Source organism: uncultured Kocuria sp. (assembly GCF_947500125.1).
Lineage (GTDB): Bacteria > Actinomycetota > Actinomycetes > Actinomycetales > Micrococcaceae > Kocuria.
The window spans coordinates 57,672-114,633 of record NZ_CANMRA010000007.1; the positions used below are offsets into that span (position 1 = coordinate 57,672).

At 73.1% G+C, this 56,962-nt stretch carries 51 protein-coding genes, 1 tRNA gene and 1 pseudogene (1 of these 53 running past the window's edge); 38 read left to right on the forward strand and 15 right to left on the reverse strand.

The window, feature by feature from the left end; genetic code table 11:
• Positions 1-424: 424 nt before the first annotated feature.
• The 13 genes from Q0817_RS06710 to Q0817_RS06770 all read left to right on the forward strand — a co-directional run bounded on the left by Q0817_RS06710 (position 425) and on the right by Q0817_RS06770 (position 12,346).
• Positions 425-973, forward strand: a complete 549-nt coding sequence (locus Q0817_RS06710; protein ID WP_298585388.1) for an A24 family peptidase — start codon at positions 425-427, stop codon at positions 971-973.
• Positions 974-1,218: 245 nt separating this feature from the next.
• Complete coding sequence (locus Q0817_RS06715; protein WP_298585389.1) at positions 1,219-1,440, forward strand: Flp family type IVb pilin; 222 nt, start codon at positions 1,219-1,221, stop codon at positions 1,438-1,440.
• A 116-nt stretch (positions 1,441-1,556) separates the two neighbouring features.
• Entirely contained in the window at positions 1,557-1,928 is a 372-nt protein-coding gene (locus Q0817_RS06720; RefSeq protein ID WP_298585390.1) for a TadE/TadG family type IV pilus assembly protein, read from the forward strand.
• A gap of 56 nt (positions 1,929-1,984) precedes the next feature.
• Positions 1,985-2,932, forward strand: a complete 948-nt coding sequence (locus tag Q0817_RS06725; RefSeq protein WP_298585391.1) for a Tad domain-containing protein — start codon at positions 1,985-1,987, stop codon at positions 2,930-2,932.
• A gap of 45 nt (positions 2,933-2,977) precedes the next feature.
• A complete protein-coding gene (locus Q0817_RS06730; RefSeq protein WP_298585392.1) occupies positions 2,978-3,718 on the forward strand; it encodes a Flp pilus assembly protein CpaB in 741 nt (246 codons plus the stop codon).
• Positions 3,715-4,944: an AAA family ATPase gene (locus Q0817_RS06735; RefSeq protein WP_298585393.1), complete on the forward strand. Its 1,230-nt coding sequence runs from the start codon at positions 3,715-3,717 to the stop codon at positions 4,942-4,944. The genes Q0817_RS06730 and Q0817_RS06735 overlap by 4 nt, the downstream gene beginning before the upstream one ends.
• A gap of 95 nt (positions 4,945-5,039) precedes the next feature.
• Entirely contained in the window at positions 5,040-6,461 is a 1,422-nt protein-coding gene (locus Q0817_RS06740; protein WP_298585394.1) for a CpaF family protein, read from the forward strand.
• Entirely contained in the window at positions 6,461-7,408 is a 948-nt protein-coding gene (locus Q0817_RS06745; RefSeq protein WP_298585395.1) for a type II secretion system F family protein, read from the forward strand. Before Q0817_RS06740 ends, Q0817_RS06745 begins: the two co-directional genes overlap by 1 nt.
• 31 nt (positions 7,409-7,439) lie before the next feature.
• Complete coding sequence (locus tag Q0817_RS06750; RefSeq protein WP_298585396.1) at positions 7,440-8,315, forward strand: type II secretion system F family protein; 876 nt, start codon at positions 7,440-7,442, stop codon at positions 8,313-8,315.
• Positions 8,316-8,397: 82 nt separating this feature from the next.
• On the forward strand, positions 8,398-9,090 hold the full coding sequence (locus Q0817_RS06755; RefSeq protein ID WP_298585397.1) for a class F sortase: 693 nt from the start codon (positions 8,398-8,400) through the stop codon (positions 9,088-9,090).
• A 155-nt stretch (positions 9,091-9,245) separates the two neighbouring features.
• Positions 9,246-10,700, forward strand: a complete 1,455-nt coding sequence (locus tag Q0817_RS06760; RefSeq protein ID WP_298585398.1) for a hypothetical protein — start codon at positions 9,246-9,248, stop codon at positions 10,698-10,700.
• Between the two features lie 35 nt (positions 10,701-10,735).
• A complete protein-coding gene (locus tag Q0817_RS06765) occupies positions 10,736-11,422 on the forward strand; it encodes a hypothetical protein (RefSeq protein ID WP_298585399.1) in 687 nt (228 codons plus the stop codon).
• A 525-nt stretch (positions 11,423-11,947) separates the two neighbouring features.
• Positions 11,948-12,346: a hypothetical protein gene (locus Q0817_RS06770; RefSeq protein ID WP_298585400.1), complete on the forward strand. Its 399-nt coding sequence runs from the start codon at positions 11,948-11,950 to the stop codon at positions 12,344-12,346.
• 146 nt (positions 12,347-12,492) lie between these two features.
• Here Q0817_RS06770 and Q0817_RS06775 read toward each other — a convergent pair.
• The 3 genes and pseudogenes from Q0817_RS06775 to Q0817_RS06785 all read right to left on the reverse strand — a co-directional run.
• Positions 12,493-12,585: pseudogene (locus Q0817_RS06775) on the reverse strand (IS5/IS1182 family transposase); the annotation flags it as partial.
• A 160-nt stretch (positions 12,586-12,745) separates the two neighbouring features.
• On the reverse strand, positions 12,746-12,979 hold the full coding sequence (locus tag Q0817_RS06780) for a hypothetical protein (protein ID WP_298585401.1): 234 nt from the start codon (positions 12,977-12,979) through the stop codon (positions 12,746-12,748).
• A 263-nt stretch (positions 12,980-13,242) separates the two neighbouring features.
• A tRNA-Pro gene (locus tag Q0817_RS06785) sits at positions 13,243-13,319 on the reverse strand.
• A gap of 239 nt (positions 13,320-13,558) precedes the next feature.
• Between Q0817_RS06785 and Q0817_RS06790 the strand changes: the two genes are divergently transcribed.
• The 8 genes from Q0817_RS06790 to Q0817_RS06825 all read left to right on the forward strand — a co-directional run bounded on the left by Q0817_RS06790 (position 13,559) and on the right by Q0817_RS06825 (position 23,423).
• Complete coding sequence (locus tag Q0817_RS06790) at positions 13,559-15,148, forward strand: M20/M25/M40 family metallo-hydrolase (protein WP_298585402.1); 1,590 nt, start codon at positions 13,559-13,561, stop codon at positions 15,146-15,148.
• A 196-nt stretch (positions 15,149-15,344) separates the two neighbouring features.
• Positions 15,345-15,521 carry a hypothetical protein gene (locus Q0817_RS06795; RefSeq protein ID WP_298585403.1) on the forward strand — a complete coding sequence of 59 codons (177 nt, stop codon included), beginning with the start codon at positions 15,345-15,347 and terminating at the stop codon, positions 15,519-15,521.
• On the forward strand, positions 15,509-16,963 hold the full coding sequence (locus Q0817_RS06800; RefSeq protein ID WP_298585404.1) for a M28 family peptidase: 1,455 nt from the start codon (positions 15,509-15,511) through the stop codon (positions 16,961-16,963). The genes Q0817_RS06795 and Q0817_RS06800 overlap by 13 nt, the downstream gene beginning before the upstream one ends.
• A 172-nt stretch (positions 16,964-17,135) precedes the next feature.
• Complete coding sequence (locus tag Q0817_RS06805) at positions 17,136-18,728, forward strand: M28 family peptidase (RefSeq protein WP_298585405.1); 1,593 nt, start codon at positions 17,136-17,138, stop codon at positions 18,726-18,728.
• An 87-nt stretch (positions 18,729-18,815) separates the two neighbouring features.
• Complete coding sequence (locus Q0817_RS06810) at positions 18,816-20,270, forward strand: PQQ-binding-like beta-propeller repeat protein (protein ID WP_298585406.1); 1,455 nt, start codon at positions 18,816-18,818, stop codon at positions 20,268-20,270.
• Positions 20,271-20,353: 83 nt separating this feature from the next.
• Positions 20,354-21,910 carry a M28 family peptidase gene (locus Q0817_RS06815; RefSeq protein WP_298585407.1) on the forward strand — a complete coding sequence of 519 codons (1,557 nt, stop codon included), beginning with the start codon at positions 20,354-20,356 and terminating at the stop codon, positions 21,908-21,910.
• Positions 21,911-21,973: 63 nt separating this feature from the next.
• The gene (locus Q0817_RS06820; protein WP_298585408.1) at positions 21,974-22,663 is read left to right on the forward strand and encodes an HAD family hydrolase; all 690 of its coding nucleotides are present in this window, start codon (positions 21,974-21,976) and stop codon (positions 22,661-22,663) included.
• Positions 22,664-22,724: 61 nt separating this feature from the next.
• Positions 22,725-23,423: a haloacid dehalogenase type II gene (locus Q0817_RS06825; protein ID WP_298585409.1), complete on the forward strand. Its 699-nt coding sequence runs from the start codon at positions 22,725-22,727 to the stop codon at positions 23,421-23,423.
• A 9-nt stretch (positions 23,424-23,432) separates the two neighbouring features.
• Here Q0817_RS06825 and Q0817_RS06830 read toward each other — a convergent pair whose 3' ends face one another.
• From Q0817_RS06830 to Q0817_RS06845, 4 genes are all read right to left on the reverse strand, one after another.
• A complete protein-coding gene (locus Q0817_RS06830; protein WP_298585410.1) occupies positions 23,433-24,440 on the reverse strand; it encodes an NADP-dependent oxidoreductase in 1,008 nt (335 codons plus the stop codon).
• A 50-nt stretch (positions 24,441-24,490) separates the two neighbouring features.
• Positions 24,491-24,913, reverse strand: a complete 423-nt coding sequence (locus Q0817_RS06835) for an organic hydroperoxide resistance protein (RefSeq protein WP_298585411.1) — start codon at positions 24,911-24,913, stop codon at positions 24,491-24,493.
• 5 nt (positions 24,914-24,918) lie between these two features.
• A complete protein-coding gene (locus Q0817_RS06840) occupies positions 24,919-25,434 on the reverse strand; it encodes a MarR family winged helix-turn-helix transcriptional regulator (RefSeq protein WP_298585412.1) in 516 nt (171 codons plus the stop codon).
• Between the two features lie 83 nt (positions 25,435-25,517).
• Positions 25,518-28,379: an FAD-binding and (Fe-S)-binding domain-containing protein gene (locus tag Q0817_RS06845; protein WP_298585413.1), complete on the reverse strand. Its 2,862-nt coding sequence runs from the start codon at positions 28,377-28,379 to the stop codon at positions 25,518-25,520.
• A 182-nt stretch (positions 28,380-28,561) separates the two neighbouring features.
• On the opposite strand from Q0817_RS06845, the gene Q0817_RS06850 reads away from it, so the two are divergent.
• A complete protein-coding gene (locus tag Q0817_RS06850; RefSeq protein ID WP_298585414.1) occupies positions 28,562-28,720 on the forward strand; it encodes a hypothetical protein in 159 nt (52 codons plus the stop codon).
• Positions 28,717-29,334: an alpha/beta hydrolase gene (locus Q0817_RS06855; RefSeq protein WP_298585415.1), complete on the forward strand. Its 618-nt coding sequence runs from the start codon at positions 28,717-28,719 to the stop codon at positions 29,332-29,334. Before Q0817_RS06850 ends, Q0817_RS06855 begins: the two co-directional genes overlap by 4 nt.
• On the opposite strand, the gene Q0817_RS06860 is transcribed toward Q0817_RS06855, so the two are convergent.
• Together Q0817_RS06860 and Q0817_RS06865 are read right to left on the reverse strand one after the other, a co-directional pair.
• Positions 29,324-30,238, reverse strand: coding sequence for a metallophosphoesterase (locus tag Q0817_RS06860; protein WP_298585477.1), 915 nt, complete (start codon positions 30,236-30,238; stop codon positions 29,324-29,326). The two genes, Q0817_RS06855 and Q0817_RS06860, sit on opposite strands and share 11 nt — an antisense overlap.
• 23 nt (positions 30,239-30,261) lie before the next feature.
• Positions 30,262-32,418, reverse strand: coding sequence for a transglycosylase domain-containing protein (locus Q0817_RS06865; protein ID WP_298585416.1), 2,157 nt, complete (start codon positions 32,416-32,418; stop codon positions 30,262-30,264).
• Positions 32,419-32,509: 91 nt separating this feature from the next.
• On the opposite strand from Q0817_RS06865, the gene Q0817_RS06870 reads away from it, so the two are divergent.
• From Q0817_RS06870 to Q0817_RS06880, 3 genes are read left to right on the forward strand one after another with little or no spacing between them, the layout of a single operon-like run.
• A complete protein-coding gene (locus Q0817_RS06870) occupies positions 32,510-32,704 on the forward strand; it encodes a hypothetical protein (RefSeq protein WP_031282517.1) in 195 nt (64 codons plus the stop codon).
• A 41-nt stretch (positions 32,705-32,745) separates the two neighbouring features.
• Positions 32,746-33,231 carry a RidA family protein gene (locus tag Q0817_RS06875; RefSeq protein WP_298585417.1) on the forward strand — a complete coding sequence of 162 codons (486 nt, stop codon included), beginning with the start codon at positions 32,746-32,748 and terminating at the stop codon, positions 33,229-33,231.
• Positions 33,215-34,141, forward strand: a complete 927-nt coding sequence (locus tag Q0817_RS06880) for an NUDIX hydrolase (RefSeq protein WP_298585418.1) — start codon at positions 33,215-33,217, stop codon at positions 34,139-34,141. The genes Q0817_RS06875 and Q0817_RS06880 overlap by 17 nt, the downstream gene beginning before the upstream one ends.
• Before the next feature lie 132 nt (positions 34,142-34,273).
• Here the strand turns inward: Q0817_RS06880 and Q0817_RS06885 are convergent, their stop codons facing one another.
• Positions 34,274-34,951 carry a Crp/Fnr family transcriptional regulator gene (locus Q0817_RS06885; RefSeq protein ID WP_298585419.1) on the reverse strand — a complete coding sequence of 226 codons (678 nt, stop codon included), beginning with the start codon at positions 34,949-34,951 and terminating at the stop codon, positions 34,274-34,276.
• Between the two features lie 254 nt (positions 34,952-35,205).
• On the opposite strand from Q0817_RS06885, the gene Q0817_RS06890 reads away from it, so the two are divergent.
• Positions 35,206-36,369: a MarP family serine protease gene (locus Q0817_RS06890; RefSeq protein ID WP_298585420.1), complete on the forward strand. Its 1,164-nt coding sequence runs from the start codon at positions 35,206-35,208 to the stop codon at positions 36,367-36,369.
• A 4-nt stretch (positions 36,370-36,373) separates the two neighbouring features.
• Here Q0817_RS06890 and aroQ read toward each other — a convergent pair whose 3' ends face one another.
• The gene (gene aroQ, locus Q0817_RS06895) at positions 36,374-36,823 is read right to left on the reverse strand and encodes a type II 3-dehydroquinate dehydratase (RefSeq protein ID WP_298585421.1); all 450 of its coding nucleotides are present in this window, start codon (positions 36,821-36,823) and stop codon (positions 36,374-36,376) included.
• A 108-nt stretch (positions 36,824-36,931) separates the two neighbouring features.
• The gene (gene acs, locus Q0817_RS06900; protein ID WP_298585422.1) at positions 36,932-38,881 is read right to left on the reverse strand and encodes an acetate--CoA ligase; all 1,950 of its coding nucleotides are present in this window, start codon (positions 38,879-38,881) and stop codon (positions 36,932-36,934) included.
• Positions 38,882-39,055: 174 nt separating this feature from the next.
• On the opposite strand from acs, the gene nth reads away from it, so the two are divergent.
• The 3 genes from nth to Q0817_RS06915 all read left to right on the forward strand — a co-directional run bounded on the left by nth (position 39,056) and on the right by Q0817_RS06915 (position 44,540).
• The gene (nth, locus tag Q0817_RS06905) at positions 39,056-39,931 is read left to right on the forward strand and encodes an endonuclease III (protein WP_298585423.1); all 876 of its coding nucleotides are present in this window, start codon (positions 39,056-39,058) and stop codon (positions 39,929-39,931) included.
• Between the two features lie 86 nt (positions 39,932-40,017).
• Entirely contained in the window at positions 40,018-40,707 is a 690-nt protein-coding gene (locus Q0817_RS06910) for a CoA pyrophosphatase (RefSeq protein ID WP_298585478.1), read from the forward strand.
• A 128-nt stretch (positions 40,708-40,835) separates the two neighbouring features.
• A complete protein-coding gene (locus tag Q0817_RS06915) occupies positions 40,836-44,540 on the forward strand; it encodes a helix-turn-helix domain-containing protein (RefSeq protein ID WP_298585424.1) in 3,705 nt (1,234 codons plus the stop codon).
• Between the two features lie 54 nt (positions 44,541-44,594).
• Here the strand turns inward: Q0817_RS06915 and Q0817_RS06920 are convergent, their stop codons facing one another.
• The gene (locus tag Q0817_RS06920; RefSeq protein WP_298585425.1) at positions 44,595-46,343 is read right to left on the reverse strand and encodes a bifunctional 3'-5' exonuclease/DNA polymerase; all 1,749 of its coding nucleotides are present in this window, start codon (positions 46,341-46,343) and stop codon (positions 44,595-44,597) included.
• Between the two features lie 143 nt (positions 46,344-46,486).
• Here Q0817_RS06920 and ssd point away from each other — a divergent pair, with 143 nt between their 5' ends.
• The 7 genes from ssd to Q0817_RS06955 all read left to right on the forward strand — a co-directional run bounded on the left by ssd (position 46,487) and on the right by Q0817_RS06955 (position 51,723).
• Complete coding sequence (ssd, locus tag Q0817_RS06925) at positions 46,487-47,593, forward strand: septum site-determining protein Ssd (protein ID WP_298585426.1); 1,107 nt, start codon at positions 46,487-46,489, stop codon at positions 47,591-47,593.
• Entirely contained in the window at positions 47,590-48,795 is a 1,206-nt protein-coding gene (locus tag Q0817_RS06930) for a TadA family conjugal transfer-associated ATPase (RefSeq protein ID WP_298585427.1), read from the forward strand. Before ssd ends, Q0817_RS06930 begins: the two co-directional genes overlap by 4 nt.
• Entirely contained in the window at positions 48,792-49,556 is a 765-nt protein-coding gene (locus Q0817_RS06935; RefSeq protein ID WP_298585428.1) for a type II secretion system F family protein, read from the forward strand. Before Q0817_RS06930 ends, Q0817_RS06935 begins: the two co-directional genes overlap by 4 nt.
• A complete protein-coding gene (locus tag Q0817_RS06940; RefSeq protein ID WP_298585429.1) occupies positions 49,553-50,119 on the forward strand; it encodes a type II secretion system F family protein in 567 nt (188 codons plus the stop codon). Before Q0817_RS06935 ends, Q0817_RS06940 begins: the two co-directional genes overlap by 4 nt.
• Before the next feature lie 255 nt (positions 50,120-50,374).
• Entirely contained in the window at positions 50,375-50,668 is a 294-nt protein-coding gene (locus tag Q0817_RS06945; RefSeq protein ID WP_298585430.1) for a DUF4244 domain-containing protein, read from the forward strand.
• Between the two features lie 310 nt (positions 50,669-50,978).
• Entirely contained in the window at positions 50,979-51,305 is a 327-nt protein-coding gene (locus Q0817_RS06950; protein WP_298585431.1) for a TadE family type IV pilus minor pilin, read from the forward strand.
• Positions 51,306-51,312: 7 nt separating this feature from the next.
• The gene (locus Q0817_RS06955; protein ID WP_298585479.1) at positions 51,313-51,723 is read left to right on the forward strand and encodes an Rv3654c family TadE-like protein; all 411 of its coding nucleotides are present in this window, start codon (positions 51,313-51,315) and stop codon (positions 51,721-51,723) included.
• Positions 51,724-51,727: 4 nt separating this feature from the next.
• Here Q0817_RS06955 and Q0817_RS06960 read toward each other — a convergent pair whose 3' ends face one another.
• Positions 51,728-54,070, reverse strand: a complete 2,343-nt coding sequence (locus Q0817_RS06960) for a DEAD/DEAH box helicase (protein WP_298585432.1) — start codon at positions 54,068-54,070, stop codon at positions 51,728-51,730.
• A gap of 84 nt (positions 54,071-54,154) precedes the next feature.
• Complete coding sequence (locus tag Q0817_RS06965) at positions 54,155-55,954, reverse strand: alpha-glucosidase (protein ID WP_298585433.1); 1,800 nt, start codon at positions 55,952-55,954, stop codon at positions 54,155-54,157.
• A gap of 267 nt (positions 55,955-56,221) precedes the next feature.
• On the opposite strand from Q0817_RS06965, the gene Q0817_RS06970 reads away from it, so the two are divergent.
• A protein-coding gene (locus Q0817_RS06970) for a DeoR/GlpR family DNA-binding transcription regulator (protein WP_298585434.1) crosses the window boundary here: on the forward strand, positions 56,222-56,962 show its 5' portion. It continues 45 nt past the right edge of the window; 741 of the gene's 786 nt are visible here — the first part of the coding sequence; it begins with the start codon at positions 56,222-56,224; the stop codon falls past the right edge of the window.

A 56,962-nucleotide genomic window follows, 5' to 3' on the forward strand; every position in this document is an offset into this window, starting at 1 on the left:
TTTCTCCAAGAACTCCAGTTTCAGGAAACACTGCCGCCGACACTCAATCGTGCTGAGTCGTCAAGCCCGAATTCCTGCGCACGGGAAATTCGGGCGATCTCGCTCCGCGAGCTTTTCAACGTGTGGGCCGCGAATTCTGGAAATGCTGACTGACGTGCTCAAACACTGAAAAGGTTGTCTGCTCGGTTAGTCTTTGTACCGTACAGTGGCCCCGAATGGGGGACAACTATTCATCCGCGTGTCAGTCGAAGCGCCCACAAGCCGGAGGAACCCTCGCGTGGAGCCCATGTTCGGATCAGCGCTTCTTGTCTTGGTGCTGGCCGCCGGTCTCGTCGGCGCGGTCCTTGGGTGGTTCTTGCCCCGTGTCGTCCTGCGATACAGCCCTGTCACGGACGAACCCACCTCTGCGCCGTCCCATCCACTGTTGGCTGTCGCCACGGCGGCGCTCTTCGTCCTCGTGGCCGCATTCTTCGGGTTCAGCTGGCAGCTCCCCGCCTACCTTTTCTTGGCAGCGCTCGCCGTGGTGCTCTCGGTGATCGACCTGCGACACCACCTGCTTCCCAACGCCGTGGTGGTGCCGGCGCTGGGCATCGGCTTCGTGCTGCTCGCGCTCGCCGCCACAGGGGAGAACGCCTGGGGTGCGCTGCTGCGGGCTGTGCTGGGCGCTCTCGTGCTGTTCGTCCTCTATCTAGTGCTGGCCCTCATTTCGCCGGCCGGACTCGGGATGGGCGACGTGAAGCTCGCCGCCGTGCTGGGCTTGTTCCTCGGCTTCCAGGGGTGGGGAGCCCTGTTCGTCGGGGCGGTGCTGGCGTCCGTGGTCGGCATGGTGGTGGGGCTCGCCGTGCTGGCGTCCCGCCGCGGAGGCCTGCGCAGTGACGTCCCGTTCGGTCCGTCGATGCTCGCCGGCGCCCTGGTGGGCGTCGTCTGGGGGGAACTTCTGGCGCGGGAGTACCTGCTGCCGGGGCTCTACTGACACCGTTCGGGGGACAAGCGTGCCACTGCGGGGGTAGATGCAGATCGATGCAGACCGCCACTAGGCATTACGTCCGTTTTTGACGTCCCCCAAAGTGCATGCATCTGAATGCTTGTGACTTTGCTGGAGCAAAGTCTAATCTGTTTACAGGTCAGTAGCCCGGTACGGGGAGAAGCCGCAAGGCAAATACCGACAGAGCTGACGACCCTTTCCTATCACCCCCCCTTTTATCAAAGGATCCTGCCATGCTGCCTCTGCTCATCACCATCCAGAACGTCTTCTTCGACGCCGCCGACCGCCTCAAGAAGGACGAGAAGGGCGCCACCGCCGTGGAGTACGGCCTGCTCGTGGGTCTCATCGCAGTGGCGATCATCCTCGTGGTGACCACCCTCGGTGAGGACCTGGCGGGTCTGTTCACCGATGTCTCGGATGGCATCACCGGAGTTGATGCCGCGCCGGTGGAGTGATCTAGAACTGTCGATGAAGCGCCGCGGCGTCCCCCGGGGCCCGCGGCGTTTCTCGATCCAGAGCCCAGCTTCTGACGGACGTTTCACTCCTTATTCCTTCCATCAAGGACACCACCATGAGCCTGTGGCGCTCAGAGCGCGGAGCCGCTGCCGTGGAGTTTGCTCTCGTCGTACCGATCCTTCTGGCCCTGGTGCTCGGGATCATGGAATTCGGCCGAGCCTACAACGCGCAGATCAGCCTCACCCACGCAGCCCGCGAAACGGCGCGCACCATGGCGATCACCAACGTGTGGACAGATGCCGTGACCCACGGTGTGGGCGCAGCTCCCTCGCTCGATCTCGAAAGCGGCGACTTCACACCCTCACTGACGACCTGCACCCCGGGACAGCAGATCCAGGTCACGGTGACGCAGAACCTCCAGACCATCACCGGCATCGCCGACGACCTGACACTCACCGGAAAGGCGGCCATGCGATGCGGCGGCTGATCAATCGTCTTCGGAGCGCCCGGGCCATCCACCGGGCGAACAATGAGCGCGGCGCCGTGGCGGTCATCACGGCGGTCTCTCTCGTCGTTCTCCTCGGCTTCGCGGCCATCTCCATCGACGTGGGGATGCTGTACCAGGAGCGCGCCGAGCTGCAGTCGGGGGCGGACGCCTCTGCGCTGGCCATCGCCCAGGACTGCGCGGTGGGGCGGCTCGCTTGCGACACGCCGACCGACAGCGCCCAGGACCTTGCGGACGCCAACGCCACGGACGACGCGGCCGCGGTCGCCGAGGCCACCGTTGACAAGGCCGCGCAACAGGTCGACGTGCGGCTCGCCACCGGCGACGAGTCCGGGGTCGGTTCACTGTCCCTCGCCTTCGCCCGTGTCCTCGGGCACGACTCCGCAACCGTGGGCGCCTCCTCGGGGGCGCAGTGGGGCGCGGTCAAGAAGGGTCCCGCCCAGCTGTCGATCGCCTTTGCCCAGTGCGAGGTCGACGCGAAGTTCGATGCCGGGCCTGTCGTGATCGGGATGCAGGACAACAAGAACTCACAGGCGTGCCCATCCGGCACGAGTGGCTCAGCGGGAGGCTTCGGCTGGTACAAGCTCGCCAAGAACGACAGCGACCCTGCCTGCGGAGCGACGGTGGCCGTCTCCGTCGTCGTGGCCGCGGACACCGGCGCCAATCTGCCGAGCCTGTGCGACGAGATCCTGGCCCAGATCAAGAGCGGGGCACTCGACAACATCCTGCTTTTTCCCGTCTACAACACCGTCACCGGCAGCGGAGCCGGCGCCGAGTACACCATCACGTCCTGGGTCGCCTTCGAGGTGCTGGGATGGAAGTTCACCAGCAACGAGGAGCACAACTTCCCCGTCTGCACCACCGGCGCCCAGTCCTGCAACAAGGGCATCTATGGCCAGTTCGTCGAGTACGTCACGCTCGACGACTACGAGCTGTCCCAGCAGCCGCCGTCCAACGGACTCGCCGTGGTCCAGCTCACCGACTGACAACCCTGTTCTCTCCACCACTCACCTCGTGAGGATGACTCTCCCGTGAAGATCCGTATCATCGCCGGCGCCGTGATGGCACTCCTGGCCCTCGCCGGCCTGGCCATCATCAGCACCTATGTCGGCACCGCCGACGCCCGCGCACTGGAGGACCAGGAACCGCGCGAGGTCTACCTCGTCACCGCTCCCATCCTCGAGGGCACCCCCGTGGAGGAGTTCGGGGAGTCCGTTACGCTGCACACCGTGCCGGCCGCGATCGTGCCCGAAGGCGCCGTCACAGAGCTCGGGAAGCACTCCGGCTCGGTGGCCGGGGTGGACCTGCAGCCGGGCGAGCAGCTGCTCGACTCGCGGCTCGTGGATCCCCAGGCACTCGAGGAGCCGGGCACCGTCCCGGTGCCCGAGGGACTCCAAGAGGTCACCATCCAGCTCGACGCGCCTCGCGTGGTCGGGGGCCAGCTGGCCGCCGGGGACACCGTCGGCTTCTTCGTCTCCTTCGAGGGAGAAGAGGGGCGGGAATCGAAGACGGCGAAGGACCTGCACAAGGTCCTGGTTACCTCGGTGCAGGGCGCGCCGAGCTCGGCCGCCCCGGTCGAGGAGGGCGCGGGGACCGCCGCAAACGAGACTCCGGCGGTGCCCGAAGGGTCCATGCTGGTCACGTTCGCCGTGAACGCCGACACCGCAGAGAAGATCGTCTACGCCTCCGAGTTCGGCCGCATCTGGCTCTCCCTGGAACCGGAGGACGCCGAGGAGAACGACAACGGCGCCACGAGGGGTGATTTCGAATGAGCCGCATTCTGCTGGTGACCGGTGATCCCGAGTACGACGCGCGGTTCCGCAAGGCCGTCCAGGGGCGGCTCCCGGGCGAGGTGCAGACCGTGATCGATCCCGCCCTGCCGGCCACCCCGGACCAGGTGCTGGGGCGTTCCGTGGGCAAGATGCCCACCGTGGTCGTCTTCGGCCCGGGGTTGGATCCCCACGCTGCCATGCGACTCGCGGGCGTGTTCGACATCCAGCGTCCTGAGATCTCCCTCGTGCTGGTCGTGCCGTCCGACATGTCCCTCGCCATCGCGGCGCTGCGGGCCGGCTTCCGCGACGTCCTCGACCAGGCCGCCGACCCCGACGGCATCCTGGGGGTGCTGAGCCGGGTCTGCGACGCGGCCGACTCGCGGCGCCGTGCGGTGCCCCACGGATCCCTTCCCAGCGGAGCGCCGCACGTCGATCCGCCCGCACCCCGTGACGACAGCCGCGTCATCGTCGTCACCTCTCCCAAAGGCGGGGTCGGCAAGACGACCATCGCCACCAACCTGGCCGTGGGTCTGGGCGCCATCGCTCCGATGAACACCGTGATCGTGGACCTGGACGTCCAGTTCGGCGACGTGGCGACCGCGCTGCGCCTGGCGCCGGACCACTCGCTCACGGACGCCGTCACCGGTCCCGCCGTCGACGACGCCCTGGTCCTCAAGACGTTCCTCACGGTCCACCCCGCCTCGATCTACGCCTTGTGCACGCCGGCCAACCCGGCCGAGGGCGACCTGATCGGCGCGGCCCAGATCAGTCACCTGCTCGACCAGCTCTCCGGCCAGTTCCAGTACGTCGTCGTCGACACGGCCCCGGGGATGGGCGAGCACGCTCTGGCCGCCCTCGAGGCGGCCACCGACACCGTGTTCGTCACCGGCATGGACGTCCCGGGTGTCCGAGGGCTGCGCAAGGAGCTGGACCTGCTCGGCGAACTGGATCTGGTGCCCGAGAAGGTCACGGTCGTGGTCAACGCCGCCGACCGCAGCACCGGGCTGTCCATGCAGGACATCGAGGCCACGCTCAGGGCGCCGGTGGACCACGTGGTGCCACGCACACGAATGGCCGCCTACGCCACGAACCGCGGGGAACCCCTGCTGCAGCACGCCCCGAAGGACAAGGCCGCGCGGCAGCTGCGGGCCCTCGTGGACTCGTTCGCCCCCGACCGCCCCGCGCCCCGCCGGGGCATCCACCGGAAGGCTCTGGTCCGCTCATGAACCTCACAGAACGCCTTGCCGCCGCGCGCGGAGAAACGCTCCACGCACCGGCCGAGCCCACCGACGTCCATGTTGCCGATGTACTGCCGTATGACATGGATTCCGTCGAGATCTCCGAGCCCGGACTCCCTGAGGCCTGGGACGATCCGGCGGCCGACGCCTCCGTCTCGGATCTCGAGACACCGGTCTTCTCCGCCGCCGCGCCGGCCGATCCCGCGCCGCGGGTGCAGGCGGGGAAGTTCGATGCGCTCGCCGGGCTCAAGCAGCGCGTCAAGCAGGAGCTGCTCGACCGCATCGGTTCGCGCCAGTCCGACTCCAGCCTCTCCGACAAGCAGATCAAGGACTTCGCGACGAAGGAGCTGACCCGCATCGTCGCCGAGGAGCAGGTGCCGATGTCCTCCGAGGAGCGGATCCGGTTGATCCGCTCCGTCAGCGACGACGTGCTCGGCTACGGCCCGCTCCAGGTGCTGCTGGACGACGACACCGTCACCGAGATCATGGTCAACGGACCCGACCAGATCTTCGTGGAGCAGAAGGGGAAGGTCACGCTCGCGGACGCGACGTTCGCCACCGAGCAAGACCTGCGCCACGTGATCGAGAAGATCGTCACCCAGGTGGGCCGGCGCATCGACGAGTCGTCGCCCCTCGTCGACGCTCGCCTGCCCGACGGCTCGCGTGTCAACGCGGTGATTCCGCCGCTGGCGGTCAAGGGCTCCTCGCTGACCATCCGGAAGTTCGCCAAGGACCCGTTGACCATCGAGGACCTCATCCGCTTTGGCTCGGTGTCCCCGCAGATGGCCGACTTGCTCCGTGCCTGCGTGGAGGCGCACCTGAACATCCTGGTCGCGGGCGGAACCGGTACGGGCAAGACCACGATGCTCAACGTTGTCTCCTCCTTCATCCCGCACGGAGAGCGCATCGTGACGATCGAGGACGCCGTGGAGCTGCAGCTGCAGCAGGAGCACGTGGTCCAGCTCGAGTCCCGCCCCGCCAACATCGAGGGCAAGGGGGAGATCTCGATCCGGGACCTCCTGAAGAACTCGCTGCGCATGCGGCCCGACCGGATCGTGGTGGGGGAGTGCCGTGGGGGCGAGGCCTTGGACATGCTCCAGGCCATGAACACCGGCCACGACGGATCCCTGTCCACCATCCACGCCAACTCTCCGCGCGACACCATCTCGCGGCTCGAGACCCTGGTCATGATGGCCGGCATGGACCTGCCGCAGCGGGCCATCCGGGAGCAGATCGCCTCGGCCATCCACCTGGTGGTACAGCTCTCCCGTCTCCGGGACGGTACCCGTCGCGTCACCCACATCACCGAGATCCAGGGCATGGAGGGAGAGACCGTGACGCTGCAGGACGCCTTTCTCTTCGACTGGGACGCGGGGGTGGATCCCCGCACGGGAAGGTTCCGCGGCACGACACGCTCCACCGGGGTGCGCCCGCGGTTCGTGGACAAGTTCGAGGACTACGGCATCAAGCTCCACCCCTCCGTGTTCGACCCGGGGAGGCGCTGATGGCCCCGTTGCTGATCGGCATCGGTCTGATCATCCTGGCCGGCCTGCTCGGACTGTTCGTCGTCTTCCGCTCCCGGACCCCGCGTCTGCCCATGGACCGGCGGCGGCTCCCGCGCACGGCACAGGAGCAGAGCTCGTCCCAGCTGTCCCGGCTCAGCGGTGTGACCACCGAGGCGATCAGTGAGTTCCTGGAGCAGCGCGGGTGGACCCGGCGTGTGGCCGCGGCGCTCGAGAACGCGGGCATCAAGTCTTCACCGGCGGACTTTCTGGTGCTGGTGGCCGTGGGCGCCGTCGTGGCCGCTGCAGTGGGCACCATCGTCGGCGGCGTTCTGCTGGGACTGCTGTTCCTCCTCGCCGCACCTGTGGTGGCCAAGGTTGCCGTCGGCTTCCTCACCGGCCGGCGCAAACGGATCTTCGCCGATCAGCTGGACAACACGCTCCAGTTGTTCTCCGGGTCCCTGCGGGCCGGGCACTCTCTGCTGCGCGCCGTCGACGCGGTGTCGAAGGAGTCTCCGGCGCCGACCTCCGAGGAGCTCACCCGGGTGGTCAACGAGACCCGGCTCGGCATGGACCTCGACGACTCCCTGAACCAAGCGGCCCAGCGGATGGAGTCCCAGGACTTCTCCTGGGTGGCCCAGGCCATCGGCATCCACCGCGAGGTCGGCGGAGACCTCTCCGAGGTGCTCGACCGCGTGGCGGGCACCATTCGCGAGCGCAATCAGATCCGGCGGCAGGTGAAGACGTTGTCGGCCGAGGGGAAAATGTCCGCCTACATCCTGATGGCCCTGCCGGTGCTGATCGCGGTAGTGCTCGCCGTGATCTCCCCTGAGTACATCTTCCAGTTCGTCACGAGCGGCATCCTCGGGTACGCGATGATCGTTGCCGCGCTGCTGATGTTCGCCATCGGCGGGTTCTGGATGTCCCGCATCGTCAAGATCAAGTTCTGAGTTCCGCCACCCGCTTTCCGAAGGGCGTCCCATGTCGTCGATCTCCCCCTTGTTCGGTCTCGTGCTCATCACCGCTGCCGCCGCCATGGCCATCTGGCTCACCGTCGGCGTGCGCTGGGGCGGCGACCGGCTGGTGCGCCAGAACCTGCGAGGGGGCCTCGGTGCGACCGAGGCCGAGAAGGTCCGGGACGCCCCGGACTTCGGCTGGGCGCGTCAGTTCACCACCGGCAACGGGCGGGAGCGGCTCGAGAATCTGTATTCGAAAGCCGGCAGGCCCGCCGACTGGCCCGTAGTGCGGCTCATGGCCTACAAGGTCTACGCTCTGGCGGGCGCCGGACTCCTCGGGATGCTGTTCCTGCTCCTGACCAACGGGAACGGCATGATCGTTCTGATGGTCGCGGTCATGGTGCCGGTGTCCTATTTCGTGCCGGAGCTGCTCCTGTACTCCCGCGGCACCGAGCGGCAGAAGGCGATCGGCCTCGAGCTCGCCGACACGCTGGACCAGATGATGATCGCGGTGGAAGCCGGTCTGGGCTTCGAATCGGCGATGGCCCGTGCCGGGCACAATGGCAAGGGTCCGCTCGCGGAGGAACTGGTGCGCACGCTGCAGGAGATGCGTGTGGGCATTCCGCGCCGGGACGCCTACCTGGCGCTGGAGCAGCGCACCGACGTCCCCGATCTGCGGACGTTCACCCGGTCGGTCATCCAGGCCGACGCGTACGGCATCTCCATCTCCACGGTGCTGCGCACGCAGGCCAATGAGATGCGCGTCAAGCGCCGACAGCGGGCCGAAGAGGCAGCGCAGAAGATCCCCACCAAGATCCTGATCCCGCTGATGCTGTTCGTGCTGCCGGTGCTGTTCCTGACCGTCCTGGGGCCTGTCGTCCTCAACGTCCTGAAGATGTAGCCCAATGTCACGCCTCGATTCGTCCACCGCTCCGGTGAGAGCCGGTGCTCGGCGCACTGTGCTGTCAGTCATCCTTGCCGCGGTGTCCTTCACCGCGCTGGGCTGGCTGGCGGTGCCCTGGTTGACCGGCGCCCCGGCCGCCGGCCTCGGCGGGGACGTCCAGCACAGTGATCCCGCCTCGGTAAGCGCCCCCGGTCCGGTGAGCACCTCTTCACTCCCTGCGGGTGACGCCCGGGCGGCCGGTGACCCCGGGGCGCACCCCGAGGTGCGAGGCCCGGAGACCTGCGGCGACCTTTCCACCCGGGCCCGGGTCTGCTCCCCGTCCATCGGCATTGACGCGGCGCTCGAATCCATGGGGACGGACGGGGCCGGGAACATGGCGGTGCCCACGCACGAGGACCGCGCGGCGATCGGCTGGTACTCGGCCTCCGCCCCGATCGGCGGCGAGCAGGGCAATGCGGTGCTGGCCGGCCACGTGGACTACCCCTACGATGCACCCGTTCTGGCCACGCTCTACACGGCACAACCCGGGCAGAGGCTGTGGGTCTCCGACGGGACCGGGGGAGTGTTCTCCTACACCGTGACCACCGTGCGGGAGCCGACCCCGCGGGACGCCCCGCCGAAAGACATCTTCGAGCTGACCGGGGATCCCGGGCTGTCCCTGGTCACCTGCTCCGGCGACTACGTCCAGCCGGACGGCTCCCCGTCCTGGTCGTACACGAACAACCTCATCGTCGATCTGGCCCTCGATCCCGAGACCGTCCCCGTCCTGTGACGCCGCCTCCGAGCCGTCCGTCCCCTCTTGTGCGCACATCGGGCGTCGCACGGCGTCTTCTCCGGACAGCACGCCCTCCATGCAATTACATTAGTAAAGATCGGTCGGCCGCCCACCGGCCTGCCGGTCCCCAAACGATCCTTCCAGGAGTCCCCATGCCCTCCCCCCTTCCCGCCCGACGCGCGCAGTTCCTCGCGGTGGCGGCTCTCGCCGGCACGACGGCGGTGACCGGAACGCTGGTCGGCGCGACCCCGGCCGCAGCCGTTCCCGTGGCGATCGAGGAGTACCTGGCTGAGGTCCCGGAGGGAAACCCGAGCACCGGCGCGGCGTCATTCTTCGTCCCGGTGCAGCTCACCAACGAGGACACCGCCTACGGCGTCCACGAGGACCAGCCCCTGGCCCCGGTCGGGGAGTTCGTGCTCGACGACGACGGCTACGCGGTGGCCGAGCCCTTCGACGACCCGGCGACGGGGTGGGAGAACGTCGTGGGCGAGAAGGTCGGCGAGACCCCGGTCTACTGGGAGCCCGAGAACGCCGCCCTGGCCGGCTACATCCTTTCGGTCTTCGGGCCCACCGAGAGCCCGGACGAGGCGCTGGCCGTGCACTGGGCCGTGCGCTCCCTCTCGACCGCGGGGGTTCCGGAGCAGGAACCGGCCGGGATCGAGCAGTCGCACCTCGAGCGCGCCGAGTTCCTGATCCAGGACGCCCGCCAGAACGTCCCGGCCCTCCTCCCGCAGGACAGCTACCGGATCTCCGTGTCCTTCGAGCCGGACGGCCGGCCCGACACGCTGCTCGTCACGATGCCGGAGGCGTACCACGCCACGACCGTGACCCTCTCGGGTCCCGTCACCTTCGCGGACGGGACGACGACGCAGACCTTCACGGGCGGGGAGCATGACAAGTACCTGGAACTGGCCGTGCCCGCAGGAGTCACCGAGGGTGAGCTCACCGCTGACCTGACGGCAACGATGCCCTCGACGGAGCTCACCGTCCTCGCCGACGAGCAGTACCGCGACCTGCTCATCGCCGGCCAGGAGCGCACGGTCGACTGGGGGGCGAGTGCCGGTTTCGAGATCGTCGCACCGACCGTGCCGGACGAGGAGGTTCCCGACGAGGAGACCCCGAGTCCGGCCGACGACGGGGTCGACGACGGGTCCGACGACACACCGGTCGACCAGGACACACCCACCGACAACGACACCGATACCGACAACGATCAGAACGGCGACCTCGGCACGGACGCTGGCTCCGGCGACGGCGCGGCCGGGCCGGACACCGAGCAGGTGGTCCGGGACCGAGACCCCGGTGTCCTCGAGATCGTGACCGACGACGTCGCCGAGCAGAAGCTCACGGCGACCCTCGAGGCCTTCGTCCTGTTCGAGGAGCAGACCACCACCTCCACGGAGGTCGTCACCGAGACCACCATGACGGGCGGGGGAGCCGCGTACGCGGATGCGGCCATGGCGAACACCGGCATGGGTGCAGCCCCTGCGGCCGGTGGGCGCAGTGCAATCACTTCGGTGGTCCTCGCCGTGGTGGCCATCGGTGCCGGTCTCGGTGCCTGGTTGCTGCGCCGCCGCCCGTCCGTCGCTCCGGACCGGTCCGCCTGATGCACACCTCCGTCTCAGCTCTCCGGGAGATCTCGATGATCCGCACCACTCGTACCGTCGTCGTCGCGTCCCTCGCGCTCGCCGCCCTCACCGGCTGCGGCGGTGCCGCCGCCGAGGCGCGGGGGGCGCACACCTACGAACCCCTGCCGCCGCTCAGTACGGCGACGCCGACCCAGAGCCCGGCGCCGCAGCCCACCTCGCCGGCGGCACCCACGTCCTCGCCCGCTCCGTCTGCCGAGGCGGCCGAGGCTTCTGCCGGCTCGGCCGCCGGAGCCGGTCAGCCGGCCCAGGTCGCGGCGCCGGTCGGCGGCACCGTGGGCACGAGCGTGCCCGGACAGGCCCCCGCCGTCGGACAGGCACCGGCCGCCGTCGCGGGACCGGTCAGCGGCGGTGCTCCGATCCAGGCCATGGAACGGACGTCGACCAGCACCACGACGACCACGTCGACGACGCTCCAGGCCGGTCTCAAACTCGTGGTCACCTGCGAGGGGCTGTGCATGTTGGACGACCTCGCCGCGCCGGAACTGGCCGGGCAGGACGGACCGTTCTCTGAGGACCTTCTGCGCCAGGCGCTCGAGGAAGAGCTGAGCGGGCAGGGCGGGGATCAGCTGCGGCTCACCGACGAGCTGGTCGAGCAGCTCATGCAGGGGCAGTGGGACCTGGCCGAGCGGGATCTCGAGGGCGGGGACGAGAAGCTGGTCTTCTCCTCGGCCCGTAAGTAGGACCGCTGCGGCCGGACCACGGGCCGTCACATATCGCCACCGCCGCCCTGGCTGGGCGTAGCGGGTCGCTGTCCGGACGTCGATCGCTGTGGGACGAGCAGACCCGTTGCTTCCCACCCATCCAAGGAGAGCCCCCGTGAGTGCTGTGCCCGGGCGTGATCCCACGGCCGCTGGTGCTCCAGCATCCCATGCGGAGGAGGCCCCGCAGAGATCTGAGGAAATCCTGCTCCTGGGGCACCACCCAGGGGAGGGCGCGCCGGAACCGCCACGGTGCCTTGGTGAACCGGTCGAAGATTCCGTCCTCCTTCCGGGCCACCCCCACGTCGTCACCGCTCGTCAGAAGCCGGCTCGCTGGACTGGCCAGGCGGGCGACATCGAGACGCGGCTTCTGGGGCCCGAGGACGCCGAGTGCAGCGGCCGGTTCCACCAGCCATTGTCACTGGAGCGCACCCAGTGAGCGGCTCACGCCGGCGGCAGGTGCAGCGGGTCGCGGTTCGTGCACTGGCACTGATTGTTGTGTTCGCAGTGGCCTACGCAGTGGCCTACGCGGTGGCCGTGGCTTCCGAGTTCGCGACGTCCCTGCCCCTCGACCCCGCGTACTCGCCGCTGTTGGTTGGCGTCGGCGCGGCCGCAGCGCTGACCTGTGGGTGGGCCTCTGCGGATGGACGGCGGCCGGACTCGGTCCCGCGCCCGGTGCAGCTGTGGGCCGCTGCGTCCTTGGTGTCCGCGTTGGTGGTGACTGCCCTGGTGTCTGCGCTGTGGATCTTCCTCGCGGCGGCGATGGGCGGGTCGGTGGTTGCCGGGGAGCTCCCCTGGATCATCGCGGCCGCATGGGTGGCTGCCGTCCTGGCCGCCGGGGTGGGCACGGCGGTGGCCGCTGCGGTCGTGCGCGCCGCACGGATGCGGTCCTCCAGGCGTCGCTGAGGCGACGCCTGGATTCCCGGACGGCTCCGCGCACATGGTGTCCATGACGGACGCCACCGGACGCGGAGCCACTTGTGGGAGTGCCACCAGGCGATGACGCGTTCGACCACCCAGCTGTGCTGACCGAGTCCAGAACCGTGAACGAGCAGTCCGCGGGGCAATCGGTTCCAGCCGATGCCGGTCGCCAGGACGAATACGATCCCGGCCAGGGAGACCCGGTCATCAGCCGGCCTGCGACCGGGGTGGCGTTACCGCCGCGGCGGGTAGGCGGGCTGGCAGCAGCGGCTCGACTCGCTCTCACCACGAGTCCGGTGCGAGGTCCCCCGTCATGCTCGCCAGGGTCGCCAAAGACCGTGGCGGCATTAGGGAGCTACGACCAGCTCCTTCCGAAGCAACCTCCTATGCGGGAACAGCCGCCCAGTGCACGGCGAAGCAGGCCGTGGCGGCCATCGAGTACAGCCAGACAGAGGCCTCGCGGGTCCACGGCACCTTCTTGGTCATGGCGGAGCTGATGACGGCGGCGACGACCAGGCCGATGCCCAGCCACAGGGACCACTCCGTGAACAGTTGGAGGGTGGCGCCCAGCACGCCGGTGCCGGCGTCGTCGAGGACGCGGCCGATGTCGAGATTCATGAGAACTCCCCCGGAGCGAACGAACGTGACCGGGCGCCCCTCGCGCCCGGGAGAAGAGCCGTGCAGCACCGGCGGTGGGGGACGGAGGATGAGTTCGTTCCCCGATGCCGGGCGGGTGCGCCCTTCGAGTTCGAGCCTAATTCATGAATTTGCGACTGTATTGGTGGAGGGCGTCGCTTCTTGCGGGGACAGTCGGTCGCACGCAGCGCGCCGGCAAGGCACGCAGAAGGCCCCGGACCGACTGGTCCGGGGCCTTCTGGTGGTGGTCGGGATGACAGGATTTGAACCTGCGACCTCGTCGTCCCGAACGACGCGCGCTACCAAGCTGCGCCACATCCCGTGAAGCATCCGGTCTCCGCCGGAAACAACTGCTCCATCATAGCCATCTGGCCGGGCGGGTGGGAAATCGGGCTGTCAGGGCCGTGTCGGACCCCTGGGGTGTCCGCCAAGTAGTGGACAAAAGTTATTGACTGGTCAGTAACCCATTTGTGAGCATATGCAAATCCGAGTCATCCCTCGATGACTGTGAACCGCGTCACGGCCGGGCTACCTCCCGGCCGCCGCTCACCTGGAGGTTCCATGCCCGTCCGCAAGCCCAGCCATTGGATCACCTCGGCCGCCCTGGCCGGCGCCCTGACCCTCACGGCGACCAGTGCCGTCGCGGCCCCCACCCGCGACAACAGCAACAACAACACCACCCACAAGATCACCCAGGCCGTCACGCAGCAGAAGCTCACGCAGCACCTGAACGCCTTCCAGTCGATCGCGGAGGCCAACGACGGCAACCGTGCCTCGGGCACCTCCGGCTACCAGGCGAGCGTCGACTACGTCGTCCAGAAGCTGCGCGCCGCCGGCTACACCCCGGAGGTCCAGGAGTTCACCTTCCCGTACTTCCAGGAGGTCACCCCCGCCACGGTCGCCGCGGACGGCACACAGCTCGCCGCCGAGGACGTCGCCGTGATGACCTACTCCGGCACGGGCACCGTCAGCGGCACCGTGCAGGCCGTGGACACCGACGGCACTGCGGGTGCCTCGACCAGCGGCTGCGAGGCCGAGGACTTCGCGGACTTCGTGCCGGGGAACATCGCCCTGATCCAGCGCGGCGCCTGCTCCTTCGCGGTCAAGGCCGCCAACGCGGAGGCCGCCGGCGCGAGCGCCGTGCTGATCTTCAACAGCGGGGCGCCCGGCAGCGAGGGACTCCTCGACGGCACCCTCGGCTCCCCGGAGGCGACCACCCTGCCGACGGTGGGGCTCAGCCACCAGGCCGGCGTGGACCTGCTGGACGCCACGGAGGTCACGGTCGTCACGGACACCGTCTCGGCGACCCGCACCACCTACAACGTCCTCGCCGAGACCGGCACGGGCGACCCCGAGAACACTGTGGTGGTCGGAGCGCACCTGGACGGCGTGCTCGAGGGCGCCGGCATCAGCGACAACGGCACCGGGTCGGCGGGCATCCTCGCCATCGCGGAGGCGATGGCCAAGACGAAGACCGAGAACAACGTCCGGTTCGCCTGGTGGGGCGCGGAGGAGCTCGGCCTGCTGGGCGCCGAGCACTACGTGACCGATCTGCAGGCGAACGACCCCGGCGCGCTCGAGGACATCGCGCTGTACCTGAACTTCGACATGATCGGCTCCCCGAACTACGGGCGCTTCGTCTACGACGGCGACGCCTCCGCCTTCGACCCGGGCGACACCAACGTCCCGGCGGGCTCGGGCGCGATCGAGGCGGCGTTCCACGAGTACTTCGCCTCGGCGGGCCTGACCTCCGGCGAGACCGAGTTCAGCGGCCGCAGCGACTACGGGCCCTTCATCGAGGTCGGCGTCCCGTCCGGCGGTCTCTTCACGGGCGCCGAGGGCGTGAAGACCGAGGAGCAGGCCGTGCTGTTCGGTGGGCAGGCCGGGGTCGCCTACGACTCCTGCTACCACTCGGCATGCGATGACATCACGAACGTGAACCTCCAGGGCATGGAGGAGATGTCCGACGCCGCCGCGGCCGTCGTCCTGCGCTACGCGATGTCGACCCACGACGTCAACGGCGAGGGCGAGCCCTACAAGCAGAAGGGCAAGGGCGCTGTCGGCCACCCGCAGGGCAAGGACCGCGGCCACGGCCCGCACTCCGAGCACGGGCGCGGCCACGGGCACGGCCACGACAAGGCGGCCGCCTGACGGTCCCTGCGCACGGATGCTCCACGGCCCCGCCCCCGGCAGTTCACGCCGGGGGCGGGGCCGTTTCCTCTGCCACAAAGCGCACGGCCGTTGTGCCGCCGACCGGCAGCTGGGATTCTGTGCACATCGCTCCATCAGCTCGATGAAGCCGCTGTCCTGGTCGAGCCCCCGATCGGCCCCTGCCCCGGGAGATCCCATGCGCCACCGCACCCAACACCACCGGACCGCGGCCGCCGCAGCGGCCCTCACGCTGCCGAGCGCCGGCGCCGAGAGCACCGCTGCCGAGCGCCCCGACGAGATCAGCCACGACGACGTGAGTCACGACGACGTGACTGCCGCCGCAAGGCCGACCGCGCCGGAGTGGTCGCTGTGACCGCGGCGGCCGTCCCTCCCGGCAAGGTGCTGGAGCACCTCGAGGTGTTCCAGGCCATCGCGAACGCCAACAACGGCAACCGTGCCTCGGGCACATCGGGCTACCGGGGCAGCGTGGACTACGTGCTCGGCCGGCTGCGGGCCGCCGGCTACGCCCCGCAGGTCCAGGCGTTCTCCTTCCCCTTCTTCCAAGAGGCGGGTCCGGCCGCGGTCAGCGCGGGCGGCCGGCAGCTGCCCGCGGAGGACGTCGCGGTCATGACCTACTCCGGCTCCGGCACCGTGACCGCCCCGGTGCAGGCGGTGGGGACGACCGGCGAGAAGGCCGCGAGCACCAGCGGCTGTGAGGCCGGGGACTTCGCCGACTTCGTGCCCGGGAACATCGCGCTGCTCCAGCGGGGCACGTGCGCCTTCGGGGTGAAGGCCGCCAACGCGGCGGCCGCCGGGGCGTCCGCGGTGCTGATCTTCAACACGGGCCTGCCCGGGGAGGAGGGCGCGGTGGCCGGCACCCTCGGCGCACCGGGTGCCACGACCATCCCGGTGGTCGGCCTCAGCTTCGCCGCCGGCGCGGCGCTGCTGGGCGGGGGCGAGGTGACGGTCAGCACGCAGACCGTCTCCGAGAGCCGGGAGACCTTCAACGTCCTGGCCGGGACGAGCACGGGGGACCCGGGGCGCACCGTCATGGTGGGCGCGCATCTGGACAGCGTCCCGGAGGGCGCGGGGATCAACGACAACGCCTCTGGGTCCGCGGGCATCCTGGCCATCGCCGAGGCGCTCGCGGGCACGGAGACCGCCAACGCCCTGCGCTTCGCCTGGTGGGGCGCCGAGGAGTTCGGCCTGCTCGGGTCCCGCCACTACGTCGCGGACCTGAAGGCCAACGACTCCGCGACGCTGGAGAAGGTCTCGCTGTACCTGAACTTCGACATGATCGGCTCCCCGAACCACGGCCGCTTCGTCTACGACGGTGACGCCTCGGCATTCGGCCCGGAGGACGGCTCGGTGCCAGCCCCGGGCGGATCGGCCGCGATCGAGGCGGCCTTCCACGAGCACTTCGGCTCCGTGGGACTGGCCTCCGGCGAGACCGCGTTCAGCGGCCGCAGCGACTACGGACCGTTCATCGCCGAGGGCATCGCCTCCGGTGGTCTCTTCACGGGCGCCGAGGGGATCAAGACCGTGGAGCAGGCGGCGCTGTTCGGCGGCCGGGCCGGCGTCGGCTACGACTTCTGCTACCACGCGCAGTGCGACGACCTCAGCAACATCGACCTCCGGACGCTGGAGGAAATGACCGACGCGGCCTCCGCCGTCGTCCTGCGCTTCGCGAACTCCACCGTGGACCTCGAGGAGGAGGGCCGGCGGCTGCGCACCGCCGTGGGGCCCATTCCCGCCGCCACGGTCGACCGGGGACACGGCCCGAGCAACGCCGCCGAGGAGCGGCCGACGCAGTGAGGAAGTCGCAGTGAGGCAGTCGCGGTGACGGCGTTCCCTTTCCCAAAATCTGTCCGGCCATTGTGCCTCTGACCTGGAGCTGGGATTCTGTGCACAGCACTCCACCTGCTCGGTGGAGGCTTTGACGGACACGGTCGAGCCCCTGATCGGCCCCCGGCCCCCGGGAGGATCCATGCCGCACCGCACACCCAGCCGATGGACCGTGGCCGCCGCCCTGGCCGGCACCCTGGCGTTCTCGGTGCCCGGCGCAATCGCGGCCCCGCCGGGGGTGGACCCCGGAGCGGTCGCCGCGCCCGCCGCGGCCGTGGCGCCGGAGCAGGTGCTGGAGCACCTCGAGGTGTTCCAGGCCGTCGCCCACGCCAACAACGGCAACCGCGCCTCGGGCACGCCCGGCTACCGGGGCAGCGTGGACTACGTGCTCGGCCGGCTGCGGGCCGCCGGCTACGCCCCGCGGGTCCAGGCGTTCACCTTCCCGTTCTTCCAGGAGGTCGTCCCGACCGCGGTCGCCGTGCCCGGGCCGGGCGGTGTCCCGCGGACCCTGACCGCCGCGGAGGCGGCCGTCATGGTCTACTCCGGCTCCGGCACGGTGACCGCCCCGGTGCAGGCCGTGGACACCACCGGCGCCGCGGCGGCGAGCACCAGCGGCTGCGAGGCCGGGGACTTCGCCGGCTTCACCGCGGGGAGCATCGCGCTGCTCCAGCGCGGCACGTGCACCTTCGGGGTGAAGGCCGCCAACGCGCAGGCCGCGGGGGCGTCCGCCGTGCTGATCTTCAACACGGGTCTGCCGGGGGAGGAGGGCGTGGTCGCCGGCACCCTCGGGGAGCCCGGTGCCACGACGCTCCCGGTGGTCGGCCTCAGCCACGCGGCCGGGACCGCCCTGCTGGGCGGGGGAGAGGTGACCGTGACGGCGCAGACCGTCTCCGAGAACCGCGAGACCGTCAACGTCCTCGCCGAGACGGGCACGGGCGACCCCGGGAGCACGCTGATGGTCGGTGCCCACCTGGACAGCGTGCTCGAGGGCGCGGGGATCAACGACAACGGCTCCGGCTCCGCGGGGATCCTGGCCGTCGCCGAGGCGCTCGCGGGCACGGAGACCGCCAACACCGTGCGCTTCGCCTGGTGGGGCGCGGAGGAGTTCGGTCTGCGCGGGTCCCAGCACTACGTCGCGGATCTGAAGGCCAATGATCCCGGGACGCTGGAGGACATCGGGCTGTACCTGAACTTCGACATGATCGGTTCCCCGAACTACGGGCGCTTCGTCTACGACGGCGACCACTCCGCGTTCCCGCCCGTGCAGGGCCCCGAGGGGCTCGTGACGGCCCCGGAGGGCTCCGCCGCGATCGAGGCCGCGTTCCACGAGCACTTCGGCTCCGTGGGACTGGCCTCCGGCGAGACGGAGTTCAGCGGCCGCAGCGACTACGGCCCGTTCATCGCCGAGGGCATCGCCTCCGGCGGTCTCTTCACGGGCGCCGAGGGGATCAAGACCGCGGAGCAGGCGGCGCTGTTCGGCGGCCGGGCCGGGGTCGCCTACGACTTCTGCTACCACGGCGCGTGCGACGACCTCGCCAACGTCGACCCCCGGGGCCTGGCCGAGATGACGGACGCGGCCGCCGCCGTCGTCCTGCGCTTCGCGAACTCCACCCAGGACGTCGACGGCACGGAAGCCGGCGGGCAGCAGGGAAGCCGGGAGCTCCCGCTCGGCCCGGCCACCGCGGACCAGGGCAACGGCCCGGGCAACGACGCCCAGGAGGTGCCGGCACAGTGACCGGAGGAACGCCGGGTCCGATCGGCCGGTGATTTTCCTCTGCAACTTCGTTGTCGGCGGGGCCGGTCGGCGTTCCACACTGGAAGGATGACTTCCTTCCGGAACGCCTGGGCCGTGCTGACCGGCGCCGTCCTCCTGCTGGGTGCCGGCCCCGTGGCGGCGGCCGAGGTCCCGGTGGACTCCCCGCAGGAGTGGACGCAGTACCGGCTCACCCCCGAGAAGAACCCCGTGATCGAGACGGACGGCTCGGTCGTCCCCGCCGCGGACGGATTCCGGCTGCCCGACGAGGTCCGCGCCACCCCTGTGGTCGTGGGGGACCGGCTGTACGTGGGCACCCACGGCAGCGGCACCCTGCACGCCTTCGACCTCGCCACCGGTGAACAGCTCTGGCAGGCCCAGGCCCCGAACTGGATCCACTCCGAGATGCTCGTCTCCGAGGGCACCGTCTACGTCGGCTACGGGGACCGCGGCCAGGAGCGCGAGGACGGGCTGCGCGGCGACGGCCCCGGCGGGGTGCTCGCGCTGGACGCCGAGACCGGCGAGCAGAAGTGGGAGTACACCGTGGACGCCCACGTCATGCCCACCCCCGTGCTGCACGACGGCCGGATCCACGCCGCCACCGGGGACCGGCACCTGCACGTGATCGACGCCGCGACGGGGGAGGGCCTCGAACGGGTCGACGTCGGGGCGGTCATGAGCATGTCCGCCCCGGCCGCCGCCGACGGCATGCTCTACGCCGGGGCGTTCGCCGGCGGCCCGAGGGTGGTCGGCTACGACATGGACGCCCGCGAGATGGTCTGGACCACCGCGATGCCGGACGTGCGGTCCGGCCTCGACGACGTCCCGCCCGCGGTCTCCGAGGGCGTCGTGGTCACGACGTCCCACCGGGACATCGTGCCCGCCGAGCGCCTCGAGCACTGGGCCCACGCCTTCTCGGCCGACACCGGCGAGCTGCTCTGGGAGGTCCACCTGGGCGACGGCCCGTTCGTGCCCAACAACAAGTCCGGCGCCCCGGCCGTCGCCGACGGCGTGATGTACGTGGGCAGCCCCACCACCCGGATGCTCTACGCCCTGGACCTGCGGACGGGCGAGGAGCTGTGGTCCCACGACTCCGGGCCCATCAAGGCGCCCCCCGTCGTGGTCGACGGGCACGTGGTGTACACGACCACCCAGGGGGAGATCGGCGCCGTCGACACCGGCACCGGTGCGCTCGCGGGCAGCCGGCAGCTCTCCGACGAGCCGCTGGCCCCCGCCGGACCGATCGTCGTCGACGACGTGCTGCTGGTGCCCGGCCAGGACGGCATGGTCCACACCCTGGCGCTCGACGACCTGACCGGAGGCTCCGGTGCGGAGGAGACCCCGGCCGCCGGCACGGACGACGTGGGGGACGACGCCGCTGCCGGGGCCGACGGGCCGGAGGACGCCGCCCCGGTGGGCGGGGGAGTACTCGGCCCGGCGGTCGCCGGTCTGCTCGCCATCGGCCTGCTCGGCGCGCTCGCGGTCCTCCTCGTGCGACGCCGCCGGAAGCCCGCCACCCGGTGAGCACCCGGCCACGACGTCCGCGGCCGCCGCATCAGGTCAGCGACCGGCGCAGCCCCCGGTGGCGGTCCGCCACGCTCGCGGGGGTGATCTCGATCGCCGTCGCCGCCATCACCGCGCTGCCCGCCCAGGCCCAGCTCGACGACGCCACGCGCCGGATCACGGAGACCGTCTCCGCCGACCGGCTGCAGGCCCACCTGCAGGCCTTCGACGACATCGCGAAGGCCCACGACGGCAACCGTGCCTCCGGCACGAGCGGCTACCGGGCGAGCGTCGACCACGTGGTGGGCGCGCTGCGCGAGGCCGGGTACGAGCCGCGGCTCCAGACGTTCCGGGTGCCGTACTTCGAGGTGGTCGCCCCGGCGACGGTCGCGACCGTCGCTGACGACGGCGCGCGCACCCGGCTGCCCTCCCGGGAGGTCGCAGCGCTGGAATATTCCGTCTCCGGGGAGGTGACCCGCGGCCGGCTGCAGGCCGTGGACACGGACGGCTCCCCGGGTGACAGCACGAGCGGCTGCGAGACCGGGGACTTCGAGGACTTCGAACCGGGCAGTGTCGCCCTCGTCCAGCAGGGCGAGTGCTCCCCGGGGCGGAAGGCCGCCAACGCCGAGGCGGCCGGTGCCTCCGCGGTGCTCGTCTTCGGCTCCGGGGAGCGGCGCCACGACCGGCCCGTCAGGGGCTCCCTGGAGGAGCCGCGCGCCGTCACCGTGCCGGTGATCGGCCTGAGCCACCGGGCCGGGGTCGAACTGCTGGACGCGCAGGAGGTGTCCGTGACCGCCGAGACCGTCTCCGAGCTGCGCGAGACCGTCAACGTCCTCGCGGACACCCGGACGGGTGACCCCGCGAACACCATCGTGGTCGGCGGGCACCTCGACGGCGACACGGGAGGTCCGGGGATCAACGACAACGGCTCCGGCTCCGCGGCCGTCCTCGCGATCGCGGAGGCGCTGGCGGACACGGAGGTCCAGAACGCCGTCCGGTTCGCCTGGTGGGGCGGCGAGGAGACCGGCCTCATGGGTTCCGATCACTACGTCTCGGAGCTCGCCGCGCACGATCCGGCTGCTCTGGAGGGCACCGCGATGTACCTGAACCTCGACATGGTCGGGTCCCCCAACTACGGCCGCTTCGTCTACGACGGCGACGGCTCCGGATCCGGGGGCCACCACTCCTATGACGCCCCGGCCGGGTCCGGCGCGATCGAGGACGCGTTCCACGAGTACTTCGACTCCGTGGGGCTGGCGTCGGGAGAGACCGAGTTCGACGGCGAGAGCGACTACGTCGCGTTCATCGAGGCCGGCATCCCCTCCGGCGGGCTCTACACGGGCGACGACGACACGATGACCGGCCGGGACGCGAGGCGCTTCGACGGCCGGGCCGGCGAGCCCCACGACCCGTGCTACCACCGGGCCTGCGACGACATCACCAACATCGACCTCCAGGGCCTCGAGGAGATGAGCGACGCCGCGGCCGCCGTCGTCCTGCGCTACGCGACGTCCGCCGACGGCGTGGACCTGGACCGGGCCGTGCGCGGCCCCGCGGGCGTCGGCCCGCTGACGGCACTTCTGGGCGTCCTCGCGGTGGGAGCCGTGGGCCTCGTGACCGTGCTGGTGGTGCGACGGAGAGGGCGTGGGCCGGGCGGCTGACGACGTGGCCCGGGATCCGGGCCACGATGGATCGGCGGGCTGATCGGTGCGATGCTGGACGGCATGACCCGCACTGGTTCCCCTCGGGGCGTCCTGTTCGACGTCGACGGCACCCTCATCGACTCGAGCTACCTGCACACCGTCGCCTGGTGGCACGCCTTCAACCAGACCGGCCACGACGTCCCCATGCACCGCATCCACCGGCTCATCGGCATGGGCTCGGAGCAGCTGATCGACGAGCTGCTGCCCGCCGACCGGGACCGGGACGGGGACGACGCCATCGGCGCCGCCCACGGGGCCCTGTTCTCCGTGCACTGGCCGGGGCTCAAGCCCACCCGCGGCGCCGCGGAGCTGCTGCGCCGCTGCGCCGACGCCGGCCTCGTGGTGGTGCTGGCGTCGTCGTCGAACGTCACCGAGGTGGCCGCCATGCGGGAGGCCCTCGGCTCCGACGACCTGCTCACGGCGGTCACGACCGCCACGGACGCCGAGCACAGCAAGCCCGCGCCGGACATCTTCGCCGCGGCGCTGGAGGCTGGGGGCCTGCGCCCCGAGGACGCGATCGTGGTGGGGGACGCGCGCTGGGACGTCGAGTCCGCGTGGAAGCTCGGCCTCGACGCCGTGTGCCTGACGAGCGGCGGCATCAGCGAGTCGGAGCTGCGCGAGGCCGGGGCCGTGGCCGTCTACGCGGACCCGCAGGCCCTGCTGGACGACTTCGAGAACAGCCCCCTGGCCCGGCTCGCCCCGGCGCGCTGAGCGCTCCCGCGCGGCGCCGGGCGGACTGCGCTGTGCACCACCGCGTACGGAAGGACCCGGTATGACCGCCGACGACAGACCCGTCCTCGTGTTCGACGTGAACGAGACCCTCTCGGACATGCGTCCCCTGCACCACGCCTTCGAGGAGGTGGGCGTGCCGGGGGAGCTGGCGCAGACGTGGTTCGCCTCGGTCCTGCGGGAGGGCTTCGCGCTGGCCGTCCACGGGGAGGCCCAGCCGTTCTCCGTGCTGGCGCAGGAGGTGGCGCGCACGCTCTTCACCTCCCACCCGCCGAGCCGGGGCGTGGAGGACGCCGTGGCCCACGTCCTGGACGCCGTGCAGCGGCTGCCCCTCCACGCGGACGTCCCGGAGGGGGTGCGGTCCCTCGCGGCAGCCGGGTTCCGGCTCACGGCCCTCACCAACGGCTCCGCGGCCACCGCCGAGGGCCTGCTCGAGCGCGGGGGCGTGCGGCAGCACTTCGAGCAGGTCTGCTCGGTCGAGGACGCGCCCTGCTGGAAGCCGGCGTCCGAGGCCTACGCCTGGGCGAGCGGGGCGTGGGGCGTGCCGCTGGAGCGGATGCTCATGATCGCGGTGCACCCCTGGGACCTGCACGGGGCGGCCCGGGCGGGGATGCGCACGGCCTGGATCGACCGGCACGGGGCGCCCTACCCGCAGTACGCGCGCACCCCGGACCTCAGGGTGTCCGGGGTGCGGGAGCTCGCCGCGCGGCTGGGCGACGGCGGCGCCGGGCTCACGGCCTGAGGGACCGGTTCACAGCCGGACGACCATCTTGCCGGTGTTGGCCCCGGCGAGCAGGTCGATGAACGCCTGCGGGGCGTCGTCGAGCCCTTCGCGCACGGTCTCGTCCCACTGGATCTCGCCGGCCGCCAGCCAGCCGGCCATCTTCTCGCGGAACTCCGGGCCCAGGTCCTGGTGACCGCTCACCAGGAAGCCCTGCAGGCTCAGCTGCTTGCCGATCGCCAGCGCCAGGTTCCGCGGCGCGGCCGGCGGCTCGGTCGCGTTGTACTGCGAGATCGCGCCGCACAGGCACACGCGGCCGTGCGGGTTCAGCGCGGAGATCGCGGCCTCCAGGTGCTCACCGCCCACGTTGTCGAAGTACACGTCGATGCCCTCGGGCGCCGCGCGCCGCAGCTGGGGGAGGACCGGGCCGTCGTGGTAGTCGAAGGCGGCGTCGAAGCCGAGCTCCAGCAGCCGGGCGACCTTCTCCGGCGAGCCGGCGCTGCCCACCACGCGCGCGGCGCCGCTGAGCCTCGCGATCTGGCCCACCAGCGAGCCCACGGCCCCGGCGGCGCCCGAGACGAACACCGTGTCCCCGGGGCGGAACCGCGCGGCCGCCATGAGCCCGGCGTACGCGGTGAGCCCCGGCATGCCGAGCACCCCCAGGTAGGCCGACTCCGGGGCCAGCGCGGGGTCCACCACGGTGGCGGAGCCGGCGTCGATCAGGGCGTGCTCGCGCCACCCCGCCCCGTGCAGCACGGTGGCGCCCACGGGCAGCTCGGGGGCGGACGAGGCGACGACCTCGCCCACGGCGCCGCCGTCGAGCGGCCGGTCCACCTGGAACGGCGGGACGTAGGACTTCACATCGTTCATCCGGCCGCGCATGTACGGGTCCACGGACATCCAGTGGTTGGCGACCACGACCTGCCCGGGGCCGGGCTCGGGCAGTGCGGCCTCCTCGAGCCGGAAGTTCTCGGGCGTGGGGGTGCCGTCCGGGCGGGAGGCGAGCACGACCTGGCGGGTGCTGGTGGGAGGGGTCATCGGTTCTCCTGGGGGTCGAAGGGTGCGGGGGAGCAGGGGAGCGGGAGGGATCAGTCCTCGGCGACGGTCACGAGGACGTCGACGTTGCCGCGGGTGGCGTTCGAGTACGGGCACACCTGGTGGGCCTTGTCGGCCAGGGACTGCGCGGTGTCCTGGTCGAGCTCCGGGAGCACGACCTCCAGGGTGACCTCGAGACCGAAGCCGCCCTGGCCGTTGCCGCCGATGCCCACGCGGGCGCCGACGCTGGAGTCGCCCAGCGTCACCTTCTCCTGCCGGGCCACCATCTGCAGGGCGGAGTGGAAGCAGGCGGCGTAGCCGGCGGCGAAGAGCTGCTCCGGGTTGGCGCCGTCACCGGAGCCGCCCATCTCCTGCGGGACGGCCAGGCCCAGGTCGATCCGGCCGTCGGTGGTGCGGGTGCGGCCGTTGCGGCCGGAGCCGGTGGCGAGGGCCTCGGCGGTGTAGACGGTCTCCATGGTGGTCACTCCTGGGTGGTGGTGTCGGTGCTGTTCGAGGTGCCAGTGCTGTTCGTGGTGTCGGTGCTGTTCGTGCTGCTGGTGCTCGCGGGATCCTCGCCGGCGGGGGCGCCGACCTTCCGGGCCAGTCGCCGCAGCGTCTCCATCTCGGCGGCGGTCAGTCCCGAGGCCTCCAGGACCCGCCGCTGCACGGCCGGGGCGCGCTCGCGCAGCCGGTGGCCGGCCGGGGTGAGGTGGACGGTGACCCGCCGCTCGTCGTCGTGACCCCTGCGGCGCTCGAGGAGGCCGCCGGTCTCCATCCGCTTCAGCAGCGGGGAGAGGGTGCCGCTGTCCAGGCGCAGGCGGGAGCCCAGCGCCGAGACGGTCCGGCCGTCCTCCTCCCACAGCGCGAGCAGCGCCAGGTACTGCGGATAGGTCAGGCCGAGCTCCGCCAGCGGCTCGCGGTAGGCCGCGGTCGTGGCCCGGGAGGCGGCGTAGAGCGCGAAGCACAGCTGCGCGTCGAGCCGGAGGTCTGCATCCATGCCGTTATCGTTGCACACGACTCAAATGCGCGCAACTCAAGTGCGTGCAATTCAGTTGTGCGCATCCAAAGGGGACCGGCGGGTCAGCGGGTCGCCTCCTCCAGGTGCTCGAGCACGTGCCGGTACGGGTGCCCGGTGGCCTCCGTCATGCCCTGCTCGCACGTGCGGTTGAGCGACGCGTAGGCGTCGAAGCGGCGCCCGGTGACCTCACGGGCCTCGGCCGCGGTGGCCGAGGCCGTGAACTCGGGGTGCAGCATGCCGCGGTCCCCGGCGTAGGCGCAGCAGCCCCAGGACTGGGGCACGACCACGTCGCCGCTGATCGCCCGGGCGAGCGTCTCGAAGGCGCCCGTGATGCCCAGGTGCACGCTCGAGCACGTGGGGTGCAGCGCGATCGACCCGATCGGCCGGCTCACCACGAGCCGCTCCAGGACCCGGTCGGCCACGAACTCCACCGCGTCCACGAACCGCAGCGCGTGGTACGCGCTGGACGCCGCCGCCAGCTCGGCCATGGTCTCCAGGCCCTCGGTGCAGGACGCGGCGTCGCACACGACCGGCAGCTCCCCCTGGCGGGTCGCTTCCCACAGGCCGGCCAGCGTGCGCTCCGACATCGTGGCGTACCCGGTGGGCAGGCCCTTGGACTTCCACGGCGTCCCGCAGCACAGGTTCCCGATGCCCTCGGGGACGGTGACGTGCACCCCCGCGCGGTCGCACAGCGCCAGGAACGCCTCGGAGGCGGTCAGGGCCTCGCCGTCCCCGGACCGGGCGGCCGTGCCGAACATCGAGTTGATGCACGCCGGGAAGAACACGGCCTCCGCGGCCGCGTCCTGCCGGTGCGGCCGGGGCGGGCCGCCCGCGGGCAGTTCCTCCTTGTACTGCGGCACGTGCTCGGCGCCCAGCACGGCCCGGGCCGCGGCGGTCGCGGTGGCCGGCAGCGCGGTGGGCAGGGCCTTCGCGGCGGTCAGGCCGAGCCCCGCGCCCGTCGTCGTCGCCCCCCACGCCCTTGCGGCGGCGCCCCAGCCGGCGTCCGCGACCCGGCTGTGGTCCTCGGCGCGCAGTCGGCGCACGAGGTCCCCGGTGTTGATGAGCACGGGGCAGGCCGTCACGCACATCCCGTCCACGGCGCACGTCTGCAGGCCCTCGTAGTCGTACTCGGCGCGCAGCCGGGCGGCGAGCGCCGCGTCCCCGCGCTCCTCGGCGGCCGCGATCTCCCGCCGGCCCACGATGCGCTGCCGCGGGGTGAGGGTGAGGTCCTTCGAGGGGCAGACCGGCTCGCAGTAGCCGCACTCCACGCAGCGGTCCACCTCCTGCTCGACCGTGGGCGCGGTCTTGAGGTCCCGCACGTAGACCGTGGGGTCCTCGTTGAGCAGCACGCCCGGGTTCAGCAGCGCGCCCGGGTCCACGAGCCGCTTGAGCGCCACCATGACGTCGTAGAGCTCGTCCCCGTACTGCCGGCGCACGAACGGCGCCATGTTGCGCCCGGTGCCGTGCTCGGCCTTGAGCGAGCCGTGGTGGTCGAGCACCAGGGCGACCATGTCCTCGGTGAAGCGCTCGTAGCGGGCCAGCAGGTCCGGGCGGTCGAACTGCTCGTTGAGCATGAAGTGCACGTTGCCGTCCTTGGCGTGCCCGAAGATCACGGAGTCCCGGTAGCCGTGGGCGTCGAAGAGCGCCGTGAGCTGCTCGCAGGTCTCGCCGAGCTCCGCGACGGGGACGACGACGTCCTCGAGCAGCGCGTTGGACCCGCTCGGCCGGGCCCCCGCCACGGTGGTGTAGAGGCCCTTGCGCACGGTCCACAGCGCGGCGCGGGCCGCGGGGTCGTCCGTCAGCGCGGGCGGCGCCGCGAGGTCCAGGGTGCGGAACAGCTCGGCGGCGCCCGCGGAGAGCTCCTGCTCCTCCTCGGGCGTGCGGCCCTGGTACTCCACGAGCAGCGCGGCGTGGTCGTGGACGTCGACGTCCAGGATCTGCGCCGGGGCCAGGCCCGTGCGCTGGGAGACCCTCAGGGACGTGGCGTCGAGCAGCTCGACCGTGGCCGAGCGGGCCGCCACCAGGGCGGGGACGGTCCGGGTGGCCGCGGCCAGGTCCGGGAAGACCAGCAGCCCGGTGGAGGCGAAGGGCAGGATCTCCACCGTCCGGAAGACCGCCTCGGCCACGAAGCCCAGGGTGCCCTCGCTGCCGATCAGCAGGTGCTCGAGGATCCGCGCCGGCTCGTCGTGGTCCAGGAAGGAGTTGAGGCCGTAGCCCATGGTGTTCTTCATCGAGAACTGCCGCTGGATCGTGCGCACCGACGCCGGGTCCCCGCGCACCCGGTCCCGCAGCCGCAGCAGGCCCTCGTGCAGACCGGGCTCGAGCTCCCGCAGCCGCCGGTCGGCGTCCGGGTCCGCGGTGTCCACCCGGGTCCCGGAGGGCAGGACGAACACCATGGACTCGAGCGTCCGGTACGTGTTGGCCTCGGTCCCGCACGCCATGCCCGACGAGTTGTTGGCCACCACCCCGCCGATCGTGCACGCGGCCTCGCTCGCCGGGTCCGGCCCCAGCTTGTGCCGGTACGGGGCCAGCCGGGCGTTGACCTGCCGCACCGTGGCCCCCGGCTGGACACGCACCCGCCGGCCGCCGTCCAGCACCTCGATCCCCCGGAAGTTCCGCCGGACGTCGACCAGCACCTGGTCCGTCACGGACTGCCCGGACAGGGACGTCCCGCCGGAGCGGAAGGTCAGCCCCAGGCCGTGGCGGGCGACCGCGCGGAAGAGGTTGCCCATGTCCGCGGCCGAGCGCGGGCGCACCACGGCGACGGGCTGCAGCAGGTAGTGCGAGGCGTCGTGCGCCAGCGCGCGGTGCTCGAGCTCCGAGGTCACCACCGCGTCGCGGCCGCACCAGGTCCGGAGGTCCTCCAGCAGAGCCGCGGGAACCGGGGCGGGGTCGGGGGAGCGGTGCGTGCCGGGGGCGGTCATGGGGTCTCCTGAGTGGGAGTCGGGGCAGCCGGTGTGGTCCATGCCACAGCTTATGGTATGACCACAGGGTCGTGCGCGGGCCGGCCCGGACCCGTGCGGGGGGATTGTGGGCGGCGCCGTTTTGGGGGAGGCTCGGGCCACGGGCCCGAGGGCCCGCGAGCCGACCCCTGGAGGAGACCACCATGGACCCCATCTGCCCGTCCTGCGGCGGACCCCTGCGCCAGATCCCCGAGGACCAGTGGCCCGAGGGAGGACCCGTGCCCGAGGGCACCGTCGAGATGTACCTGTGCGAGAAGACCAACCACCGGATCATCGTGGCGGTCCCCGAGATCTCCGGGTGAGCGACCCGGCGCCGGACGTCCGGCGGGTCGTGGTGGTGCACGGCTACGACGCCGCCCCGGACCAGCACTGGTTCCCGTGGCTGCGCGACCGGCTCACCGCCGACGGCGTGCGGACGGTCGTCGTGGAGCTCCCGGAGCCGTCCTTCCCGGAGGCCGGCGCGTGGCAGACCGCCCTGGCCCGGGCGGTGGGCGAACCGGACCGGCACACCCACCTGGTCGGTCACAGCCTGGGCTGCATCACGGTCCTGCGCCACCTCGCCGGCCTGCCCCGGCCCTGGACGCTGGGCGGGCTGGTGCTCGTGGCGGGCTTCACGGGGCCGCTCGGGAGCGTGCCGCTCCTGGACGAGTTCCTCGCCGAGGACGTCGACGTCTCCGCGGTGCGCGCGAACGCCCGGCGCCGGCTGGTGCTGCGCTCCGACGACGACCCGACCGTGCCGCCGGCCGCCACCGAGGCCCTCGCCGAGCGCCTCGACGCCCCGGTGCGGGTGGTGCCCGGGGCCGGGCACTTCTGCGGCTCGGACGGCGTCACCCGCCTGCCCGCCGTGCTCGACGCCCTGGTGCCCCGCGGCGGCACCGGTGCGCGAGCGGCGGCCGGGCGCCCGCTCAGTCCGTGAGCGTCAGCAGCACGGCCTCCGGCGGGCAGAACAGCCGGATCGGCGCGAAGCGGGATGTCCCCAGGCCCGCCGAGACGTTGACCGGCACCCCACCCTGGGTGATGAGCCCCTTGCAGCGCTCCGGCTCGAGGTCGCAGTTGCTGACCAGCGCGCGCCCGCCCGGGAGGCAGACCTGCCCGCCGTGGGTGTGCCCCGCCAGCACGAGCTGCGCGCCGTCCTCGGCGAAGCGGTCCAGGGTCCGCAGGTAGGGGGCGTGGGCCACCCCGAGGCGCAGGTCCGCCGTGGCGGGATCGCCGAAGCCGGGGTGCCGGTCGTAGCCCAGGTGCGGGTCGTCCACCCCGGAGAGGTCCAGGGTCAGGCCCGCGACCTCCATCCGGGCGGAGCGGTTGATCAGCGGCGTCCAGCCGGCGGCGTCGAACGCGTCGTGCATGTCCTGGGTGGGCAGCCGGGGCGCCTCGTCCCGCCCCTCCCCGGAGGTGTCCCGCCACAGGTAGCGGAACGGGTTCTTGGGCCGCGGCGCGAAGTAGCAGTTGGACCCCGGGACGTAGGCCCCGGGGAAGCGCAGCAGCGGCTCCAGGATCTCCAGCAGCCACGGCAGGGCCTCGGGGTGGGAGAGGTTGTCCCCGGTGTCCACCACGAGGTCCGGCTCCAGCGCCGCGAGCGAGTGCACGAACTCCCGCACCGCGCGCTGGCCCGGCCAGACGTGCAGGTCCGACAGGTGCAGGATCCGCAGCGGCGCGCTGCCCTCGGGCAGCAGCCGGAGCCGTTCCGTGCGCAGCTGGAAGCGGCGGCGCTCGACGACGACGCCCCACGCGCCGAGGCCCGCCGCCGCCACCGCACCGGCCGCCGTCACGGCGGCGGCGGTCCGCACGGCGGGCGCGACGGTGCCCCCGGGGGTGTGCACGAGATCCATTCCGGGCGCCGGGCTCAGCCGGGCCGCGAGGTGCCGTTGCGGCCCTCGAGCACGTCGTCGTCGGGCTCCTCGAACTCGTCCGTGTCGTAGTCCCGCGCCACCTCGCGCATGAACCGCTGCCACTGGCCGCCGGCGTAGGTGGAGCCGTCCACCCAGTCGTCGCCGGTGGTGCGCTCGCCGCCGATGGACAGCCCGTTCAGGGAGCGGGAGCCGAACTCGTAGTTGCCCACCCACGAGGCGGTGGCCAGGCCCTGGGTGTAGCCGACCATCCAGGTCTGGGTCGAGTTGTCCGTGGTGCCCGTCTTGGCCGCGGAGGCGCCCGGCAGGCCGATCTCCCGCTGCCAGCCCGAGCCGCGGATCAGGGTCTGGTTGAGCGCGAAGTTCACGCCGTCGGCCACGTCCTCGCTGATGACGCGCTCGCAGGACGTCTCGGGGATGTCGTACTCCTTGCCCGTGTAGTCCACGACCCGCTCGAGGGCGCGCGGCTCGCACATCTCGCCGCGGTTGGCGAACGCGGAGTAGGCCCGGGCCATGGTCATGGGGGAGATGTCCACGGAGCCGCCCAGCAGGGACGAGAGGACCGTGGTGTCCACGGGCTCGCCGTTCTTGCCGTTGACGATGCCCAGCGACTCGGAGATCTCCCCGATGTCGCACAGGTCGAGGTCCTCCGCCATCGCGTAGATCGCGGTGTTGATCGAGTTGTACAGGCCGAAGTCGGCCTCCATCTCCCGGGTGTAGCCGGGCTCGGCGTTCTGGATCTCGAACCCGTCGTTGTTCCGGCCGGGCTCGATCTTGTACCCGCGCTCGAGGCAGGACGCCTCCCACCGGTGGTCGGCGGGCCACTTCGTCTGAGAGGCGTCGATCTCGTCCTCGGCGCCGTTGCCGGCGTCGAGCCACGCGGCGTAGGTCAGCGGCTTGTAGGTCGAGCCGACCTGGAAGCCGCCGGCCCCGCCCATCCAGGAGTCCACGTTGAAGTTGTACGTGGTGTTGGAGTCGCCCTCCGCGGTGGAGTAGTAGGTGTTCTGCGCCATCGCCACGATGTCCCCGTTGGAGGGCTCGAGGGACACGAGCGCGGTGGAGACGTTGTCCGGGTTGTCGTCCCGCGGCTGGGTCTCGTTGACCGACTCCTCGGCCGCGCGCTGGGCCTCGATGTCGAGCGTGGTGGTGATGGTGAGCCCGCCGAGCTGGAGGGTCTTGAGCCGCTCCTCGGGGGTCTCGCCGAAGGCCGAGTCCTGGAGGATGGAGTTCTCCACGTAGTCGCAGAAGTACGGGGCGATCTCGGCGGCCGTGCACCCGGAGTTCGTGGGGTTGAGGTCCACCTCGATGGGCTCGGCGGCCGCGGCCGCGTGCTCCTCCTGGGTGATCGCGCCGGTGGTCAGCATCGTGTCCAGCACGATGTTGCGCCGTTCCGTGGCGGCCTCCGGGTTGGCGGCGGGGTCGTAGTAGTTGGGGGACTGCACCATCCCGGCCAGCACGGCGGACTGGGAGACGCTCAGCTCGGACGCGGGGATGCCCCAGTAGTACTGGGCGGCCGCCTCCACGCCGTAGTTCTGCCCGCCGAAGAGCACCATGTTGAGGTAGCCCTCGAGGATCTGGTCCTTGCTCAGCTCCTGCTCCATGGACAGGGCGAGCTTGATCTCCTTGATCTTGTCCGTGTAGCCCTTGTCGGCGCCGATGGTGGTGGCCTCCTCGCCGGCCCGGACCTGGGAGTCGATGAGCAGGTTGTTCACGTACTGCTGCGTGATGGTCGAGGCTCCCTGGCGGGCATCCGGACGGATGATGTTGTTGCCCAGGGCGCGCAGGATGCCGCCGAGGTCCACACCGCCGTGCTCGTAGAAGTCGCGGTCCTCGATCGCGAGGATCGCGGCCTCCATGTGCGGGGAGATCTCGTCCAGGCCCACGGGGGTGCGGTTCTGCGCGTAGAACGTGGCGATCTCCGTCCCGTCCCGGGACACCACGGTGGAGGCGCGCGACATCGGCCCCGCCTCCATCTGGGCCGGGAGGTCCTTGAACCACCCGATGGAGGCATTCGCGGCGAGGCCCGTGGCGGCTGCGGGGGGGACCAGGAGACCGGCGGCCACGATGCCGGCAACGATGCTCGTGGCGATGAACGCCACGATGTTGCCCAGGGCCGACGGTGCCTGCGCGGCGGGGTTCTTGCGGGAAGCCATTGGGACAGTCTACAAGTGCGAACCTGGTCGCGACCGGTGTGCCACCCGTCACGGCGGAGCGCGTCCCGGCGTTCGTGGCTACGCTGGGGCCATGACTACCTGGGAATACGCCACCGTGCCGCTCATGATCCACGCGACCAAGCAGATCCTCGACAACTGGGGCGACGACGGGTGGGAGCTCGTCACCGTGCTGCCCGGCTCCACCCCCGCCGACGTCCCGGCGGGCAACGTGAACGCGCCCGTCCAGACCAACCCCATCGCCTACTTCAAGCGCCCCAAGGGCTGACGGCCGGACGCCGCCGCCCCCGAGAACCCCGGAGGACTTCCATGCGCAACGGCTCCGCCGTCGAATCCCGCATCGCCGAGCTCGGCCTCGAGCTCCCGGCCGTCGCGGCCCCCGTGGCCGCCTACGTGCCCGCCGTGGTCACCGGCTCGTGGGTGCACACCTCGGGCCAGCTGCCCTTCGTGGAGGGGCAGCTGCCCGCCACCGGGAAGGTGTCCGCCTCCGGGGCCGCGGGCACCGTCTCCCCCGAGGAGGCCCACGAGCTCGCGGCCCGCGCCGCCCTCAACGCCGTGGCCGCGGTCAAGGAGGCCGTCGGGGACCTGGACCGGGTGGTCCGGGTCGTCAAGGTCGTCGGCTTCGTCGCCTCCGACCCGGGCTTCACCGGCCAGCCCGGCGTGATCAACGGCGCCTCCGAGCTGCTGGGCCGCATCTTCGGCGACGCGGGCGTGCACGCCCGCTCGGCGGTGGGCGTCGCGGTCCTGCCGCTCGACGCGCCGGTCGAGGTGGAGCTCGTTGCCGAGTTCCGCTGAGCCGCCGGTCCCGTCCCCGCGGACGGGCCGCCCGCCGGCCGTGCGCTGGTTCGAGATCCCTGAGGGCCAGCGCGAGGCCGCGCAGGCGTGGCTCGAGCGCGGCGCGGGCATTCCGGGCAGCGCCCCGTCACCCGCCGCCGCGGTGGTGTTCGTGCGGGACGGCGACCACGGCGTGGAGACCTATCTCACCTACCGGCCCGGCAACTCCCCGCTGGGCACCGTCGGGTTCCCCGGCGGCACCCTCGAGCCCCACGACGACGACCCCCTCGACTGGACGGGCCCCAGCCCCTCGGACTGGGCGCGCAGGATCGGCGCCGAGGGCGACCTCGGCCGGGCGCGGCGCGCCGTGGTCGCCGCGGTCCGCAAGGCGTTCGAGGAGGCCGGCGTCCTGCTCGCCGGCGCGGACGCGATGAGCACCGTCGAATCGGTGGAGGGCGCCGAGTGGATGCGCTCCCGGGAGGCGCTCGCGCTGGGGGACGTGTCCCTCGCCCAGGTCCTGGGACGGCGCCGCCTCGTGCTGCGCTCCGACCTGCTCAAGCCCCTCGCCCACTGGGTCACCTCCGACTTCGCCCACCGCCGGTACGACATCCACTACTTCACCGCGGTCGTCCCCGACGGGCAGGCCCCGTCGGTGCTGGAGTCCAAGGGCGTCTGGGGCCGGTGGGTGGACGCCGCGCAGGCCGTGGCCGACCCGCAGGGCAGCTGGCTCGGGGACCACGTGGGGCAGCAGGACACCGTGGGCCGCACGATCGACGACCTCTCCTCGCCGGGCGTCCAGTGCGTGCTCGAGTCCGTCGCCGAGTGCTCGTCGGCGATCGCCTTCCTCGCCAAGAAGCGGGCCGTGGTGGCCCGCAACCCGGTGCTCGAGGTGCGCGAGGGCCGGCCCGTGCTGCGCCTCGACCTGTCCTGAGCCGCCCCGGCCGCGGAGCTTCGGAGCAGGTGCTGGGCCCCGGGGCAGATGCGGGACCGCCGCGCCCGGACGGGGCACGGCAACGGCCCGGTCACCCGCGAGGGCGACCGGACCGTTGCGGTGGGGCAGGGGTCAGCGGCTGCGCTGCTTGAGCCGCTGCAGGTCCAGGATCACCACGGCGCGCGCCTCGAGCCGGATCCAGCCGCGCTGGACGAACTCGGCCAGCGCCTTGTTCACGGTCTCGCGGGAGGCGCCGACGAGCTGCGCCAGCTCCTCCTGGGTCAGCTCGTGCGCCACGAGGATGCCGTCCGTGGCGGGCCGGCCGAACCGGTCGGCCAGGTCCAGGAGCGCCTTGGCCACGCGGCCGGGCACGTCGGAGAAGACCAGATCGGCGAGGCTCTCGTTGGTGCGCCGCAGCCGGCGGGCCAGGGCCTGCAGCAGCTGCGCGGAGACGTCGGGGGAGCGCTCGATGACCTTCTTGAGGTTCTCGTGCTTGAGCCCGGCCATGCGCGTCTCGGACACGGCGGTCGCGGACGTGGACCGCGGGCTCGGGTCGAACAGGGCCATCTCGCCGAACAGCTCGCCCGGGCCCATGATCGCCACGAGGCTCTCGCGGCCGTCCGGGGCGGTGCGGCCGAGCTTGATCTTGCCCGAGATGATGAAGTAGAGCTGGTCACCCGGATCGCCCTCGTGGAACAGCGTGGAGCCGCGCGAGAGGTCGACCTCGGTGAGCTCCTCGGTGAGGGCGGCGAACGCCTGGTCGTCCAGGGACGCGAACAGGGGAGCGCGGCGGAGGACGTCGATATCCATGGTTCTCCTCAAGATGTGCCGCCGCCGGGCTGTGGCCCGCGGCGGCCGATGTCAGCGGGAGTCGCTCGCACCTGTGTGTGAGCGACCTAACGTACCTGACGTTCACTGTAGTGTCTCCGGCGCGCGATTCCCAAGGACGGGCGTGGCGGGCCGGGGTGCGGCGACAGGAACGCCCCACGAATCTCACAGCCGCGCTCCCTATGCTGGGGCTCGCTCCCCGGCTGCCGGCCCCACAGAACTCGCAGAGGAACCCGATGTCTCCGTCCTTCAACCTGCTCGACGTCCTGCTGGCCGTGGTGCTGCTGGGCTACCTCTTCTACGGGTTCAGCCGCGGCTTCTTCAACTCCCTGTTCTCCCTGGCCGGGCTCGTGCTCGGCGGCGTGGCGGCGTTCTCGGCCGCCCCGTGGGTCAGCGCGCAGGTGGACCCGCAGTACCGGGTGGGCGCCGTGCTCGTCACCGTGATCGTCCTGCTCGTGGTGGGTCAGATGCTGGGCGGGCTGGTGGGGCGCGCCCTGTCGGCGGTGACCGAGCGGATGCGCCTGGGCGCGCTCAACCGGATCGCGGGGGCGGCCCTCGACGTCGCCGTCGCCGCGCTCGTGCTCTCGCTGCTCGGCTCGCTCGTCGGCCAGCTGGGCATCCCCACCCTCTCCCAGCAGGTGGCGTCCTCCACGGTGCTGCGCACGATCGACGAGCACACCCCCGGGCCCGTGCGCGAGGCCGTGACCGAGGCGCGGGACGCCGTGGGCGGCGCCACCGGGATCCGTCAGCTGGACGCCCTGCTGTTCCCCGCCGAGGAGGCCCCCGACGAGAGCGTGAGCACGCCCGCCCTCCAGGAGGCCGGGCAGTCCGTGGTGCAGGTCTACGGCATGGCGGTGGAGTGCCGCCAGAACCAGACGGGCTCGGGCTTCGTGACCGCGGCCGGGCAGGTGGTGACCAACGCCCACGTGGTCGCCGGGGTGGGCGAGCCGGTGGTGCAGACCCGGGACGGCCAGGTGCACTCCGCCGACGTGGTGCACTACGACCCGGCCACCGACCTCGCCGTCCTCTCCGCGCCGTCCCTGCCGCTGGGCGCCCTGGCGCTCGGGGAGGACCCCGCGGCCGGGGACCTCGTCGCCTTCATGGGCTACCCGCTGGGCGGGCCGTTCGCCGCCGGGCCCGCCACCGTGCAGGGCACGGCCCTCGCGCCCGTGCAGGGGACGGGCGGGACCATGGAGATCATCCAGCTGGCCGGACAGGTCCAGCAGGGCAACTCCGGGGGGCCGCTCGTGGCGCAGGACGGCTCCGTCGTCGGCGTCGTCTTCGCCAAGGCCCTCGAGGGGCAGGTCGGCTACGCCCTGACCCTGGACGAGCTGCGCGGGGCGCTCGACGCCACCGGCGGCAGCACCCGAGCCGTGGACTCCGGCTCCTGCGCGGCCTGAGGAGCTAGCCCTCCAGGGTCCGCAGCAGGTGCTCGACGGCCATCTCGTAGCTGAAGGCGCCCGCCCCGGCGATGACGGCGTCGGCCTGCAGGGACACGTAGGAGGTGTGCCGGAACGACTCGCGCCGGTGCACGTTGGACAGGTGCACCTCGACCACGGGCAGCTCCGCGGCCTCGAGCGCGTCGTGGATCGCGATCGAGTAGTGGGTGAACGCCGCGGGGTTGATGATGATCGCCGCGCCCTCGGTGCGGGCCTCCTGGATCCTGTCCACCAGGACGCCCTCGTGGTTGGACTGGTGGAACTCGACGTCCCACCCGCCCGCGGCGGCCCGGGCGCGCACGGCCTCCTCGATGTCCGCGAGCGTCGTGGTGCCGTACACCTCCGGGCGCCGGGTGCCGAGCAGGTTGAGGTTGGGGCCGTTGAGGACGTAGATCGGTCTGCGCGTGGTGGTCATGCCCGCATCCTCTCATCCACGGACCGCGCCGGCCCGGGATCCCCGGACGCCGCAGCGCCCCCTCGCGCGGCAGGGGCGAGGGGGCGCTGCGGAGCTACAGGGCGCGGACTACTTGGCGAGCGAGTCCACGATCTGCTGCATCACGGTCTGGTCCGCGAGGGTCGAGACGTCGCCGACCTCGCGGTCCTCCGCCACGTCCTTGAGCAGCCGGCGCATGATCTTCCCGGACCGGGTCTTGGGCAGCTCGGGAACGATGAGCACCTTCTTGGGCTTGGCGATCGGGGAGATCTCCTTGCCCACGTGCCCGCGCATCTCCTCGGCCAGCTCGGTCTTGTCCCGGCCCTCGGCCTCGGCCTGGTCGGAGAGGATGACGAACGCGATCACGGCCTGGCCGGTGGTCTCGTCCGTGGCGCCCACCACCGCGGCCTCGGCCACGGACGGGTGGGAGACCAGGGCGGACTCGATCTCCGGGGTGGAGAGGCGGTGGCCGGAGACGTTCATGACGTCGTCGACACGGCCGAGGATCCACACGTCACCGTCGGCGTCGCGCTTGGCCCCGTCGCCGGCGAAGTACATCTCGCCGAAGCGGGACCAGTACGTGTCCACGTAGCGGTCGTCGTCGCCCCAGATGGTGCGCAGCATCGCGGGCCACGGCTCGCGCAGCACGAGGAAGCCGGAGGTCTCGTTCGGCACGGGCTGCCCGCTGTCGTCCACGACGTCGACCTTGATGCCGGGCATCGGCACCTGGGCGGAGCCCGGCTTGGCGACCGTCACGCCCGGCAGCTGGGAGATCATGATGGCGCCGGTCTCGGTCTGCCACCACGTGTCGACGATCGGGCAGCGGCCACCGCCGATGACCCGGTGGAACCAGGTCCACGCCTCGGGGTTGATGGCCTCCCCCACGGTGCCGAGCACCCGCAGGGACGAGAGGTCGTACTCCGCCGGGATCTCCTCGCCCCACTTCATCATGGTGCGGATCGCGGTGGGGGAGGTGTACATGATCGACACCCTGTACTTCTGCACGATCTCCCAGAACCGGCCGCGGTGCGGGGAGTCCGGCGTGCCCTCGTAGATCACCTGGGTGGAGCCGTTGACCAGCGGCGCGTAGGCGACGTAGGAGTGGCCGGTGACCCACCCGACGTCGGCGGTGCACCAGTAGACGTCCGTCTCCGGCTTGAGGTCGAACACGTACTTGTGCGTGAACGCGCCCTGGGTGAGGTAGCCGCCCGTGGTGTGCATGATGCCCTTGGGCTTGCCGGTGGTCCCGGAGGTGTAGAGGATGAACAGCGGGTCCTCGGCGGCCTGCTCGGACGGGGTGTGCTCCGCGGAGGCGGCCTCCACGGCCTCGTGCCACCACACGTCCCGGCCCTCGGTCATCTCGATGTCGGCCTCGTTGCGGCGGACCACGAGCACGTGCTCCACGGTGGAGCCGCCGCGGGACAGGGCGTCGTCCACGGCCGGCTTGAGCATGGAGGGCTTGCCGCGGCGGAAGGTCCCGTCCGCGGTGACCACGAGCTTCGCCTCGCCGTCCTCGACGCGCGAGAGCAGCGCGTCCGCGGAGAACCCGCCGAAGACCACGGAGTGGATAGCGCCGATGCGGGCGCAGGCCAGCATCGCGATGACCGCCTCGGCGATCATCGGCAGGTACAGGGCCACACGGTCGCCCTTGGCCACGCCGAGGCTCTCCATGGCGTTGGCGGCCTTGGACACCTCGTCCTGGAGCTGGGCGTAGGTGTAGCTGCGGCTGTCGCCGGGCTCGCCCTCGAAGTGGATGGCCACCCGGTCCCCGTTGCCGGCCTCCACGTGGCGGTCCACGGCGTTGTAGCACGCGTTGAGGGTGCCGTCCTGGAACCACTTCGCGAACGGGGGGTTCGTCCAGTCGAGGACCTCGGTGAACTCCTTGTTCCAGGTCAGCAGCTCCCGCGCCTGGCGGCCCCAGAAGTCGACACCCTCCTCCTCCGCCTGCTGGTAGAGCTCCGCGGTGGCATTGGCCTGTGCCGCGAACTCGGGGCTCGGGGCAAAGGTCTTGGTCTCGACAGGCGTGGTCTCTGAAGCCATGTGGTCTTCCCTTCTCGTGGCACACCGCGCACGGACCCCCGATGGCACCGGACGTCCGTGTCACAGCTCACATAGTGTCGATTTCACCCTAGACGATCGGTGCACCCGGTTCCACAGAGGCCACGCCGCGCCGAGTCACGGAAGCGCTCCGTGCGCGCCGCCTAGAATCGGGGCATGGTCCCACCCGCTGTGCCCCGCCCGCCCGCCCACCTGCGCGTCGTGGACCCCGCGAAGGCGCGCGCCGGCGCCGCGCGCCGCCGCCGGACGGGCGCCCCGGAGTCCCCGCTGGCGCGCAAGCGGCGGGCCCGCCGGATCAACGCGGTGCTCGCCGAGGCGTACCCGTACGCGGTCGCCGAGCTGGACTTCCGCTCCCCGTACGAGCTGCTCGTGGCCACGGTGCTCTCCGCCCAGACGACGGACGTGCGCGTGAACGCGACGACGCCGCGCCTGTTCGCCGCCTGCCCCACGCCGCGGGCGCTGGCCGAGGCGGACGAGGCGGAGGTCCAGGAGATCATCCGCCCGCTCGGCTTCTACCGGGCCAAGACCCGGGCGATCCGGACGCTGGCGCAGAAGATCGTGGACGACCACGACGGCGAGGTGCCCGGGCGGTTGGAGGACCTCGTCACCCTGCCCGGGGTAGGCCGCAAGACCGCCAACGTGGTGCTCGGCAACGCCTTCGGGATCCCCGGGCTCACCGTGGACACCCACTTCGGCCGGCTCGCCCGCCGCTTCGGCTGGACGGAGGAGGAGGACCCGGTCAAGGTCGAGCGGGACGTCGCCGCGCTGTTCGAGCCCCGCGACTGGACCGACCTGTCCCAGCGGCTCGTCTACCACGGGCGGCGCATCTGCCACTCCCGGCGTCCCGCGTGCGGCGTGTGCCCCGTCGCGGACCTGTGCCCGTCCTACGGCGAGGGACCCAAGGACACCGCCCAGGCGGCGGCGCTGCTCAAGTACGAGTTCGCCCCCGGCCGGGAGGAGCTGCTGGAGCTGTTCCTGGCCGGGCGGACCCGGGCCCAGCTGCAGGCCGACGGATGGCCCCTGAGCTCGTGAGCGGCACCGACCGGCGAGGAGGACGCACCATGGGCGACGCCTACCAGGACCTGCTGCGGGTGGCCCGCCGCGGCCGGCAGCTGCGGATGGAGGACCGGGAGCCGTGGCGGATCGGGCAGATCGACGAGAACTACCGCCGCTCCGCCGTGCTCATCCTCTTCGGAGCGCTCGACGACCTGCCCTCGCGCGCCACCGAGGACACGGAGGGGGTGGGCCGGGACCTCGACGTCCTGCTCGTCCAGCGGGCCGCCACGCTGCGCTCCCACCCCGGTCAGGTCGCCTTCCCAGGCGGCCGGCTGGACCCCGAGGACGGGGACCTGCACGAGGTGCTGTCCGTGCCCGGGGGAGAGGTCAGCGCCGCCCACGTGCGCGCCGCCGTCCGCGAGGCCGAGGAGGAGACCGGGCTGGACCCGCGCGGCGTGGAGGTGCTCGGCGCCCTCGCCCCGGTGCCGCTGCCCGTCTCCAACCACCTCGTCACCCCGGTGCTGGGCTGGTGGCGGGACGTCTCCCCGGTGGACGTCGTGGACCACGCCGAGTCCTCCCTGGTGTTCCGCGTCCCCGTGCTGGACCTCGTCGACCCGGCCAACCGGCACTCCGCGACCGTCACGCGCGGACGGCAGACCTACCGCTCGCCCGCCTTCACGGTCCCCGTGGCCGGCACCGCGTCCACCGTGACCGTCTGGGGGTTCACCGGCGTGCTCCTGGACCGGGTCCTCACGGCGCTCGGCTGGGCCGTGCCCTGGGACGCCGGCCGGGTCCGGCCCGCTCCGCTCTAGCACGCACCGGGGGCATGTCCAGCTCCACGAGGGCATGACGCCTCCCGGGCGCAACATTGCCGGCGCGGAGGCAAGCCGACTTACGATGCCAGGGTCCCCCGTGCCCACGACCCCCCAGGAGGCTCCCGGTGGCCTCGTCCCGACCCGGCGCCGAACGGCCCCGGCTCGCCGAGCAGCTCAGCGCGGCGCGCCGCCGCCGCGGCCTGTCGGTGCGTGCGCTCGCCGCCTCGTGCGGTCTTCCCGCCAGCACCATCCAGGGCTGGCTCAGCGGGGCGCACCTGCCCGGGCCCGCCCTGCGCGGGGAGTTCACGGCGCTGCTGGACGCCCTCGGGCTGACCGGCGAGCGCCCGGCGGAGCTGTGGTGGGAGGACGTCAACCGCTCCCGCACGCCCGTCCGGCCGGACTCCACCCCGTACGTGGGCCTGCGCTCCTACCGCCCCGAGGACGAGGCGCACTTCTTCGGCCGGGCCGCGGAGGTCGCCGTGCTCGGCGAGCGGGTGGCCCGGCTCGCGGGCGCCGGCGGGCCCCGCATCCTGGCCGTCGTCGGCGCCTCCGGGGCCGGCAAGTCCTCGCTGCTGGGCGCGGGGCTGCTCGGGCGGCTGCGGGCCGAGGGCGGTCCCCTGCACGGGTGGAGCGCCGTGGCCACCACCCCGGGCCTCGACCCGGTGCGCCGGCTCGAGGAGGCCGTCGGCGCGGCTCCGGACCTGCTCGTCGTCGACCAGCTGGAGGAGCTCTGGACGGGCGCCCGGGACGCCGAGGACCCCGGGCGGTTCCTGGACCGGCTCGCCGCGGCGAGCCGGGACCGGGTGGTGGTGGTCGGCCTGCGGGCGGACTTCTTCGGCACCGCCAGCCGGCACGCCGAGCTGCGCGCCGCCCTGGAGCGTCCGCTGCTGCTCGGCGCGCTGACCCGGGAGCAGCTGCAGCAGATCGTCGAGGGGCCCGCCGCGGCGGTCGGCGCCCGCGTCTCCCCGGACCTGGTCGAGGTGGTCCTGCGGGACGTCGCCCCCCGCGGCACGGAGGTCGGCGTGGGCCTGCTGCCGCTGCTCTCCCAGGCGATGCTCGGGACCTGGGAGCACGCCCGCGCCCGGGAGCTCACGGTGGCCGACTACCACGCGGCGGGGGGCATCACGGAGGCCGTGGAGCGCCGCGCCGAGGAGGTGCACGCCCGGCTGGGACCGCGCGAGCGGGAGGTGGCCCGCGCGGTGTTCCTGCGGCTGGTGCGCGTGGTCGGCACCGGGACCTCCGCGACCGTCGTGCGCACCCCGGTGCTGCGGGAGGAGCTGCCGGAGGGCGGGGCGGCCGTGGTCGAGGACTTCGCCCGCGCCCGGCTGCTGACCATCGACCGGGACGAGATCCAGCTCAGCCACGAGTCCCTGCTGGACCACTGGTCCCGGCTCAGCCGCTGGATCGAGGACAGCCGACGCGACCTCTACGTCCGTCAGCAGCTGCAGCGCGCCACCCACATGTGGCTCGCCAACGACCGCGACCCCCTCGCGCTGATCCCGCTGGGCCAGCTCGCCTCCTTCCGGGACTGGACCGGGGACCCGCGCCAGCAGGCGCTGCTGAGCCCGGCCGAGCGCGAGTACCTGGAGGAGAGCGAACGCCACTACGAGGACGCCCTGGAGCGGCAGAAGCGCAGCGCCCGGGAGATCGAGCGGCGCGGCCACGTGGCCCTCGTCCTGCTCGCCCTGGCGGTCTGCGCGGCCGTGGTGGCCGGCGCCCTGGGCGTCCGGGCCGAGCGCTTCCAGACCGTCGCGGAGACCGCCCGCGACGAGGCGCTCTCCCGCCAGACCGCGCTCGAGGCCTCCCGGATCCGGGGCGAGTCGCCCAACCTGGCCTCGCAGCTGAGCCTCGCGGCCTACCGGATGGCCCCGACCCGGGAGGGCACCTCCGCCCTGATCGACGCCACCGCGGTGAACGCCCCGGAGCGGTGGCTCGGCCCGGACGGCGCGTCCCGGCTCGCGGCGCTGGACGACGGCTCCGTGGTCGCGCGCGCCGCCGGGGACGGCCGGTTGTCGGTGTGGCGGGACTTCGAGAGCCTGGTCGAGGACCGGGAGGACCTCGCGGTCGTCGACGGCGGACCCGGCCTGGCCGACGTCGACCTCGTCGAGCGGGAGGGCCGCGTCCTCGCGGCGACCGGCGGTGAGGGGCACGTCAGCCTGTGGGACGTCACGGACCGTCCCGCGCAGCGCCTGGCCGTTCCCGGAGTGGGCGCCGGGACGCCGGTCAACGCGGTGGAGTTCTCGCCCGACGGGCGTCAGCTGCTGGCCGGTGGGAAGGGAGAGGTGCTGCGCTGGTCGCTCGAGGACCTGCGCTCCCCGGAGGCGCTGCCGCGGCTGCCGCTGGGGGAGGACGTCGACGTCCTGACCCTCGCCACGGCCGCCGATGGCACCGTCTACGTCGGCGGGGGCACGACGGGCATCACGCGGTACGCCACGGACGGCCGGCGCGCGGAACGGCTCGACACGGTCCCCACCAGCCGGATCGTCCGGTCCCTCGCCCTCGACAACGACGGCGCCCGCCTCGCCGTGGGGCTCAGCGCGCGCGAGCTGCGGCTCTACGACGTCGAGGGCGAGCGGCTGACCGAGGCCGGCACCGTCACGGACTTCGGCAGCTGGATCAGCGACGTCAGCTTCTCCCCGGACGGTGAGCAGCTCGTGGCCGCCAGCTTCGACCAGAACGCCTACGTGCACCGGCTCCCCGACCTGGCCCGCGTCGAAGTGCTCCCCACCGCCGCGCGGGTGACCGGGGCGCTGCGGGTGGGCGATCGGCTGCTCACCGCCTCCCAGGACGGCACCACCCGTGCGTGGGACCTCGAGGGCCCGGTGATCCACCGGCGCGGCGATCCGGTGTACCAGCTCTCCACCGACCGTGACAGCACGGTCCTCAGCGCCGTGGGCATCGGCGACGGTGTCATCTCCCTCTTCGACCTCACCCAGGACGCCCCCCGCCGTCTGCCCTCCCCGGAGGCCCCGCCCGGGGAGGCCCTCTGGTACGCCGGGGCCGTGGCGCCCGACGCCTCGTTCGTGGCCGGCGGCACCGAGGACGGGGAGCTCCTCGTCTGGCCCCTCGACGACGGGCGCCCGCAGCAGCCGGCGCAGGCCGAGGCCCTCGACGTCGGCATCACGGGCGCCGACGTCACGGCCGACGGCTCCACGATCGCGGCGTGGTCGGAGGTCGGCAGCGAGATCGCCCTGCTGGAACGCGGCACCGAGGAGGTCCGGCGCGTGGCCACGATCCCGGTGGGCGGGACGGAGGCGGCGCGGTTCAACGCCTCCGGCACGCTCTTTGCCGCGGAGGATGACGCCAAGCACGTGGAGCTCTGGGACGTCTCCGACCCCGCCGCGCCCCGGCGGACCGCAGAGCTCACCCTCGACTCGGTCGCCACCTCGGCCGTGTTCTCCCCGGTGGCGGACATCCTGGCGGTGGGGACGGAGGGCGGCCGGGTGCGCCTCTGGGACGTGGCCGACCCGTCCGCTCCCCACCCTCTGGGCGAGACCTCGGACGCCCTGTCCTCGGTCAAGGGACTGCAGTTCTCCCCGGACGGCACCCTGTTGGCCGGCGCCTCCGGCGACAAGTTCGTGTGGATGTGGAAGGTCGGCGCCGCGGACCTGGAGGTCCACGCCGCCCTGTCCGCCTCCGGGGACCGGATGAACGACGTGCGCTTCGTCGGGGACCGGCTGGTCGCCACCGGCGACGACGGCGTGGTGCGCAGCTGGTTCGTCGAAGCGGAGGACGCGGTGGCCGAGGTCTGCTCGACCCGCGGCGACCCCATCACCGAGGACGAATGGCGCCGGCACGTGACGGGCGCCCCCTACCGGGACCTGTGCTGAGTCCTGTGCTCGGTCCTGTGCTCGGTCCTGTGCTGAGTCCTGTGCCGGGGCGGCTCACTTGGCGTCCGCGTAGGACTCCACGACGGCCACGCTGACGGGGAACTCCACCGGGATCCGCCCGAACACCAGCCGGGCCGCCCGCTCGGCGCAGCCGCGGACCAGCTCGGCGGCGCGCTCGGCGTCCTCCCGCGCGCAGTGCAGCACGACCTCGTCGTGCAGGAAGAACACGAGCTCCGCGTCGACGCCCTCCTGCCGCAGCGCCGAGCGGATGGCGCCCATCCAGCACACGGCCCACTCGGCCGCCGTGCCCTGGACCACGAAGTTGCGGGTGAAGCGGCCCTGGCCGCGGGCCATCGCCCCGGCGCGCCGCTCGGCCTCCGCGGTGGCGGTGTCCCGCTGCGCCGCGTCCCACGCCGGGCCCGGCAGGGGAGACCAGCGGCCCAGGTGCGTGCACACCTGCCCGCCCGTCTCGCCCACCCGGGCGGCCCGCTCCACGTAGTCCACGGCGCGGGGGAACATCCGGGCGAGGTGCGGCATGAGCCGGCCCGACTGGCCGGTGGTGGCCCCGTACATCGCGCCCAGCATGGCCACCTTCGCCTGCGGGCGCTCGGTCAGCTCCGAACCCCGCTCCTCGCCGAGGTCCGCGATGGCCTGGTACAGGTCCCGGCCGCGGGACGCGGCGGCCAGGGCGTCGTCGTGGGCCAGCGCCGCCAGGACCCGCGGCTCGAGCTGCGCCGCGTCGGCCACCACGAGCACGCGCCCCGGGTCCGCCCGCACGGCGTCCCGCACCACGTGCGGGATCTGCAGGGCGCCCCCGCCGCGGGCCGACCAGCGGCCGGTGACCACCCCGCCCACCACGTACTCGGGGCGGAAGCGGCCGTCCCGCACCCACGTGGCCAGCCAGTGCCACCCGTTGGCGCTGAGCAGCCGCGCCTGCTTCTTGTGCTCCAGGACGGGCTCGATCAGCGCCTGGCGCTGCGCGGCCAGGCCGGGCACGGCCCGCGCCCACTCGACGAGCTCCCACTGCCGGGTGCTCGTCACATCGATCCCCGCCGCCCGCATCGCCTTGAGCAGCTCCTGCGGGGAGTCCGGGTTCAGGCCGGGGGCGTGCAGGGTCTCCCGCAGCCGGGCCACGGTCTCCTCCATCCGCGGGGGTCGCTCCCCGGGCGCCGGCTCGGGGCCCAGCGCGTCCTCCAGCAGGGCCCGGTGGACGTCCTCGCGCCAGGGCACCCCGGCGTGCTGCATCTCCGCGGCGATCAGCGCGCCCTGGGACTCCGCGGCGAGCAGCAGGGTCAGCCGGCGGGGGTCCACGGCGCCCGCCACCGCGGCGAGCTGGGCGCGCAGCTCGCCGGCCAGCGCCGTCACGTCGGGGCCCGCGGCGCGGGGCAGGTCGAACAGGCTCGACTGGTCCTCGGACGGGGACGGCGGCGGGAGCAGCCCGGGCGCCTCGTCGGCGGGCAGCGGCGCCAGCACCGGCTCGTAGGGCAGCGGGTCCTCGGCGCCGGACCCGTGGGCGGTGGCGGCCGTGGCCAGGATCGCCTGGCACAGCCGCAGGTCGTGGCAGCGCTCCACCCGGGCGCCGGCGGCCAGCAGCTGTGGGTAGACCGCGCCCGTGCGCTCCCAGGTCCAGCGCGGCGGGGTGGACCCGTCCCGCCGGGCGGTCTCCTCGCGGTCGGCGACGAACGCGGCCAGCTCCCCGGCGGGCACGTCGATCCCGGGCCCGTCCGGGGCGCCGGCTCCCGTCAGGACCTGGACCCGGTGCCCGCTCCGGCCCTCCTGCGCTGGTCCCACCACGATGTGCATCCGCCCATTGTCCTGCACGGGTCCGTCACGCTAGGCCGGTGCCCGGACTGCACACGCCACCGGGCCCGCCGGACCCCCGTCTGCCGTCCACAGCGGCGCCCCGGCCGGGACGGACCGGTCCCGTCCGCCCCGACAGTGGGGCCATGAGCACCGCCGCCCACCTCCCCGTCCCGGCCCCTGCGCTGCCCGCCCCCGCCGCCCGGGCGCGCACCGTGCGGCTCGTCAGCGACGACGCCGGGCTGCGCGCCACGGTCGAGCGCATCTGCGCCGCCGCCGGCGCCGACCTGCTGGCCGACCCGCCCGGTGCGGCGTCACAGGGCGCCGCACCGGGCACCGGCGCGGACACCGACCTCGTGGACGTGCGCCACGCCGTGCGGGGCCGGGTCCGGCCGGGCACGGTGCTCGTGGGCCGGCCCGAGGACCCGGGGATCTGGGACCGTGCGGCCGACCTCGGCGGCTGCGCCGTGGCCGTGCTGCCGGACGCCGCCGGGTGGCTCGCCGACCTGCTCACCGCCGGATCCGGCGGCCCGGGCGGCTCGGGCGGTCCGGGTGGCACGGGACGGGTGCTGGGCGTGCTCGGCGCCGTGGGCGGGGCCGGCACCTCCACGCTGGCGTGCTGGCTCGCCGACCGCGCCGCGCGCGAGGACCGGCCGGCCGTGCTCGTGGACGGGGACCGCGCGGGCTGCGGCATCGACGTCCTGCTGGGCCTCGAGGACCAGGACGGTCTGCGCTGGCCGGACCTGCTCCGGATCGCCGGGACGGTGCACGCCGAGCAGCTGTGGCCGGCCATGGCCCGGACGGGGCCGCTGCGCTGGCTCTCCTGGGACCGTTCCCTGCCGGACGGAGCCGCCGCGCCGTACGCCGCCGTGCTCGAGGCGCTGCGCCGGGCGGCGGCCCTCGTCGTCGTGGACCTGGGCCGGGCGGGGCCGGGCGCGGCCGACACAGCGGCCCTGTGCGACGAGGTCCTCGTGCTCATGCCCCGGACGGTGCGCGGCGTGCTGGCCGCGCGGTGGGCCGCGGGCCTCCTGGCGGGCGCCACGACCCGTCTGGTGCCGGCCGGGCTCAACGTGGCCGACGTCGACGACGCCCTCGCCGCGGCCACGACCGGGCTGCCCGTCGCGGGCGCCCTGCGCTTCTCCGGCGCGGTGCCGGAGGCCGCCGAGACGGGCCGCCTGCTCGAGGCGGGCCGCTCGCGCCGGCTCGCCCGGGACGTGGCGGGCCTGCTCGAGGCCGTCGGGGCGTCCCGGTGAGCGCCGCGCTCCCCGGCCGGCAGCCCGTCCTGCCGGGCGCCCTGCTGGACGACGTGCGGGACCGGCTGCTGTCCGCCCCCGGGCCGGTCACGGACGCCGACATCGCCGAGGCCGTGCACGCGAGCGGCCGGGTGCTCGGGGCCGCCGGCACCCTGCGCGCGGTGCAGGCCGTGCGCGCCGAGCTGACCGGCCTCGGCCCCCTCGAGCCGCTGCTGCCGCACCGGGGGCTCACCGACGTCTACGTCAACGGGCCCGAGCAGGTGTGGCTCGAGACCGAGTCCGGGGTGCGCCGGGTCCCGTCCCCCTTCGGCACCGACGCCGAGGTGCGCGCCCTGGCCGTGCGCCTCGTCACCGCCGCGGGACGGCGCCTCGACGCCGCCCACCCGTGCGTGGACGTCCAGACGGCCGCCGGCTACCGGGTGCACGCCGTGCTCCCGCCGATCTCCACGGGCGGGACCCTGCTCTCCGTCCGCTTCCGCAGCACGAGGACCCTGTCCCTGCCGGACCTCGTGGACGCGGGGACCGTCCACCCCGGCACCGCCGAGCTGCTGGTGGGCGCCGTGCGCTCGGGCGCGAACTTCCTGGTCAGCGGCGCCACCGGGGCGGGGAAGACGACCGTCCTCAACGCTCTGCTCTCCTGCGCCCCGGAGCACGAGCGGATCGTGCTCGTCGAGGACGCCGCCGAGCTGCGGCCCGAGCACCCCCACGTGGTCGGTCTCCAGGCGCGCCACGCCAACGCCGAGGGCGCGGGCGGCATCGACCTGGCGGAGCTCGTCCGGCAGGCCCTGCGGATGCGGCCCGACCGGCTCGTGGTGGGGGAGTGCCGCGGCGCCGAGGTCCGCGAGCTGTTCACGGCCCTGAACACCGGCCACGCCGGGGCGGGCACCGTGCACGCCAATTCTGCCGAGGCAGTCCCCGCCCGGCTCTCGGCGCTCGGCGCCCTGGCCGGGATGAGCCGGGACGCCGTCACGCTGCAGGCCGCGAGCGCCCTGGACCTGGTCGTCCACGTGGCCCGAGGGGGCGGGCGCCGCGAGGTGCGGGCCGTGTCCCTGCTCGAGGACCGCGCCGGTGCCCTCGTCGCGGTGCCCGCGGCGGTCCGGGGTCACGACGGAGTGCGTCGTGGTCCCGGCTGGGACGGGCTGTGCGCCCTGCTCGACCGCGCGCCCGCCACCGGCGAGGAACCCGCGGGGCGACGGCCGTGAGCGCTGCCCCGGCCCTTCAGCTGGCCCTCTGCCTGTGCCTCGCCGGGGGCACGGCGGTGCTCCTCGCGGGGCCGGTCCACCGCGTCCGATCGGTCGCGCGGGCCGGCGCCGGCGCGGTCCCCGCGGCGCCGTGGTGGTCCCGGTTCGGCCGGGACGCCGCGGCGGAGGCCGCCGAGTGGATCGCGCTGCTGCGCCGGCTGGCGGCACTGCTGCAGGCGGGCCGGTCCCCGGCGGCCGCCTTCGAGGGAGCCGGCCCCGCCGGGGGCCGGAGTCCCCGCACGGGCACGGGCCGGCACATCGAGCTGCTGTGCACGTCCGTGGCGGCCGCCGCCCGGCTGGGGCTGGGCGTCTCGACCGCCCTGGCGGGGGTGCCGGCCCCGGAGCTCGGCCACCGTCCGCTGGAGCGGCAAGCCGTCGCCACCACGGCCGAGCTCTCCCTGTGCTGGGAGGTCTCCGAGCGCACCGGCGCGCCTCTCGCCGCTCTGCTCGGCGGCCTCGCCGACGCCCTCGAGGCGGAGCTGGACGCCGAGGCGGCACGCGGCACCGCGCTGGCCGGTCCCCGCTCCACCGTCCGGATCCTGACCTGGCTCCCGGTCCTCGGGATCGGGCTGGGCATGCTCATGGGCGTCGACCCCCTGCGCACGCTCCTCACCACGCCGTGGGGACTGACCGCCCTCGTGGCCGGGGCCGTGCTCACGGCTCTCGGACGGGTGTGGACGCGCACGCTGATCGGCCGCGCCGAGGCGGTGGGGGCGCGATGACCGACCTCACCGCAGCCGCCGCCGGGCTGCTCCTGCTGGCCGCCGCGGTGCTGGCCGGCCTCCCGTCCCGCGCCAGACTCCGGGGGACGCCCCGCCCGGCCGCGGTCCGCCGACGCCCGCCCGGAGCCCACGTCTCCGCGGGGGTCCTCGTGGAGCTCACCGCCGCCATGCTGGACGCCGGTCTGCCGCTCGGGGAGGCCGTGGCCGTGCTGGGCGGGAGCCGCAAGGACGACACCGGGGCCGCCCTGGAAGGGGTGGGCTCCCGGTTGCGGCTGGGGCTCCCGTGGCACACGGCGTGGGCCTCGGCGGGAGAGCTGCCGGCGCACCTGGCCGACTACCGCGAGGCGCTCACGTTCACCGCGACCTCCGGGGCGCCCTCGGCCCGGAGCCTGCGCTCGCAGGCCGCCCAGGTCCGGCGGGCGGCCTACCGGCGGGCGGAGCGGGCCGCGGAGTCGCTGTCCGTCCAGCTCGTCCTGCCGCTGGGACTGTGCTCCCTGCCGGCCTTCGTCTGCTGGGGCGTCCTGCCGGTCGTGCTGGGACTCGTCCCCGAGGTGTTCGGATGACGCCCCGCGCCCAGAGCCGCGGGCCCCCGCGCCCGGTCCGCCCCGCACCGGATCCCCGCCCCGCCCGCCGGGGCGCGGACCGGCGCCCCGGTGCCGCGCCGTCCGTGCGCCGCCGCCGGACCGTACCGCGCGTCCTGCACCCGCTCGTCAGGTGCCTCCCGTCCCGTCCGGCTCGTCCGGTACAGCCCGTCCAGCACCTGTCCGTGCTGCATCTGCTCGTCCTGCATCTGCTCGTCCTGCACCGAAAGGAACGTCATGTCCCAGCACCAGATCGCACCGTCCCGTCCCGCCCGGAAGCGCCGCAGCCTCCCGGGGCTCGACCCGGGAGCCCTCACCGGGGGCCGCACCGCCGCGCCGTCCGCCCGCGGGACCACCAGGCCCCGTCCGCTCGCCCGGACCGGGGACGCGGACCTCGGCGCCACCACCGTGGAGTACGCCATGGTGGTGCTCGCCGCCGCGGCCTTCGGCGGCGTCATGGCCGCGGTGCTGTCCTCCGGCCAGGTGCGCGAGCTCCTGACCGCGATCATCGAGAAGGCGCTCGGCGTCTGAGCGTCCGCCCCTCGCAGGGGTCCGTGGCGCCCTCCCCGGCGCCACGGGCCCCTGCGGGTGCTCGCCGTCCCGTCCGGCCGCCGCACCGCGCGGCCACGCACCGTGTTCCCATGAGGAGTCCGCCATGCCCGCCGACCGTCCCCGTTGCTGTGCGCGATGTCGTTCTCGCTCTCGTCCGGTTCGTCGACCCCGTCCCTGTCCTTCCTGCCGACGCCCCGGTTCCCGTCCCGCTTCCCCGCCCGGCTCCCGCTCCGGGCCCGGGCCACGGCCCGCCCCGCCGGACCACGGCGCCGTCACCGCCGAGACCGCAGTGCTCCTGCCCGCCCTCGTGCTGCTCCTGGCGGTTCTCCTCGCGGCCGCCGCGGCCGGGATGACCCTGATCCGGTACGAGGAGGCCGCGCGGGCCTCGGCCCGGGCCGCCGCCCGCGGCGAGAGCGCCGCCGTGGTCCGCTCCACGGCGCTGCGCGTGGCCGGGGAGGACGCCGCGATCCGCCTGGGCGGGAACGCCGGGACGGTCACCGTCACCGTCACCGGGCCCGCTCCCGGCGTCCTCGGGACCTGGGGCGGCTGGGAGCTGCGCGCGGACGCCTCCGCCGAGACGGAGGGAGCCGGCGCCGCCGGTGGGCACGGTGGCTGAGCGCGCGGTGCGGGGAGAGCCGGAACGGCCCCGCCGCGGTCGTGACCGGGACGGTGACCGGGGGAGCGGCACCGTGCACGCGCTGACCCTCACCCTGGTGCTGGGCGTGCTGCTGCTGACCGTGCTGCTGCTCGCCCAGGCAGGGATCGCGACCCACCGCGCCGGCAAGGCCGCCGACCTCGCGGCGCTCGCCGCCGCCGACACCGCCCGTGGACTCGTGGCCGGCGACCCGTGCGGCACCGCCGAGCGCGTGGCCCGGGACAACGGGGCGCTGCTCGAGCTGTGCGAGCTCGTGGAGCCGGGGCGCGTCGTCGTCGACGTGCGCACCACCGTGGTCCTCGACGGGCCGCTCGCCCGGATCGGGGCCGCCCGCGGCGTGTCCCGGGCGGGGCCACCGGAGGTCTCCGGTGCGCCGTGAGGGATCAGGTCCCGGGGGCGTCGTGCAGCACCGCGTCGATCAGCCGCACCGCGCCGGCCTTGTCCAGCGGGTTGTTGCGGTTGCCGCACTTGGGGGACTGCACGCAGGACGGGCACCCGTGCTCGCACTCGCACGAGGAGATCGCCTCCCGGGTGGCGCGCAACCACGCGACCGCCGTGGCGTAGCCGCGCTCCGCGAAGCCCGCGCCGCCGGGGTGGCCGTCGTAGACGAAGACCGTGGGCAGCTCCGTGTCGGCGTGCAGCGCCGTCGACAGCCCGCCCACGTCCCAGCGGTCGCACGAGGCCACGAGCGGGAGCAGGCCGATCGCGGCGTGCTCGGCCGCGTGCAGCGCCCCGGGGACGTCGGACTCCTCGATCCCCGCGCCGGTCAGCACGGCACCCGGCACGGTGAACCAGACGGACTTCGTGAACAGGTCCCGGGCCCCGAGGTCGAGGGGCTCCTCGCCCAGCACCTCGTTGGAGATCACCGCCTTGCGCTGGAACGAGACCACCTTCGTGGTGACCTGCACCTGGCCGAAGTGGACGGTCACCGGTCCCCAGCCCTCCGCGCGCTCCTCGGCGACCACGCTCACCTGCGTGATGTCCCGGGCGGTGGTGTAGAAGTCGGGGTTCGCCCGGGTCACGGCGGCGACCGAGCCCGCCTCGTCGAGCTCGTCCACGATGTAGGTCCGGCCCTGGTGCACGTACACGGCCCCCGGGTGGGCCTGGTAGTGGGACTGGGGGGAGTCCATCGTGCCGAGCACCGCGCCGGTGTCCGTCTCGATGATCCGGACCGGCCCGCCGCCGTCCGAGCGCAGCGACACCATTCCCGCCGCGGACTGGGGGTGCGTCCAGAACCACCCGCTCGGCCGGCGGCGCAGGTGACCGCTCGCCACGAGCGAGCCGAGCACCTCCGGGGCGGTGGGCCCGAAGCTGCCGACCTCCTCCGCGCGCAGCGGCTGCTCGGCCGCGGCCGCGCACAGGTGCGGGGCCAGCACGTAGGGGTTCGACGGGTCGAAGACCGTGGCCTCGACGTCCACGTCGAAGATCGCCTCCGGGTGGTTCACCAGATACGTGTCGAGGGGGTCGTCACCGGCCACGAAGGCCGCCAGGGCCTCCTGCCCGGCCCTTCCCGCCCGGCCGATCTGCTGGAAGAAGGACGCGCGGGTGCCGGGCCACCCCGCCACGACCACGGCGTCCAGCCCGGCCACGTCGATGCCGAGCTCGAGGGCGGAGGTGCTGGCGATCCCGAGCAGCCGCCCGTCCCGCAGCGCCTCCTCGAGCTCCCGACGCTCCTCGGGGAGGAACCCGGAGCGGTAGGCCGCCACCCGGTGGGCCAGCGAGGGGTCGACCTCCTCCAGCTGGCGGTGGGCGATCTGGGCGATCGTCTCCGCGCCGCGGCGGGACTTGATGAACGCGATGGTGCGGACCTGACGGAGCACCAGGTCCGTGAGCATGTCGGCCGTCTCGGCCAGGGCGGTGCGGCGCACCGGGGCGTCGTTCTCACCGCCGCCGTCCGTCTGCTCCGGTTCCCAGAGCACCACGGTGACCGGCCCGTGCGGGGAGAAGTCCGTGGTCACCGGCGTCACGTCGGCCTCCGGGACCCCGACGAGGCGGGCGAAGGAGGCGTGCGGCTCGAAGGAGGTCGCGGACGCCCCGATGAAGACCGGGTCCGCCCCGTACGTGCGGCAGATCCGGCGCAGCCTCCGCATGAGGTTGGCCACGTGCGAGCCGAAGACGCCCCGGTACGAGTGCGCCTCGTCCACCACGACGTACTTCAGGCGGCGGAAGAACCGGGACCAGCGTGCGTGGTTGGGCAGCACCCCGTAGTGCAGCATGTCCGGGTTGCACAGCACCACGTCGGCGTGGTCCCGGACCCAGCGGCGCTCCGCGGGGTCGGTGTCGCCGTCGTAGGTCGCGGCCCGCAGGGTCGGCAGGCCGAGCGCGTCCAGGCCCTTGAGCTGGTCGGCGGCCAGAGCCTTGGTGGGGGACAGGTACAGGGCCGTGGCCTCGTCCGGGTGGTGGATCATGCCCGGGTTCGCCAGCGCCGCGAGCCGTCCCCGGTGCACGGCGTCGGCCACGGGCGCCTGGTAGGCCAGGGACTTCCCGGACGCGGTCCCCGTGGCGACCACCACGTGCCGGGGGGCCAGCATCGCCTGGACCTGGTGCAGGTACGGCGCGTGCACGCCGAGCCGTTCGTAGGCCGCGACCACGTCCGGGTGGAGGTGCTCGGGCCACGGCGCCGTCACGGCGTCCCGGTCGGGGATCTCCCGGACGTGGCGCACCTGCTCCGGCGCGTCGCCGCGGCCGAGCAGGGGGATCAGGGAGACGTGGTCGGAGGACGGCACCGGTTCATTGTGCCACCGCCGTCCCGGCGGCCCCACCGGTCGAGGGGCCGCCGGGACGGCGGTGCGCGGGAGCGGCCCGGGGCCTCAGCCCTGCGCGGGCGCGGCGCCGGTCCGCCGGTGCACGCGGGCCTCCCAGGGCCGCAGCAGCCCCTCGTCACCGGGGGCGACGACGTCGGCGCGGTTGCCGATCAGCAGCTCGGTTCCGGCCCAGCCCTCGGGCAGGTCCGCGCGGACCTCCTCGCCCGAGACGTTGGCCAGCACCAGCAGCTCCACGTCGTCCAGGCGGCGGGTGAAGGCGTAGAGCTGCTCGTGGTGGGACAGCAGCATCGTGAAGTCGCCCAGGGCCACCACGGGCTCGGTGTGCCGCAGCTCGATCAGGCGCCGGTAGTGGTGGAACACGGATTCCGGGTCGGCCCGGGCGGTCTCGGCGTTGACCACGTCGTGGTCGGGGTTGACCGCGATCCACGGGGTCCCGGTGCTGAACCCGGCGTTCGCACCGCCGGTCCACTGGACCGGGGTGCGGGCGTTGTCCCGGCTCGACCAGCGCAGTCCCGCCAGCACGGTCTCCGGGTCCGCGCCGGCGGCCACGGCGTGGCGGTAGTGGTTGACCGACTCGATGTCGCGGAAGTCCTCGATCGTGGCGAAGGGGGCGTTGGTCATGCCCAGCTCCTCGCCCTGGTACACGTACGGCGTGCCCCGGTGCAGGTGCAGCAGCGTGGCCAGGCACGTGGCCGAGGCCACCCGGTGCTCAGGGCCGTCGTCCCCGAAGCGGGACACTGCGCGGGGCTGGTCGTGGTTGTTCCAGTACAGGGAGTTCCAGCCGACCTCCTCCAGGCCCTCCTGCCACCGGCCCAGCGAGGCCTTGAGGTCGGTGAGCCGCAGGGGGCGGGGGTCGAACTTCCCGCCGGGGCCGTGGTCGAGGCCCACGTGCTCGAACTGGAAGACCATGTCCACCTCGCCCCGGGCCGGATCGGTGAACAGCTGGGCCTGCTCCACGGTGACGCCCGGCATCTCGCCCACGGTGATGAGCTCCGCGTCCCGGCCCGCGAAGACCTCGCGGTGCATCTCCTGGAGGAACTCGTGGATCCGGGGACCGCAGAGATAGGAGGCCGACCCGTCGCCCCAGGGCGTTCCGTCCACCGGCGGCCCGTCGTGCAGGTGGCCGTCGTCGGCGACGTCCTTGCTGATCATGTTGATGACGTCCATGCGGAAGCCGTCCACCCCGCGGTCCAGCCACCAGCGCATCATGGCGTACACGGCCGCCCGCACCTGCGGGTTCTCCCAGTTGAGGTCCGGCTGCTTGGTCGAGAACAGATGCAGGTAGTACTCGCCCGAGGCCTCGTCCAGCTCCCAGGTCGAGCCGGAGAAGAAGCTCTGCCAGTTGGTCGGCTCCGCGCCGGGGGCGCCGGGCTCCATGCCCTGGCGGGGTGCCCGCCACCAGTACCAGTCCCGCTTGGGGGAATCGGGGGAGGAGCGGGACTCGACGAACCACGGGTGCTCGTCGGAGGTGTGGTTGACCACGAGGTCCATCACCAGCTTCATCCCGCGTCCGTGCACGGCGGCGAGCAGCTCGTCGAACTGCTCCAGGGTGCCGAAGGCCGGGTCGATGTCCTGGTAGTCGCTGATGTCGTAGCCGTTGTCGTCCTGCGGGGAGCGGTAGATCGGAGAGAGCCAGAGAACGTCCACGCCCAGGTCCTGCAGGTGGTCCAGGTGGGCGATGATGCCGCCGAGGTCGCCGATGCCGTCGCCGTCGGAGTCGGCGAAGGAGCGGGGGTAGATCTGATAGACGACCGCGTCGGTCCACCACGCGGGGGCGTCCCCGGCGCCGCTGCCGGTGCCGGGCCGCTGGGCGGTGATGTTCTGCTGCTGGGGGTCGCTGCTCATTCGGCTGCTCCTCGGGTGACGCCGCGGACGGGCCGGCCGGGGGAGGGGAACGGCACACCAGGGTGGCAGTGCCGCGGCTCCGGTGCGACCGGTCTCGGTACCCGACCAGTCTGCTCGAACGGTGTGCTCCGGCGACACCGCCGCCGCCCGGTACAGTTCAACACTTTTCCACATACAGTATGTTCAATTGAACATGATGCGGACAGCACGGCCCCGCGCACCCCTGGTGCCACCACACCGAACTGTCCGCCGACCGCGGGAGGAACGATGACCGAGATGCTTCCCGACCGCCGGAGGCGGGAGATCCTCGACCGTGTGCGCGCGGCCGGTGCCGTGCGGGTCGCCGACCTGGTCGCGGAGCTCGGTGTCTCCGACATGACGGTGCGCCGGGACCTGGACCGGTTGGCCAGGGACGGGGAGCTGCAGAAGGTGCACGGCGGGGCGAAGCTGCCCGCGGGGTCCTCGGCCGCCGAGCCCGGCTTCGCGCACAAGTCCGAGCTGCAGCTGCCGGAGAAGGCGGCGATCGCCGCCGCCGCGGAGTCCATGGTGGAGCCGGGGATGTCGGTCTCGCTGAACTCCGGGACCACCACCTTCGCTCTGGCCCGCGCCCTGCGCCGCGTTCCCGGCATCACGGTGGTGACGAACTCCCCGCGCATCGCCGACGTGCTCCAGGACGCGCCCGCCACGGGACAGACCGTGGTCCTCACCGGCGGGGTGCGCACTCCCTCGGACGCCCTGGTGGGCCCGCTGGCCACCGCGGCCCTGCGCACCCTGCACGTGGACCTGTGCTTCCTGGGCGTGCACGGGCTGTCCGACCGGGACGGGCTGACCACTCCGAACATGATGGAGGCCGAGATCAACCGCCTCTTCCTCCAACGCTGCGACCGCAGCGTGGTGCTGGCCGACTCCACGAAGTGGGGCCTGTCCGGGCTCTACCGCATCGCCGGTCTCGAGGAGGTCGACACCGTGGTGACCGACGACGGGCTCGACGCCGCGGCCCGCGAGACC

Excerpts from the sequence above, each read along its gene's own strand:
- Q0817_RS06715 (WP_298585389.1), top strand. The coding sequence starts at position 1,219 with ATGCTGCCTCTGCTCATCACCATCCAGAACGTCTTCTTCGACGCCGCC.
- Q0817_RS06720 (WP_298585390.1), top strand. The coding sequence starts at position 1,557 with ATGAGCCTGTGGCGCTCAGAGCGCGGAGCCGCTGCCGTGGAGTTTGCT.
- Q0817_RS06735 (WP_298585393.1), top strand. The coding sequence starts at position 3,715 with ATGAGCCGCATTCTGCTGGTGACCGGTGATCCCGAGTACGACGCGCGG.
- Q0817_RS06740 (WP_298585394.1), top strand. The coding sequence starts at position 5,040 with ATGGATTCCGTCGAGATCTCCGAGCCCGGACTCCCTGAGGCCTGGGAC.
- Q0817_RS06745 (WP_298585395.1), top strand. The coding sequence starts at position 6,461 with ATGGCCCCGTTGCTGATCGGCATCGGTCTGATCATCCTGGCCGGCCTG.
- Q0817_RS06750 (WP_298585396.1), top strand. The coding sequence starts at position 7,440 with ATGTCGTCGATCTCCCCCTTGTTCGGTCTCGTGCTCATCACCGCTGCC.
- Q0817_RS06760 (WP_298585398.1), top strand. The coding sequence starts at position 9,246 with ATGCCCTCCCCCCTTCCCGCCCGACGCGCGCAGTTCCTCGCGGTGGCG.
- Q0817_RS06765 (WP_298585399.1), top strand. The coding sequence starts at position 10,736 with ATGATCCGCACCACTCGTACCGTCGTCGTCGCGTCCCTCGCGCTCGCC.
- Q0817_RS06780 (WP_298585401.1), bottom strand. The coding sequence starts at position 12,979 with ATGAATCTCGACATCGGCCGCGTCCTCGACGACGCCGGCACCGGCGTG.
- Q0817_RS06790 (WP_298585402.1), top strand. The coding sequence starts at position 13,559 with ATGCCCGTCCGCAAGCCCAGCCATTGGATCACCTCGGCCGCCCTGGCC.
- Q0817_RS06795 (WP_298585403.1), top strand. The coding sequence starts at position 15,345 with ATGCGCCACCGCACCCAACACCACCGGACCGCGGCCGCCGCAGCGGCC.
- Q0817_RS06805 (WP_298585405.1), top strand. The coding sequence starts at position 17,136 with ATGCCGCACCGCACACCCAGCCGATGGACCGTGGCCGCCGCCCTGGCC.
- Q0817_RS06810 (WP_298585406.1), top strand. The coding sequence starts at position 18,816 with ATGACTTCCTTCCGGAACGCCTGGGCCGTGCTGACCGGCGCCGTCCTC.
- Q0817_RS06820 (WP_298585408.1), top strand. The coding sequence starts at position 21,974 with ATGACCCGCACTGGTTCCCCTCGGGGCGTCCTGTTCGACGTCGACGGC.
- Q0817_RS06825 (WP_298585409.1), top strand. The coding sequence starts at position 22,725 with ATGACCGCCGACGACAGACCCGTCCTCGTGTTCGACGTGAACGAGACC.
- Q0817_RS06830 (WP_298585410.1), bottom strand. The coding sequence starts at position 24,440 with ATGACCCCTCCCACCAGCACCCGCCAGGTCGTGCTCGCCTCCCGCCCG.
- Q0817_RS06835 (WP_298585411.1), bottom strand. The coding sequence starts at position 24,913 with ATGGAGACCGTCTACACCGCCGAGGCCCTCGCCACCGGCTCCGGCCGC.
- Q0817_RS06840 (WP_298585412.1), bottom strand. The coding sequence starts at position 25,434 with ATGGATGCAGACCTCCGGCTCGACGCGCAGCTGTGCTTCGCGCTCTAC.
- Q0817_RS06845 (WP_298585413.1), bottom strand. The coding sequence starts at position 28,379 with ATGACCGCCCCCGGCACGCACCGCTCCCCCGACCCCGCCCCGGTTCCC.
- Q0817_RS06850 (WP_298585414.1), top strand. The coding sequence starts at position 28,562 with ATGGACCCCATCTGCCCGTCCTGCGGCGGACCCCTGCGCCAGATCCCC.
- Q0817_RS06865 (WP_298585416.1), bottom strand. The coding sequence starts at position 32,418 with ATGGCTTCCCGCAAGAACCCCGCCGCGCAGGCACCGTCGGCCCTGGGC.
- Q0817_RS06870 (WP_031282517.1), top strand. The coding sequence starts at position 32,510 with ATGACTACCTGGGAATACGCCACCGTGCCGCTCATGATCCACGCGACC.
- Q0817_RS06875 (WP_298585417.1), top strand. The coding sequence starts at position 32,746 with ATGCGCAACGGCTCCGCCGTCGAATCCCGCATCGCCGAGCTCGGCCTC.
- Q0817_RS06885 (WP_298585419.1), bottom strand. The coding sequence starts at position 34,951 with ATGGATATCGACGTCCTCCGCCGCGCTCCCCTGTTCGCGTCCCTGGAC.
- Q0817_RS06890 (WP_298585420.1), top strand. The coding sequence starts at position 35,206 with ATGTCTCCGTCCTTCAACCTGCTCGACGTCCTGCTGGCCGTGGTGCTG.
- aroQ (WP_298585421.1), bottom strand. The coding sequence starts at position 36,823 with ATGACCACCACGCGCAGACCGATCTACGTCCTCAACGGCCCCAACCTC.
- acs (WP_298585422.1), bottom strand. The coding sequence starts at position 38,881 with ATGGCTTCAGAGACCACGCCTGTCGAGACCAAGACCTTTGCCCCGAGC.
- nth (WP_298585423.1), top strand. The coding sequence starts at position 39,056 with ATGGTCCCACCCGCTGTGCCCCGCCCGCCCGCCCACCTGCGCGTCGTG.
- Q0817_RS06910 (WP_298585478.1), top strand. The coding sequence starts at position 40,018 with ATGGAGGACCGGGAGCCGTGGCGGATCGGGCAGATCGACGAGAACTAC.
- Q0817_RS06920 (WP_298585425.1), bottom strand. The coding sequence starts at position 46,343 with ATGCACATCGTGGTGGGACCAGCGCAGGAGGGCCGGAGCGGGCACCGG.
- ssd (WP_298585426.1), top strand. The coding sequence starts at position 46,487 with ATGAGCACCGCCGCCCACCTCCCCGTCCCGGCCCCTGCGCTGCCCGCC.
- Q0817_RS06940 (WP_298585429.1), top strand. The coding sequence starts at position 49,553 with ATGACCGACCTCACCGCAGCCGCCGCCGGGCTGCTCCTGCTGGCCGCC.
- Q0817_RS06945 (WP_298585430.1), top strand. The coding sequence starts at position 50,375 with ATGTCCCAGCACCAGATCGCACCGTCCCGTCCCGCCCGGAAGCGCCGC.
- Q0817_RS06965 (WP_298585433.1), bottom strand. The coding sequence starts at position 55,954 with ATGAGCAGCGACCCCCAGCAGCAGAACATCACCGCCCAGCGGCCCGGC.